The 50,159-nt window shown below is 42.5% G+C and carries 44 protein-coding genes and 1 other RNA gene (1 of these 45 only partly in view); 19 read left to right on the top strand and 26 right to left on the bottom strand.

The window, feature by feature from the left end; all coding sequences use genetic code 11:
• The 3 genes in view from ggt to ppsA are tightly spaced (at most 16 nt apart) and all read right to left on the bottom strand, a layout consistent with a single transcriptional unit that may run on beyond the window.
• Positions 1-317, bottom strand: partial view of a gamma-glutamyltransferase gene (gene ggt / locus VJY63_RS07120; protein ID WP_324049423.1) — the 5' end (the start) only. Its footprint begins 1,498 nt before the window's first position; the window shows 317 of its 1,815 coding nt (coding positions 1-317); its start codon is at positions 315-317; its stop codon lies beyond the left edge, outside the window.
• 6 nt (positions 318-323) lie between these two features.
• Positions 324-812 carry a ribonuclease E activity regulator RraA gene (gene rraA, locus VJY63_RS07125; protein ID WP_324049425.1) on the bottom strand — a complete coding sequence of 163 codons (489 nt, stop codon included), beginning with the start codon at positions 810-812 and terminating at the stop codon, positions 324-326.
• A gap of 16 nt (positions 813-828) precedes the next feature.
• Positions 829-3,216, bottom strand: a complete 2,388-nt coding sequence (gene ppsA / locus VJY63_RS07130) for a phosphoenolpyruvate synthase (protein ID WP_324049427.1) — start codon at positions 3,214-3,216, stop codon at positions 829-831.
• Positions 3,217-3,365: 149 nt separating this feature from the next.
• Here ppsA and ppsR point away from each other — a divergent pair, with 149 nt between their 5' ends.
• The 5 genes from ppsR to VJY63_RS07155 are packed head-to-tail and all read left to right on the top strand — an operon-like array spanning position 3,366 to position 12,093.
• Positions 3,366-4,196: a posphoenolpyruvate synthetase regulatory kinase/phosphorylase PpsR gene (ppsR, locus tag VJY63_RS07135; RefSeq protein WP_324049429.1), complete on the top strand. Its 831-nt coding sequence runs from the start codon at positions 3,366-3,368 to the stop codon at positions 4,194-4,196.
• Positions 4,197-4,221: 25 nt separating this feature from the next.
• Positions 4,222-4,710, top strand: coding sequence for a hypothetical protein (locus VJY63_RS07140; protein WP_324049431.1), 489 nt, complete (start codon positions 4,222-4,224; stop codon positions 4,708-4,710).
• 19 nt (positions 4,711-4,729) lie between these two features.
• The gene (locus VJY63_RS07145) at positions 4,730-8,152 is read left to right on the top strand and encodes a hypothetical protein (protein ID WP_324049433.1); all 3,423 of its coding nucleotides are present in this window, start codon (positions 4,730-4,732) and stop codon (positions 8,150-8,152) included.
• Positions 8,153-8,177: 25 nt separating this feature from the next.
• The gene (locus VJY63_RS07150) at positions 8,178-8,465 is read left to right on the top strand and encodes a hypothetical protein (RefSeq protein WP_324049436.1); all 288 of its coding nucleotides are present in this window, start codon (positions 8,178-8,180) and stop codon (positions 8,463-8,465) included.
• Positions 8,466-8,490: 25 nt separating this feature from the next.
• Positions 8,491-12,093 (top strand): hypothetical protein, encoded by a 3,603-nt coding sequence (locus tag VJY63_RS07155; RefSeq protein WP_324049437.1) that lies wholly within the window; start codon positions 8,491-8,493, stop codon positions 12,091-12,093.
• Here the strand turns inward: VJY63_RS07155 and VJY63_RS07160 are convergent.
• The 11 genes from VJY63_RS07160 to VJY63_RS07210 all read right to left on the bottom strand — a co-directional run bounded on the left by VJY63_RS07160 (position 12,002) and on the right by VJY63_RS07210 (position 23,997).
• Positions 12,002-12,454, bottom strand: a complete 453-nt coding sequence (locus VJY63_RS07160) for a hypothetical protein (RefSeq protein ID WP_324049439.1) — start codon at positions 12,452-12,454, stop codon at positions 12,002-12,004. The genes VJY63_RS07155 and VJY63_RS07160 overlap by 92 nt on opposite strands.
• Positions 12,451-12,978: a chemotaxis protein CheW gene (locus VJY63_RS07165; protein ID WP_324049441.1), complete on the bottom strand. Its 528-nt coding sequence runs from the start codon at positions 12,976-12,978 to the stop codon at positions 12,451-12,453. The genes VJY63_RS07160 and VJY63_RS07165 overlap by 4 nt, the downstream gene beginning before the upstream one ends.
• Positions 12,975-14,663: a diguanylate cyclase gene (locus VJY63_RS07170; RefSeq protein ID WP_324049443.1), complete on the bottom strand. Its 1,689-nt coding sequence runs from the start codon at positions 14,661-14,663 to the stop codon at positions 12,975-12,977. Before VJY63_RS07170 ends, VJY63_RS07165 begins: the two co-directional genes overlap by 4 nt.
• Before the next feature lie 33 nt (positions 14,664-14,696).
• Positions 14,697-15,059, bottom strand: coding sequence for a response regulator (locus tag VJY63_RS07175; protein ID WP_324049445.1), 363 nt, complete (start codon positions 15,057-15,059; stop codon positions 14,697-14,699).
• Positions 15,060-15,101: 42 nt separating this feature from the next.
• Entirely contained in the window at positions 15,102-17,255 is a 2,154-nt protein-coding gene (locus VJY63_RS07180; protein WP_324049446.1) for a hybrid sensor histidine kinase/response regulator, read from the bottom strand.
• Positions 17,256-17,264: 9 nt separating this feature from the next.
• Positions 17,265-18,533 carry a CheR family methyltransferase gene (locus VJY63_RS07185; protein ID WP_324049504.1) on the bottom strand — a complete coding sequence of 423 codons (1,269 nt, stop codon included), beginning with the start codon at positions 18,531-18,533 and terminating at the stop codon, positions 17,265-17,267.
• Positions 18,534-18,716, bottom strand: coding sequence for a hypothetical protein (locus VJY63_RS07190; protein ID WP_324049448.1), 183 nt, complete (start codon positions 18,714-18,716; stop codon positions 18,534-18,536).
• Complete coding sequence (cheB, locus tag VJY63_RS07195) at positions 18,713-19,828, bottom strand: chemotaxis-specific protein-glutamate methyltransferase CheB (protein WP_324049450.1); 1,116 nt, start codon at positions 19,826-19,828, stop codon at positions 18,713-18,715. The genes VJY63_RS07190 and cheB overlap by 4 nt, the downstream gene beginning before the upstream one ends.
• Positions 19,829-19,875: 47 nt before the next feature.
• Positions 19,876-21,216, bottom strand: coding sequence for a methyl-accepting chemotaxis protein (locus VJY63_RS07200; protein WP_324049451.1), 1,341 nt, complete (start codon positions 21,214-21,216; stop codon positions 19,876-19,878).
• Complete coding sequence (locus tag VJY63_RS07205) at positions 21,137-21,811, bottom strand: hypothetical protein (protein ID WP_324049453.1); 675 nt, start codon at positions 21,809-21,811, stop codon at positions 21,137-21,139. Before VJY63_RS07205 ends, VJY63_RS07200 begins: the two co-directional genes overlap by 80 nt.
• A 242-nt stretch (positions 21,812-22,053) precedes the next feature.
• On the bottom strand, positions 22,054-23,997 hold the full coding sequence (locus tag VJY63_RS07210) for a methyl-accepting chemotaxis protein (protein WP_324049454.1): 1,944 nt from the start codon (positions 23,995-23,997) through the stop codon (positions 22,054-22,056).
• Positions 23,998-24,174: 177 nt separating this feature from the next.
• Between VJY63_RS07210 and VJY63_RS07215 the strand changes: the two genes are divergently transcribed.
• The 3 genes from VJY63_RS07215 to metG all read left to right on the top strand — a co-directional run bounded on the left by VJY63_RS07215 (position 24,175) and on the right by metG (position 28,034).
• Positions 24,175-25,023 carry a hypothetical protein gene (locus tag VJY63_RS07215; protein WP_324049456.1) on the top strand — a complete coding sequence of 283 codons (849 nt, stop codon included), beginning with the start codon at positions 24,175-24,177 and terminating at the stop codon, positions 25,021-25,023.
• Positions 25,024-25,261: 238 nt separating this feature from the next.
• Positions 25,262-25,876 carry a GGDEF domain-containing protein gene (locus VJY63_RS07220; RefSeq protein ID WP_324049458.1) on the top strand — a complete coding sequence of 205 codons (615 nt, stop codon included), beginning with the start codon at positions 25,262-25,264 and terminating at the stop codon, positions 25,874-25,876.
• 70 nt (positions 25,877-25,946) lie between these two features.
• Complete coding sequence (metG, locus tag VJY63_RS07225) at positions 25,947-28,034, top strand: methionine--tRNA ligase (RefSeq protein ID WP_324049505.1); 2,088 nt, start codon at positions 25,947-25,949, stop codon at positions 28,032-28,034.
• 8 nt (positions 28,035-28,042) lie between these two features.
• Here the strand turns inward: metG and VJY63_RS07230 are convergent, their stop codons facing one another.
• From VJY63_RS07230 to VJY63_RS07275, 10 genes are all read right to left on the bottom strand, one after another.
• Positions 28,043-28,789 carry an EI24 domain-containing protein gene (locus tag VJY63_RS07230; protein WP_324049460.1) on the bottom strand — a complete coding sequence of 249 codons (747 nt, stop codon included), beginning with the start codon at positions 28,787-28,789 and terminating at the stop codon, positions 28,043-28,045.
• Positions 28,790-28,914: 125 nt separating this feature from the next.
• Complete coding sequence (locus VJY63_RS07235) at positions 28,915-29,118, bottom strand: cold-shock protein (RefSeq protein WP_324049461.1); 204 nt, start codon at positions 29,116-29,118, stop codon at positions 28,915-28,917.
• A gap of 220 nt (positions 29,119-29,338) precedes the next feature.
• Entirely contained in the window at positions 29,339-29,800 is a 462-nt protein-coding gene (locus VJY63_RS07240) for a YaiI/YqxD family protein (protein WP_324049463.1), read from the bottom strand.
• A gap of 127 nt (positions 29,801-29,927) precedes the next feature.
• Positions 29,928-30,024, bottom strand: an RNA gene (ffs, locus tag VJY63_RS07245) — signal recognition particle sRNA small type.
• A 152-nt stretch (positions 30,025-30,176) separates the two neighbouring features.
• Positions 30,177-32,339 (bottom strand): methyl-accepting chemotaxis protein, encoded by a 2,163-nt coding sequence (locus tag VJY63_RS07250; RefSeq protein WP_324049465.1) that lies wholly within the window; start codon positions 32,337-32,339, stop codon positions 30,177-30,179.
• Positions 32,340-32,601: 262 nt separating this feature from the next.
• A complete protein-coding gene (locus VJY63_RS07255; RefSeq protein ID WP_324049467.1) occupies positions 32,602-33,156 on the bottom strand; it encodes a DUF1415 domain-containing protein in 555 nt (184 codons plus the stop codon).
• Between the two features lie 126 nt (positions 33,157-33,282).
• Positions 33,283-33,615, bottom strand: coding sequence for a transposase (locus VJY63_RS07260; RefSeq protein ID WP_324049469.1), 333 nt, complete (start codon positions 33,613-33,615; stop codon positions 33,283-33,285).
• Entirely contained in the window at positions 33,594-34,067 is a 474-nt protein-coding gene (locus VJY63_RS07265; protein WP_324049471.1) for a hypothetical protein, read from the bottom strand. The genes VJY63_RS07260 and VJY63_RS07265 overlap by 22 nt, the downstream gene beginning before the upstream one ends.
• Positions 34,068-34,193: 126 nt before the next feature.
• Positions 34,194-34,814 (bottom strand): flavin reductase family protein, encoded by a 621-nt coding sequence (locus VJY63_RS07270; protein WP_324049473.1) that lies wholly within the window; start codon positions 34,812-34,814, stop codon positions 34,194-34,196.
• Positions 34,815-34,837: 23 nt separating this feature from the next.
• Positions 34,838-35,572, bottom strand: coding sequence for an SH3 domain-containing protein (locus tag VJY63_RS07275; RefSeq protein WP_324049475.1), 735 nt, complete (start codon positions 35,570-35,572; stop codon positions 34,838-34,840).
• A gap of 397 nt (positions 35,573-35,969) precedes the next feature.
• On the opposite strand from VJY63_RS07275, the gene VJY63_RS07280 reads away from it, so the two are divergent.
• From VJY63_RS07280 to rep, 4 genes are read left to right on the top strand one after another with little or no spacing between them, the layout of a single operon-like run.
• The gene (locus VJY63_RS07280) at positions 35,970-36,689 is read left to right on the top strand and encodes a response regulator (protein ID WP_324049477.1); all 720 of its coding nucleotides are present in this window, start codon (positions 35,970-35,972) and stop codon (positions 36,687-36,689) included.
• A gap of 33 nt (positions 36,690-36,722) precedes the next feature.
• On the top strand, positions 36,723-38,381 hold the full coding sequence (locus VJY63_RS07285; protein WP_324049478.1) for an ATP-binding protein: 1,659 nt from the start codon (positions 36,723-36,725) through the stop codon (positions 38,379-38,381).
• A gap of 28 nt (positions 38,382-38,409) precedes the next feature.
• Positions 38,410-38,886, top strand: a complete 477-nt coding sequence (trmL, locus tag VJY63_RS07290; protein ID WP_324049480.1) for a tRNA (uridine(34)/cytosine(34)/5-carboxymethylaminomethyluridine(34)-2'-O)-methyltransferase TrmL — start codon at positions 38,410-38,412, stop codon at positions 38,884-38,886.
• Between the two features lie 37 nt (positions 38,887-38,923).
• Complete coding sequence (rep, locus tag VJY63_RS07295; RefSeq protein ID WP_324049482.1) at positions 38,924-40,960, top strand: DNA helicase Rep; 2,037 nt, start codon at positions 38,924-38,926, stop codon at positions 40,958-40,960.
• Positions 40,961-41,025: 65 nt separating this feature from the next.
• Here rep and VJY63_RS07300 read toward each other — a convergent pair whose 3' ends face one another.
• Entirely contained in the window at positions 41,026-41,460 is a 435-nt protein-coding gene (locus VJY63_RS07300; RefSeq protein ID WP_324049484.1) for a c-type cytochrome, read from the bottom strand.
• 249 nt (positions 41,461-41,709) lie between these two features.
• On the opposite strand from VJY63_RS07300, the gene VJY63_RS07305 reads away from it, so the two are divergent.
• The 7 genes from VJY63_RS07305 to VJY63_RS07335 all read left to right on the top strand — a co-directional run bounded on the left by VJY63_RS07305 (position 41,710) and on the right by VJY63_RS07335 (position 49,153).
• Positions 41,710-43,077, top strand: a complete 1,368-nt coding sequence (locus VJY63_RS07305; RefSeq protein ID WP_324049486.1) for a V-type ATP synthase subunit B — start codon at positions 41,710-41,712, stop codon at positions 43,075-43,077.
• Between the two features lie 14 nt (positions 43,078-43,091).
• Positions 43,092-43,697: a V-type ATP synthase subunit D gene (locus VJY63_RS07310; protein ID WP_324049488.1), complete on the top strand. Its 606-nt coding sequence runs from the start codon at positions 43,092-43,094 to the stop codon at positions 43,695-43,697.
• Entirely contained in the window at positions 43,694-45,475 is a 1,782-nt protein-coding gene (locus tag VJY63_RS07315; RefSeq protein ID WP_324049490.1) for a V-type ATP synthase subunit I, read from the top strand. Before VJY63_RS07310 ends, VJY63_RS07315 begins: the two co-directional genes overlap by 4 nt.
• On the top strand, positions 45,463-45,909 hold the full coding sequence (locus tag VJY63_RS07320) for an ATP synthase subunit C (protein ID WP_324049492.1): 447 nt from the start codon (positions 45,463-45,465) through the stop codon (positions 45,907-45,909). Before VJY63_RS07315 ends, VJY63_RS07320 begins: the two co-directional genes overlap by 13 nt.
• Positions 45,910-45,918: 9 nt before the next feature.
• Positions 45,919-46,602, top strand: coding sequence for an ATPase (locus VJY63_RS07325; protein WP_324049494.1), 684 nt, complete (start codon positions 45,919-45,921; stop codon positions 46,600-46,602).
• Between the two features lie 104 nt (positions 46,603-46,706).
• A complete protein-coding gene (locus tag VJY63_RS07330; RefSeq protein WP_324049496.1) occupies positions 46,707-47,300 on the top strand; it encodes a hypothetical protein in 594 nt (197 codons plus the stop codon).
• Positions 47,300-49,153, top strand: coding sequence for a V-type ATP synthase subunit A (locus tag VJY63_RS07335; RefSeq protein ID WP_324049498.1), 1,854 nt, complete (start codon positions 47,300-47,302; stop codon positions 49,151-49,153). Before VJY63_RS07330 ends, VJY63_RS07335 begins: the two co-directional genes overlap by 1 nt.
• Before the next feature lie 68 nt (positions 49,154-49,221).
• Here the strand turns inward: VJY63_RS07335 and VJY63_RS07340 are convergent, their stop codons facing one another.
• Positions 49,222-49,959, bottom strand: a complete 738-nt coding sequence (locus VJY63_RS07340) for an AraC family transcriptional regulator (protein WP_324049500.1) — start codon at positions 49,957-49,959, stop codon at positions 49,222-49,224.
• Positions 49,960-50,159 lie beyond the last annotated feature (200 nt).

Below are 50,159 nucleotides of genomic sequence, written 5' to 3' on the forward strand. Positions count from 1 at the left end.
AAAAAAGCACCGCCACCAATACCGCTGGATTGCGGCTCAACTAAGTTAAGCACTAATTGTGCAGCAATGGCGGCATCTAGCGCATTACCACCCGCAGCAAGCATACTTTGACCAACTTTAGCGGCTAAGGGATTGGCTGCTGCAACGGCTTGTTTAGAATAAGTCCAACCAGGACGCGCTTGTAAACCACTCGCCATTTCAGGCGGTTGTAATTTATCAGGTGAAGGCGCTGCTGCCGGTTGTTCATCCGAACCACAAGCAGCTAACAACACGGCTGCCGCTAAAGGCAAAAACAAACAACGGGCAGTAGGCAACATAAAAATTTACTCAGGCATGGTTAAAGGTTCGGGTGAAACGATAATGCCGTTATTATCCGCATAAACATAATCACCGGGTACAAAAGTTACCCCACCAAAAGAAACAGGGATTTGGTATTCACCCACCCCACGTTTTTCAGACTTTTTAGGGTGAGTGCCGAGTGCTTGTACGCCTAAATCTAGCTCGTTAATAATATCAATGTCACGAATGCAGCCGTACATGACGATACCTTCCCAACCATTTTCTACGGCTTTTTCAGCCAGCATATCGCCCAACATAGCGCAACGAAAAGAGCCACCCGCATCAACCACCATCACTTTGCCTTTGCCGTCTTTTTCAACTTCTTCTTTAACTAAAGAATTGTCTTCAAAGCATTTAATGGTGACAACTTCGCCACCAAAAGACATTCGACCACCTAGGTTATTAAAAATAGGCTCAACCACTTCAATAAGTTCAGGATAAGCATCACATAAATCAGGCGTTACATAGTCCATTTTCAACTCCAGCTCATTATTCAGGGGTTTGATTTGCCAACATAAACCAAGTATCTAAGACGGCATCTGGGTTAAGTGAAACAGAGTCGATGCCTTGTTCCATTAACCAACGCGCTAAATCGGGGTGATCTGACGGGCCTTGGCCACAAATTCCCACGTATTTGCCTTGTTTTTTACAGGCATTAATTGCCATAGAAAGTAACTTTTTAACGGCTGGGTTACGTTCATCAAACAAGTGCGCCACTATGCCAGAGTCACGATCCAAACCGAGCGTTAACTGGGTTAAGTCGTTAGAACCAATAGAAAAACCATCGAAGTATTCTAAAAACTCATCCGCCAGCAAAGCATTAGCTGGCAGTTCACACATCATAATTAGCTTTAAGCCATTTTGACCGCGAACCAAACCTTTCGCTTCAAGCAGTTCAGAAACACCCTTCGCTTCACCCACGGTACGTACAAAAGGCACCATGATTTCAATATTGTCTAGCCCCATCACATCACGCACTTTTTTCAAAGCACGGCATTCCAGCTCAAAACAGTCACGGAATCTAGGCGACAAATAGCGTGAAGCACCACGAAAACCCAGCATGGGGTTTTCTTCGGCTGGCTCATACAACTTACCACCGATTAAGTTTTCGTATTCGTTCGACTTAAAATCTGACAAACGAACGATTACCCGCTTAGGCCAAAAAGCAGCCGCTAAACTGGCAATACCTTCTACCAACTTTTCAACATAAAACTCAATCGGGCCAGCATAGCCTTTAATACGGCCACTAATCGTTGCTTGCAACTCGCTGGGTAGGCTATCAAACTCTAACAACGCTTTGGGGTGAATGCCGATCATGCGGTTAATAATAAACTCTAAACGCGCCAACCCAACGCCTTCATTAGGCAAAGCAGCAAAACCAAAGGCACGGTCTGGATTACCAATATTCATCATAATTTTAAAGGGGATTTTAGGCATGGCTTCAATGCTGTTGGTCAGCAATTCATAATCCAGTTTGCCTTCATAAACAAAGCCGGTATCGCCTTCAGCACAAGAAACGGTTACTTCTTGGCCATCTTCTAATAAATCCGTTGCATCACCACAACCCACTACCGCAGCAATGCCCATTTCGCGGGCAATAATCGCGGCGTGGCAAGTACGACCACCCCGGTTCGTGACTATGGCTGAAGCGCGTTTCATTACAGGCTCCCAGTCTGGGTCGGTCATATCGGTAACTAAAATATCGCCTTCTTCAACCTTATCCATTTCGTGCGGGCCAGAAACAATACGCACACGACCAGCACCAATACGCTGACCAATTGCACGGCCTTCAACTAAAATTTTACCTTGCTCTTTAAGTAAAAAACGCTCCATAACATTGCTGGCATCACGGCTTTTTACCGTTTCTGGACGCGCTTGAACAATGTAAAGTTGTTGGTCATCACCGTCTTTAGCCCATTCAATGTCCATAGGACGCTGGTAATGCGCTTCAATAATCATCGCTTGGCGTGCTAAGTTCATCACTTCATCATCACTTAAAGAGAAGCGATCCCTGTCTGCTTTATCGACATCCACGGTTTTAACTGATTTAGCCGTGGTTGCTGCATCACCGTAAACCATTTTAATCAGTTTACTGCCTAGGCTGCGGCGTAAAATAGCAGGACGATTTGCTGCCAAAGTAGGTTTGTGAACATAAAATTCATCGGGATTAACCGCACCCTGTACCACTGTTTCGCCCAAACCATAAGCACTGGTAACAAATACCGCATCACGAAAACCAGATTCTGTATCTAGGGTAAACATAACCCCAGCAGTGCCGGTTTCTGAACGCACCATTTTTTGTATACCCGCAGACAGTGCAACACCTGCGTGGTCAAAGCCTTGGTGAACACGGTAAGAAATAGCACGGTCATTAAATAAAGAAGCAAAAACTTCGTGAACCGCCTGCTTAACCTCAGCAAAGCCTTGAATATTCAAAAAAGTTTCTTGCTGACCCGCAAAAGAGGCATCAGGTAAATCTTCAGCTGTTGCCGAAGAGCGTACCGCCACTTTTAAACCAGTATTTTTTTGTTCTAGCTGAGCATAAGCTTCAGCTAAGGCTGCTTCTAAAGCCGGTGGAAACGGTGTTTCAATGACCCATTGACGAATGTTTGCACCACAAACCGCTAGCGCTTTAACGTCATCAACGTTTAATTCATCTAAGGCTTTATTGATTCGATCAGCCAAGCCATCGTGGGCTAAAAATTCACGGTAAGCATCGGCAGTCGTAGCAAATCCACCAGGCACTTGCACCCCAGCATTAGCTAAATTACTAATCATTTCACCCAGCGAAGCGTTTTTACCACCAACCCGCTCAACGTCCTGCATACCCAGCTGGTCAAACCAGACAATATATTCACCCGCAGCTGTTTTATTCAAGACACGTCTCCAGTCAGAATCAGAAAAAGTTCATACGTGGCTTTCAACACTAAAAACAGGCAAAATTGTTTGCACTCTTATTTAGACAGTGCCAAGCCACTTTAAAAATTCACGCTGATGATAACACGAATTAGGATGACAGAACCCCCATGAAACGCACCGCATTTTTCATTTCTGATGGCACAGGAATCACCGCAGAAGCACTAGGGCGTAGCCTTTTAGCGCAATTTGAAGGCATTCAATTTGAACAAATAACCAAGCCTTATATTAACACTGAAGAAAAAGCGCACGCCATTGTAACCTTAGTTAATGCCACCGCTGTTAAAGATGGCGCTCGCCCTTTACTGATTGATACGGTAGTCGACCAAACCATTCGCACCATTATTAGTAAAAGTAAAGCGTTAAACATTGACGTATTTACTTCTTTTTTAGAACCATTAGAGGAAGAGTTAAAAACACGCTCCACTTATTCTGTTGGGCAAAGTCATGGCCTTTCAAAAGCAAAAGAAGACACCTATAAAGCACGCATTGATTCTGTTCATTTTGCGCTAGACAACGATGACGGCGCACGCACGCATCACTATGACAAAGCCGATATTATTTTGATTGGCGTATCGCGCTGCGGAAAAACCCCCACCTGTATTTATATGGCGCTGCAATTTGGCATACGCGCTGCTAACTATCCCATTACTGAAGACGATTTACTGGATAGCGAATTACCCAAAGCACTGCGCCCTTATCGCCATAAGCTATTTGGTTTAACCATCGAGCCAGAGCGCTTATCGTCAATTCGTAATGAACGTCGCGCCAACAGCAACTATGCTTCACTCAAGCAATGCACGCGTGAAGTAGCAGAAGTCGAAGCGCTGTATAGCCGACATAATATAGGTTTTGTCGATTCAACCCATTATTCAATTGAGGAAATTTCAACTAAGATAATGGCTGAAGCAGGCATAGAAAGACGTTTTTCACCACGCTAAAAATTTTACTTAGGGATAAATAAACATGAAAACACTAAAAAAATCACTCTATAACAGCCGTCTTTTACTGATTTTATTGCTGCTAGCCATATTTGCAGGCTGTAGTGATGATGACGAGAACAAAGGCTCGACCGCTAGTGTTAAAGATGGAACGCTAGAAAAACTGTTTACTTATCCAGTCATTCAAGGCTGCAGCACTTGCCATTACGGTAGTGCTAGTGGGCCAGACCTTTCAAAAGCAAACTTTACCAGTAACCTAGTGGGTAAAAAGCGTAATGATTTTAATTGGGATGATTTTTTAACGGTAACAGCTGATTGCGGAACAATAACGACCTATGTGGATGCTGGCGGTAATGCCAATCGATCATCCGTGTTAAACAGCATTTCACAAACTTACAATGATGGCTCTTGCACATCAGCAATTGGATACCATGAAGCAAATAATGCTGTTTTAAGCGCTGCTGCATTGATTGATTTTCAACTTTGGATTGAAAACAGTACGCCTGCTAATTAGTCATTAAAGGAAACAATAAATGCCTCAGGAAACGCCAGTAACCACCGATAAAAAAGCGGTGAAGCCAAAGAAGTTTTTTTTAAAACAGCCCCGTTTTTGGGTAATTAGCTTTTTGGTGCTTTTATCTTTGCCACTTATTGCCGTTGCTGGGGTTTACTTTGCGCTTAAATCATCACTGATTGAAACCTATGTTTGGCCTAGATTACAACCCATGATTGCGGAACAAACCGGCTTTCAAATTGAATTAAAACAAGTGCGAATTGACTTGCTGCGTTCTGTTTATTTAAAAGGCATTCAAGTTAGTCAAATTACTGATGCGTCTAACACTTTTACACCGGCTCATTGTGAAGGATTTAACCTAACACTGGGTGAAGTTGAGCTTAATTTTTCTGCATTGGATCTTTTAGATAAACACCTACAGATCAACAAATTGGCTTTAACCGATTTTAATGCCACGGGCTGTTTACTACTGGACTTAAATGTAAAAACAGCAGCCGTTATTGAAGAAGAAACACCAGCGTTAGACCTAAATGCTCTGATTACACAAGTAACAGCATTATTAGACGCGCCGCCGATTGCTTTAAATTTAAATGAATTGTCGTTAAATAACTTTAGGGTTGATGTGCAAGTAAAAGAGCGTCAGCAGCAACTTTTGGCAAGTTGGCAAGGCAAGCTTGATTTTTTTGCTAAAACTACTTGGAAAGATAACGGTATATTTGTTGAATTAAAGACCCAGCTAACGTCGGCTAAACCGCTGCAATTTGCGATTAATCAAGCGCCCGCTTTACAGCTTGATTTAACCACCCAGCCTAATTTTAGTTTTAACCTGCTAACCGAGCTAACCAAACCGCAAGGTGTATGGCAATTTAAACTTGCACCAGTAAAAACGCAGTTTAGTTTGGTGGATACGCGGCTTCAATTAGTGCAGCCAAAACAAGCGATTAGCCTTAATTTACCTAGCTATAACCTAGATCTAACATCAGCAATTAACTTGCCTAACGTGTTAGAAGGTAAGCTAGACATTGCTGTTAATTTAGAGCAACAACTCACCGGCTTAAACCTAGTGTTGAGTGAAAGCTTGGATGAACAGAACTTAAATAAACAGACCTTCAAGCTAGCCAAGCTAAATCTACGATTAAACAGCCATAACCAGCCAGATAACACATCTGGCAAAAGTCCTACCCATTTAACTCACTTAGGTAAAATTCTGGCAAATTTACAATTAAGCATTCAACAGCTAGACACAGCTTTTTCATTCCAGCCCATTGATGTTGAACAAAGTTTACAGCTAAGTTTAGCGCAAAATCTTTCTAACCTTGAACTTAGCGCCCTAAGCCAAGTGAATCAGCTTAAATTAATGGAACTAAGCCTGCTGCTGAATAATCAGTCACGTAAATTAAGCTTACAACCTAAACTATTGCTAAATCTACCCACCAGCCTAGCCACTATTTTTACTGAACCTAGCTTAAAACAACTACCCGGCGACTTGCAGTTAACGCTGAATGCCAATACTCAACTTAACCATTCGGCCAATAACTTACTAGAAGCTGATTTTGGACAACTCACAGGCTTTGTAGAGCAATCGTTAGACCTAACAATTAGCCAGCAATTGCCCACTACTGAGTTAAAAATTGTGCAGCCGCTGCTGATAAAACTGCAAGCCAGCAGCGCTTTTCCTGAATTACAGCCTGAAGTGCGTTTAAGCCTGAGTTCTGAAGCATTGCAACACCCGCCATTATTACAACCGCTGCCTGTTCAATTAGATATAGCCGCCCAGTTAGACCGTGGTTTCAAAGCGCTAAAGTTACAACTTGAATTACTGCTCGACCATCAGCCCTTAGCAAAACTAGACTTACAAGCCACCGATCAACCGCAGCAACTTAACTTGAGTGCTTTATTTGATTTGTCGTTAAACCCCAACCTAGAAAAGTTTTTAGCCGACTTACAGCCATTGGTTGAATTTGGCAAGTTAACAATTGGGCAACAGTTTCAGTTACAACTTAATCACCCAGAAAATGATGTGTTAGCCCTTGCTGCCAGCGATTTAGATTTAAACTCATTACAAGCGCAGCTTAAACACGGTTTACAGCTAACACACACACCCGCAAAAACAGCAGTAATTCGCTTAACTCAGCCATTAAAACTAACCCAAACTTTAAACTGGCAAGCGGCAAAATTCAGTTTACAAGGCGACTACCACTTTGCCGAATTAGACGTACCTGAAGTATTAACCGCCAAAGACTTAAACATTCTTTTAGACGTTACCGCAGCATCAGGGCTAGCACCTGAACACTTTACTTGGCAATTAACCACTAATGCGAAGCAATTAACCTTGCAAGAAGCGCTAAAGCTGCTTGAAGAACCGCAAGCGTTAGAAGTAAGCCAGTTACTGCCGCTGCATACCCAAGGCGATATTAGCTTTAATGCTGCTAACCAAGCGCTGACCATTCAGCAGTTTTCTTTACAGCTAGGCGACTGGTTTAAACAGCAGTTAAGCGGTGAAGTGGCATTGGCAGACTTAAATAAGCCCAACTTACAACTCACAGGTAATACTTACGTTGCGCCACAAAACCATTTAGCGCCGTTTTTAGATTTAACCACTTCTGGCAGTTTAAACCTGCCTTGGCAAGTGATTATAAATAATGGTGAACAACTATCCTTACAAGCCCAGTTAGCATTTAATAATTTCTCTTTAGCACAAAAAGATTTAAGCCTAGAAGGTTTACAAGGCATTATTGCCATTAACGAAGAACTGCGCTTAAACCCAGATAACCAACTTAGCTTTTTTTACTTGCTAACATCTGAAGCCTTTCAACGTGTCGACTTTAATCAGATAGAACCTTATTTAACTGATAATACGGGCTTTACTTTGGCTAAATTAAAATTGGGTGATCTTGAGATAGGTCCTTTACAAGCCACTTTTAACGTTAGGCAAAATTTAATTGAACTCCCACAGTTTGGCTTAAAATTATTAGCCGGTGATTTAACAGGGCAGTTTTATTTAGATGTAACACCTAAAGCATGGCGTTTAGGCCTGCTTAGCCGCATTACTCAGCTTGATTTAAGGCGATTACTGCCTCAACAAGTTACCAGCGATTACGCACCGATTAGCGCCCGCACCGCGCTTGAATTTGATTTTAACCAGCGGCTATTAGCTGGGCGCATGGACATTACCGACATTACCCGCAGCCAGTTATTGCAGCTATTAGAACTGGTTGACCCTGAATACTTAGATCCACAAATTAATACCGTGCGTTCAGCACTGCGCCTTGCTCATCCGCAGTGGATTAGTGCCGTTATGCAAAACGGTTTAATGGATTTAACCTTTAGTTTATCGCTATTTAATGAACCTTTACACGCTCACGGCCTACCACTTAGCCCCATTATCGAACGCTTTGGCGAAGAAGCCTTGTTATTGCCTGACCAGCTACCTTTAAAGTAAAACTTTATTATTTTGGAGTAAAACCATGTTATTACGTTTGTTTACCATTTGTTTACTAAGCCTTGCTATGACGGGCTGTTCTGGCTTGCTAAACAACCTTGTTCCCGATGTGTACTTGGTTGACCGTCACACGCTGATGGAGGCTGATGCTGCCGGTGAATGGCCAGAGTTAGACGCACGGTTACGCCAACAAGCCATCAAAGAGGGTTCTGAACCCTATGCAGGGATTAACGAGCAACTGGATGAACAAACAGGATTTCGTGCTTTAAATGCTGAATACGCACTGCCTGACGCGAATCAACCGCTCAAATAACAACGAAGGAAGGAAGTTAGCCTGTATGTTTAATAAAAAACACTTTTCCTTAGCGCTGTTACTAAGCGTGATTACTGGACAAACCAGTCCGTTATCAGCAGCCAATACAGCCAACGTTGACTGGCGCAATAACCGCGTTTTACCCCTAGAAAAAGTCACCGTTGGGCCAACCGACAACTACCAAGCAGTGGTTGATACTAACAAGCAAGTGGTTATTTATACACGTCACCAAAACCTCTTATCTAACTTGGTTAAACAAGCCTTCGCAACAGGCATTAGCAGCCACTTATTACCTGATGATTACGACAGCAAAGAACCCGCTTTATCGCCTGATGCCAGCCAGTTAGCCTTTACTTTATTTCGATTTGATGCGCTGGGCGATGTGTGTTTATTACCTTTAGCTGAAGAAAAAAATCAATCGCAGCAAGTGAACTGCATCACTCAAAAAGGCAGTCGGGAATGGCAACCTTTTTGGGTGAATCAACAACAGCTGGGTTATTTAAGGCGTGGTTTTAGCCAAACAAGTACCGAACTGGTGCTACATTCTTTAACCGATAATACGCAACAGCCAGTGGTTAGTGGACAAATTTCAGCGCCAGCCGCCAGCCCCGATGGTCAATGGTTAATTTATCACCGTGAAGGCGATGCCATTAAGCTAAACAAGGCTGCTAAACCCAGCGGGTTGTATTTTTATAACCTAGTTAAACAACAAGAGCTTGGCCCTGTTCAACTAGATTTATCGGGCAATAGTAGTTTTGCGCGTTTTGATTCACAACAGCAGTTTATTTACTTTAGTCACTATTTAAACGACACCAATAACGATCAAAAAATTGATGCTCAAGATCACAGTGTGTTGTTTCGTTTACCTTTAAAGCAAGCACTGGATACCAGCCAAAAACACCTACCTGAACAACTCACCTCAGTGGCACAAAACTGTAGTTTTCCGGCGTTAACGCATGAACAGGTTTACATGACTTGCGCGTTTGAAGGCTCGTTAGATACTTATCGGGTGCCACTAACAGGGCAAGTACCGGCTCAATGGCAAGCCACAGAAATAAACCTAGCCCATGCCCAAGCCAGTAGTTATGAAGAGCGCCTGCTGCTATTAAACACCCTGCGCTACCGTCAAAAAATTAACCAACAATCAGCCAATAGCCCTGAGTTTTTAGAGCGCCTACTGAGTAATCACCTAGCTTTAAATGAGTTTACGGCGGCTGGTTATTACGTTGAACAGCTGATTCAAGCGTATCAACTACAACCTGATTTAACCGAGTTTTTCCAAAATCTAGCAATATTATTGCAACTGCAAGCTAAGCAGCGTTTGCAACCGCAAGGCTTGTTGACTGCTAGCTTTCGTCAGCAATTACAAGAACAACAACAAGCGTTAGCGGCCAACACCCGCAACCCAGAAAACAAAGCGCTTTTTAACGCTTGGATTAGCTATTTATTAGCCGAACCACAAACCGCTAAGCGGGCATTAGCACAAGCTAACGCGAATAACCTGCACCCATTACACGTTTATTTACAGCTAACGTTAGCAAACCAGTTATTAACAAATGACCCAGTAGCGCTAGAAAAACTGTTGGCTAAAGCGCTAGTTATTAATAAGCCAGCGATTAACAAAATGCCCGCTGAAGCACGGCTGTTTTATGCGTTTCAGTGGCTTAAACAATTAAGTCATCCTAATTTGGCACTAAGCACAGCACAGCAACAGCAACGCTTACAAACAATGGCCGACAGCACTCAAGATGAGCGCGTCAAAATTTTGTTATTAAACGAAGTGGATTTATTACAATTAATTGCTGCGACTGAATTAAACGAAGAACGCCGTTATTTTACCAGTATTAGTAAGCGCCTTGCCCCTGCTAAAGATGATGCACAGCTGCGACGTTTAGCGCATTTAAGAGCTATTCAGTTAACTGGCTTAGCCGAAAAATACAACTTTATGGAACTCATATCACGCCATTGGTTAACGCACACTCAAATCAGTGATCCAGGCTTTGCACAAACCGCTGAATACTACGGCAGCATTAACCTTAGCCGCGCTTATGGTAGTTTGCAGCAACAAGAGAACATGACCGCGCTGAATACTTTTTATACACTGATTAGGCAAACCGCTGACCCTGAAGCCATTTATCAGCTAATTTATATCGGCTTACAATTAGACAACAGCCTAAAGCCACGTATGGAACTTTTGCTTAACCAATTAATGGCTGAAGGATTAATTGCTAGTAATGATGCCGTTGCCATCACCACACTTGAATTACTACAAAATCCTAACATTGAAACCCAGCGTTTAGAGGAACTGGCTGCTGAACTGCAAACCTACCAAGCCAAGGGGTTAAACCGTGGTGCTGCGGACTTACTAACGGGTAGCCTCTATCACCGTTTGTTGCTAAAGACACAAGTTGGTTATAGCCACAACAAGCATTATTATCAGCAAGCGCATTACCATTATATGTTGGGCCTAGATTTAGCATGGAACAACCCCAGAAGCCAAGCCGCGCTTTTAAATAATTTAGGGCAATTACATTTAAGTGTGCGTAATTATGGCCTAGCCAGTGAATTTTTTACCTTACGTTTACAACGGCCTTTTGTAACAGTGGAAGAACAGTTATTAACGCATTGGCAACTGGCTCAAAGTTTGTTTTATAGCAATCGGTTAAATACAGCATCACAGCAAACCGAACTGGCGCTGACGCTAAGCCAGCAAACGGGTAAAAGCGATCAGTTAATGGCTTTAGAAAAAGCCGGTTTTTATGCGCTGCAAGCAGAAAACTTCTTACTTGCAAAAAAGCATTATCAAACGCTATTACAAACGAAAGCGTTAAATGGCTTAAATCTAACCAAAGCCAATTTTAGCCTTGCTTATATAAACTTTAAACTGGGTCAGTCAGCGCCAGCCGAAGCCGGTTTTAAACAAGTATTGCAGCAATTACCTAGTCTAAACGCTGGACCTTTTAAACAAGGTGAACCGCCCCGCTTTTCGCCTCAGCGATTAAGCTTACAAAGCTATGGTTTTTTAGCACAAATCGCTAAAACGCCGGAGGAAAAACTTAACTGGCTAGAAAAGCGTATTCAGTTATTGACTGAATTAAAGATTGAAGATTTAAGGTATGGTTTTGATGAAGCGAATCGTTTAAGCCAGTTGATTCAAGCTCAGTTGCAAGCGGCGGTTCTACTTGAACAATTACAACGCCCAGAACAGCTTGCCAAACAAATGCAAACCAATCTTGCTAGCCTTGAAGATTGGCAAAAAAATGGCGGCAGCGTGACTAGCCAACCAGTGCTGCAAAGTGTTTATAACTATTTAGTATTGGCGATGAGTCATCCTACGGCTTTTGCTAAAGCGCCTAAATCGCTGGATAAGCTATTAAAAACCATTCATAACGAATGGGTTGTAGCGCCTGTAACACCCGATTATAACCAAGCACAGCAGCTTAAACTAAGCCTGTTAGAAGCCGGTTATAGGTTTGGGTTACAGCAACAAACATCGCAAGGCTTGGCGACTGAAATACACGTGCTACAAGAAGGTGCTAATTGGCGGGGCTTGGCAGAGACTCGACCTGATTTGCATCAGGCGCTACAAGCGTTAGCAGCGGGCTTGCTAGATTTAACAAAACCCTAGCATCTAACAAACTTACTAGCTGTTGCTGATACCAAGCAACGGCTTGTAAGGCTTTAAACTCGCGGCTGGCTTGTAATAAAGGTGGCAACGCATGAATTTGCTCAACAGGCATTTCAATCAATTCAGCCGCAGCGCTAATGCCTAACAACCAACGCCCTTGTGAACCGGCTAAACGTAACCAATGGTGTGATAAAGAAGATAAAGAAGCCTGCGCTGCTAGGTTTAATAATTGGCTAAAATCTAATACACGCGTTTCAGCGTCTAAAAGCCCCGCCTTGCCTTGCCCCACAACATAAGCTGCTTCTAAAGCAAACCAGTGCTTATCTTGGTGAAACATTACTAAAGGCAGTTGCTTAATCATTCGGCTTTACTCTGCCCTTTTAACCAATTCAAAAATACTGCATCTAGGTCTAATAAAGTAACCGGCAACCCATTAAAAACCAATAAACTGGTTACAAAAGGTTGCAGGTATTCCGGTAACGAAGGCGGTGGTGGTTGTAGTTGGCTAGTCGGCACATCAACAACATCCAGTAATTGATCAACTCTTAAACCACTGTGCATAGCATTAGTTTTACCTAATAAAATAGAAGAAGCAGTAGCCGTCGCACGATTCACCACAGCACTTAGTTGCAGTAATTCATAGAGACTAATCACTGATTCAATATCACCGCGTATATTCATTACGCCTTCAACGGATGCTGGCATAGCCGGTAAAAAATACACTTTCGTATCACCAGGTATCACTTCTTTTATCACAGCACCATAAAAAGCAAAATACTGATCTGCCAGCCTAAAAATCACTAATTTAACCACGGGTTCATCAACATCAATAATGCTTTGCTGATTAGTTTTTTGCGCCGTTAAGAGTTGATCTAATTGACTCATACCTTATCCTTACCAACAACCACTTGGTTACGCCCTTGATTTTTGGCTTGATAAAGCGCTTCATCAGCTGCCATACGTAAGTCTTCAGGTCGGTTATAATCAGGATAAAAACTAACGCCTGCACTAAAAGTCACGTTAAACTGACGATTACCCGCATTAAAGATAATTTTTGAAAAATCTTCACGCAGCTCGTTAACCAATGCTTCTGCTTTTTCAGGCGTTAAATTTTTAAGCAGCAGCGCAAACTCTTCACCACCATAACGGCCAATAATATCAGTGGTTCTTAAACGGTGTTTTAGTAAACGCGCAATAGCAACAATGACCTGATCGCCTGCCATATGGCCGTAAGTATCGTTAACGGTTTTAAACTTATCTAAGTCCAACATAACTACTGCTAACGTTTCTTTTTGGCGTATTGCGTGGGCTAAAGAAGTACTCATCATTTCAGTGGTGGTCGTGTGATTATACAAACCTGTCAAACTGTCTTTGGCCATTAAACCGCGCAAAGTACGCATACGCTCAGCACGCAAAGCCACAGAAGCAACTAAGTCTTCTGGAACAACCGGCTTGGTAATAAAGCCTTCTACACCAACTTGCATGGCTTTAAACTGTTTTTTACGATTGGTTTCACTGGATAAAAACACAATCGGTAAACCTACATACTCGGGTACTTGGCGAATAATAGCCGCGACTTCAACCCCATCGCAATTAGGCATATACATATCGGCTAAAACTAAATCTGGATTAAAACCCCTTAACGCATCAAGCACTAGCTCAGGCTTATGAATTTGTTGCACCAACATCCCTGCCTTTTCTAAAATAAGGCTGTGGTATTCCGCCACTTCAGATTCATCATCAAGCACCAAAATACGAAAAGGTTCTTCTTGTTTATCGCACACTAAATCATCAATCGCAGCAGCGAGTTCCAAAGGTTTAGCAGGCTTAATAAAATAAGCTGAGCAGCCAGCCCTTACCGCACTTAAACGTGCTTCAAAATCTTCACGCCCCGACAACACGATGGAAGGCAGGTGTTGTCCGTTAATCCCTTTTAAGCTTGCCAACTCATCAGTACCTGCTGTCTTACCTTGTGGAAAAAAAACATCCATGACCACTGCATCGGGGCGTTTTTTTAATACCGCCTGATGAAATGCACTGGTTTCAGTAAAGTGCTCTATCTGATAACCAAAACAGCGCAATTGACAGGCTAAATGATCGACCTGTTCTAATTCATCGTCACAAATATAAACCAATGGACTGTGACTAGAAGAGCGCATGGCTACTGTTTCTTCTACATCAAAAAAAGGTGCATCTAAAACACAATCATTTTTCAAATCACTGTAAGCAAGAATCTGTACCTGTGCTGCTACTTGATGCATTAAACTAATCAGCGTATCTGGCCAATCAGAAGGTGTACAATCAGCAGGTAAATCCATGAACTGTTGTGTATACGCTTCCGCTTTGTCTGCCGCATTGGCTAAATCAATAAAACCAAATGATTTACCCGTGCCTTTTAGACTATGAAAAGCACGGTGCAGCTCAACAGCCAGCACACGATTCATTTCTGGATCAGATCTTAATAAGTTAAAATGCTGTTGAGCTTGCGCTAATCGCTTCGGTAGCTGCTCTACAAAACTTGCCCTTAAACGCGCTATTTTTTCTTGTAACGATGGCTTTTTGCTACTCATATTTGAATACTCCCAACCCGAAAATGGGCTTAATCAACTAGCGATTACCATAACGTTACTAATTGCAGCAGGTAAGGTTTCTTCCATACTAAAATCTTTCATAATACAAGCGTTTATCGTTGGTGCTTGCGCCCAAGCCGCTTTAGGATCATCGCCTGTTAATAAAATAAACGGTAACTGGCTACCTTGGCTTTGTAGCTCTTGATAAAGATCGACACCGCTCATAAAAGGCATATTCATATCGCTAACAACTAGCGCTATACCAGCTTCTTGACCTAATAGCGCCAACGCATCAATCGCATTTTCTGTTTGAAATACTTGATGACCTTCATCTTCTAAAACAGCAGCGATCATTTCGCTGGCTAAAGCATCATCATCAACAACTAAAATTTGCATAGTATCCTCATAAATATGTCACTTATTATTGCTTGAGTTAATCTAATCAAGCAAAATTTTCAAGGTGTCGACCAAGCTATTCTGGTCAAAACTGCCTTTAACAATATAGGCATCGGCACCTACTTCTATACCACGCCGTCGATCACTTTCTTTTTCACGAGAAGTAATAATGATAATGGGTATATTTTTATAAGCCGCTTCTTCACGCAAACAAGCCGTTAAAGTGAATCCATCCATAATCGGCATTTCGACATCGGTTAATACCGCATCAAATACTTCGGCGCGGGCTTTATCTAAACCCTCTTGCCCATGTTCAGCTAAAGTTACTTGATAACCCCAAGCTTCTAAAACATCCCGTTCAATTTCACGAGTATTTAACGAATCATCGACTACCAAAATATGCTTGCGTACTTGCTCATCAACACTAGTTGTATGACTAGTAACTAAACCTCTTAGTTGACGCGCTTTATCTAATAAATAAGGAACATGTATCAGGCTTACCAAAGCATTATCACCGGCTGTCACCATACCAGAAATCAATGCATTACCTTGTAAATGTTCAGGTAACTGCTTAATCACCAAGTCACGCTCATCTAACAGCGCATCAATAATAAGCGCTAGTTTTTCAGTATGTACGCAGATAACCAACAAGATTAAATCTTTATTTTTAGACTGTAATGATTTTTTAGCCTGATTAAGCATTACAGGTAAAGTAATTAAATCGGTTAACTTTACCACTGGTACAAACTCATTGCGAATAATAACTGCGCTGCGATCAACAACCTTAATTAAAGAAGTTTCTGGCACACTAACAAGCTCGGCAATGTATTGGGCAGTAAAACCAAGTTCATAACCAGCAGCACGAATTAGCAGCACGCGCATTTTAGCCAAAGAAAGTGGCAAACGCAGCGTAAAGCAAGTGCCTTGATCAGGCTTGGTTTGTAGACTAATCACTCCTTGCAACTCATCAATAATGGCGCGCTTAACCACATCCATACCAACGCCACGCCCTGATACTTCAGTAATCATGCTGCTGGTAGAAAAACCGGGTAGAAAAATTAAGTCCATGATCGTTTGCTGACTCATTTCGGCTAACTCAGCCGTAGTTACCAATCCCTTTTTTAAAGCTTTATCACGAATTGCTTCTAAGGATAATCCTGCCCCATCATCACTAATATCAAGCAATACCCAGCCAGCATCTTGACGCGCGGTAATCTGCACTAAACCTTGTGGTGGCTTGCCTTTTTTCTGGCGCTCAGCCGGTGTTTCAATACCGTGATCTAACGCATTACGCAGTAGGTGAATGACCGGATCTGCAAGCTGGTCGATCATTTGTCGATCCAGCTCAATCTCACTGCCTTGAATACGGCACTCGACTTGCTTGTCGAGTGAACGTGCCATTTCCCGCACCAAACGTGCTGCAGAATCTAAAACAATGCCCAGCGGTAACATACGCATTTGTAGTGTTTTATCGTGTAGCTCTTGCATAAGACGATCTTGTGCCTGCACCGTTTCACGAATGTTGTATGAAAACTGCTGCATCGCCGCTAAATTAGGTTGATTATTTTCAACCTGCTGTTCTAACTGACGCGCTGTGATGGCTAACTCACGCATACCCGCATGATTAGAAACCAATTCACCCATCAACTTTATTAATTCTTCTAGCTTATTTAACTTAATACGAACCGTATCCGAGGCTTTTAAACTGGGTTTATTAAGGCTGGATTGCGTAGCCTTCTTTGTTGACTTATCAACAACAAGGTTATCAACAGTGGTAGCAGCAGGTGCTTTCTTCAATAATTCAGGGTTTTCTGCTACAGCAGTTAAATGCTTACAAAAATCTGATTGCGGCGACGTTAATTCAGCAACTTGTCCCACTTCAGCTAAAGCATCCACTTGATCGGTTAGCGTATCAACCCCTTGGTAAAGCAAGCGACTGACCGCTGGGGTTAGAGTCAAACGCTTATCACGCAGCGCACTTAATACATCTTCTAAGCTATGCGCGATTTGGGTAATTGGGCCCAGCTTTAGCATCCTTGAAGAGCCTTTTAACGTATGTGCAGAACGAAATAAACCATTAATATTTTCTGCATCATACTGCTGCTCTAACTCAGCCAAACCCAATGCTAAGCGTCCTAAATGGTCTTTAGCTTCTTCAATAAAACGTACAATGAATTTTTTAATATCTAAAGCCATGCCTACCTCTTAATGACTAGCTAACACTTGTAAGTGACGTTGACTAAGAAAGATAACGGGTGCAGCGGGTAAAGGTAACGGAATCCATTGTGTACCATCACCCACGTCAGGATTAGCCGTCAGTATGCGTAATACCGTTTGATAAGACCTAATGGCGGCTTGGGGTTGTTGTTCTTGACGGTAAATATCAGCCAAATAATAATGCGCCGACCAGCATTCAGGGTAGGTGTAAACTGCTTTTTTGAACCACTGAATAGCTTCATCCATCTGCTGCTGCCACTTACAACTTAAACCGTTCATTAACATCACATCAATCGACCAAGCATCAACAGCAAAAGCTTGGTTAAGTAAAAATTTCGCCTGTTCAAAATTTTGATTATTTAACACCAGCCAACTTTTTAATAAACGTGCAGCTTGCTGTTCTTGACCTGCTGCCAATAATTGATCTAACTGGTATAAAGCACGCGCTTGCTGACCGTCTATCACCCATTGCTGAATAGTTTTTATATCAACTAATGGTAAGCACGTTGAACTAGCGATTGGCACAGGCAAAGCCGTAAAATTTACTGCTGCAGGAGCAGTTGTTGCAACAGTTTCAATAAACTCACTGGGCGACTTGACGACTTTGGATAACTCGCTTGAACGGTAAACCTGACCTTTAACAAAATAATACTGATTTTGCTGCTCAACTAATTCAAAAACACCCAAGTCATTACCCAAAGTTTCTGAACTGCCTAAAAGCAATATCGCATTAGTATTCATTAAATTATAAAATTTATTTTGAATTAATCGGCGGGTTTCTAAATCAAAATAAATCGACACATTACGAAAAAAAATAATGTCATAATCACTCAAGTGCTGAGGTAATACAGGCGCTAATAAATTTAAATGGTGAAAAGTAACCTGCTGGCGAATGTCAGAAATTAACTGGTAGCGATAATTTTGTAGTTTAAAATAACGTTTACGCAGCGCAGGATCAACGCCACGAAAAGAGAACGCTGAATACAATCCTTGCTGGGCTTTTTTTAAAATATTGTAATCTAAATCGCCCGCATCAATGCGTATTAACTTAGCTGCTGCTTCACCTAACGCTTCGCGCAGGGCAATCGCTAAACTGTAAGGTTCTTCACCTGAAGAGCAGCCAGCACTTAAAATGCGTAGGGGTGTTGTAGGTGATTTTATTGCCTGTATTTGAGGAACTAAATAATCAACGACTAACTGAATTTGTTCAGGTTCACGAAAGAAATACGTTTCGTTTACGGTTAACTGATTAATCAGCTAATTAAAAGCATCACTGTTTTGACTAATCAACTGCCGATAATCAGCCAAGCTAGCACAAGCAGTTTCAATCATGTTGCTTTGCACGGCTTTACTTAACCGTTCACTGGCGATGCCTTCTAATAACAAGCCACAATGCTGATAAACCATTGCTTTAATAGCAGCTAACTCACTCACGCTCATAAACAGCCCTGTTGCAAACTAGCTAAATACGTTACGGGTTTAAGCTGCACAATTTTCAACATCGCATTGGCTAGTTGACTTAAAGGCAATTCAAGGTGGACAACACCGGCCTTGACTGTTTCACCATTCATACCATAAATAACCGAACTGGCTTCATCTTGTGCTAGGGTAAGACCCTGCCGCTTATGAATTTCAGTCATACCTAACACACCATCGCGCCCCATACCTGTCATGATAATACCCACGGCATTTTTACCATAAACTTGTGCAACAGAAGCCAACATTTCATCACAACTCGGATGATAAATGTCACTATCAACACGCGCTTTAAGCTTCACCCGAAAATCAGGTGTTAGCGTCAGGTGCTGTTCAGAAGGCGATAAATAAATAGTTCCCACCACAAGTAACTCACCCTCTTCAGCTACTTTAACAGGCAAACAACATAAGCCAGATAACCAGTGCGCCATCCCTTCAATAAAACCATTGCTAATGTGTTGAGCAATCACGATAGGTGCAGCAAAATTAGCAGGTAATGCCGACAACAGATAAGCCAAGGCTTGCGGGCCGCCGGTAGAGGTAGCAATGGCAAAAATAGGTGAATCAACGCATTTAATAGGGCTAGCAATAATCGGACGAGCAATAATTGAACGCAGCACAACAGTCTTAGTGTTAGGCTCAACCGTTGGGTTCATTTGCTTGCAAGACTGTAAACGTGTAATCACTGGCACACCCGATAAAAGTCGAACTTTATCCACCAGTAATTGCATTTCTTCAAGGTTAAAACTGGGCTTAATAATCACATCTAAAGCACCATGATCTAACGCTTGGTAAGCTAACTCTGCATCCGTCTCACTGCTGATAACTAAAATAGGCACAGCCTTGTGGTGCATAATAAAATCTATCGCCTCAATGCCACTCATCACTGGCATATTAAGATCCATCGTAACTAGATTAGGGCGCAGCGCCTGCACCAAAGTAATCGCTTCTTTACCATTAGTTGCTTCTGCGACAACTTCAATATCCTCTTGCTCTTCTAAAATCTCACGCAGCATGGCACGCGCAACACTGCTGTCATCAACAATTAACACTCTAATTTTATTGGTTAATAGCATTTTTCAACCCTGAATTAATTTCTTAACCATCTTATTTGCTAACTAGTTTAATATTTTTCACCTAATGCTTGTTGATTAAATGCTTTCACCAAATCACTTAAATCATTAGCCATTTCAATCATCGCCTCACTCACCCCTGTTATATTACGCACCGACTGAGCATTGTGGCTACTGGCATTGGCAATATCGTGCAGGGCAACAACCACTTGATTACTGGCTATTTTTTGTTGCTTGGTGGACAGCGAAATTTGCTGTGCAGCGTTGCTTGTACGGCTAGCCGCTTTAACTAAAGCATTTAAGTCTTGAGCTGTTTCTGAACTGACTTGCATACCCAATTGAATCGAGCCAGCACCTTTTTCAGACGTAATGACTAAACGATTGATCGAATCTTGGATTTCTTGAATGCGGTCTTCTATTTCATGGGTCGAATCGGTCACGCTGTCGGCTAAACGACGAATCTCGCTGGCAACCACTGAAAAACGCTTACCCGATTCGCCGGCACTAGACGCTTCTAATGCCGCATTAAAAGCAATTAACTTGGTTTGGTCTGCAAGGGTATTAATTAAATCCATAACCTTGCTAATTTCTTTAGATTTACTACCTAGCTGCATAATCTCTTGTAGGCTGCTAGCGCTGTCTTGGTGAATATCGGCCATGCGTAGTTGTAAATGCTGCATGGCTTCCGCACCTTTTTTACTGCTGTCTAAGGCTAAATTAGCCACATCAACAACCGACTGGGAATGGTCGGCAATTTGTGTAGAAGAAGCCGATAATTCTTCCATGGTTGAAGTGATTTCTGCCACTGACGACGACATTTGCTCAACCGCTGCCGCCATCGACTGACTCACTTCTTGTTGTTTATTCGTATTACGACCCACTAAACCTGCCGTTTTCGCTAAGCGGCCTGCCGTTGCCGTTAAGGTTTTAGAACTGCCTAACACGCCGCTAATCGCCCACTCTAAACGCTCTAACAAACTATTGGTTTTGTCCGCCAAGTCACCTAACTCTGCTTTATCTGACGTGGTTAAGCGCTTTGAAAGGTCTAAGGTGTGAGTAATAACGCTTAACTCTTGTTGAAAATGAACCAAGGGACGACTTAAAGAAGTGGCTAGAGGATAAAAGAATACCAAGCTAACCAATAAAAGCAGGCCACCCACCAATAAAGAAAAGTACAATTGCTTGATGATAGGGTTCATAAACTCACTCAGGGGCACTTCAACAACAAGGTAACGCTGTAAATCTTCAAGCCAAATAACACCAACAAACAATGATTGCCCTTGGTAGGTTACCTGCTTAACCTGTTGTTCTTTATTTTTTAATAAAGACTGTCTCTGGTGTGGCGGTAAGGTTAGTAATAATTGAACTTGCTGAACTAACTTCCACAACACCTTCTTCACTAGCCAAGGATGCTCGTCCTTGATTGCCTAAACGATAATTACTGATTAACTTGGCTAGTTGGGTCATATCTAAACCCACGCCAGCAACAATTAAAGGTTCACCTAATCGATTAAATTTATTACCACTATAATTCACAAACATTTGCAGTTGTTGGCTAGTAAACTCATTATGATCTAAGTTAAGTTCGTAAGGTTTTAAGCTATATAAATAATCAAAATACCAAGTATGTTCAGTATGGTTTTCTATTATTTCGGCAGTATTTAAATTAGCGGCGAAGTGGTGGTAAACCATTTGATTACCATCATTGGCTACAAAAAAAACTGAGGCTAAATTTAACTGTTGAAAAGCTAATGACATTTCATTGCTAATACTGGCTAACTCTGTTTCTGGCATCCCTTTTTCTATCCAGCGCTCAATAAAAGTATTATTGGCTAGGCTACGTGACAAATACAGGCTAGGTGCTAATTCTAAGGCAACTTCAGCACCTAGGTGAGCTAGTTGGGCAGGAAGCTCATGTTCTATAAGGCCTTCAATACGGCTTTGTTTGTAAAGACTTGATTGCACCACCAATGACAAAATTGTCATTAAGGTAAAAATTACGCCAAAAGAAAGAAATAGCCGCAAACGCAAAGACAACTTTGTCCAAAAGAGCTGCATAGTAAAGCCTTTAAAAAGGGGGGGTAAACGTGCAGATAAAACTAGTTTCTATAGCCTAATAAAGCAAGCTAAACTTAAAAACGAAGCAAACAGCCTAAGTTTTCTTGATTATCAGGTACTAACCTACAAGTAGCAGGTCAATACCTGAAGCAAGTTTTCTAAGACACGCTTTATAGCTTGAACTTATTCACCAAAGTTTTTAAAGCCTCAGCACGCTTAACCAAAGCTTGGTTAACGCTTTGTGTTTGTTCAGTGGAGCTGCTGCTTTCTGTCGCTAAGTCATTAATTCGTACCATACTTTGGCTAATTTCTGCAGCAACACTACTTTGTTCGCGAGCGGCCTGAGCTATCTGTAAACCGTGATCTCTAACCAAAGCAACACTTAAACTAATGCTATTCAGTGCTTCACCTGCTGCTGCTGCTTGATTAACGCAAGCTTCTGCCTGCTGTGTACCCTGATTAATAACTGTTGAAACATCAATTGCTGCGGCCTGAACTTCAGCAATAATACGATCAATTTCACCCGTGGCTTGCTGAGTACGACTAGCAAGTTGACGTACTTCATCAGCAACCACAGCAAAGCCTCGACCATGCTCACCCGCACGCGCCGCTTCGATGGCAGCATTTAACGCCAATAAATTCGTTTGTTCAGCAACAGCAGAAATGGTTTCAATAACTTTACCGATATTTTCACTACCCGTGTTTAAACGCTGAATAACCGACAACATACTATTCATTTGCTGCGATAAATCATTAATAGCTTTAATAGTGTTTGAAACAACGCCTTGCCCTGCGGCTGTTTGTGCTTGAGCTTTTTCAGTGGCACTTAAAGTCGCATCAGCGTGCTCGGCCATTTCTACTGAAGAGGCCGCCATTTGATTACTTGCAGAAGCCACTTGGTCTGTTTCAGCTAATTGAGCATTGGCTAGATGGCGGCTTTGCTGGCTATTTTCTAGCATTTGATCTGCTGAAGTAGCTAAGTCATTAGCTGTTTCGGTGACTTCACCAATCACTTCAGCAAGGGTGTGGGTGTGCTGATTAAACGCATTAAATAAACTACCTAATTCATCTTTATATTTATCACTTAGACGTATAGTTAAATCATTTTCCATACTTTTAAGACGTTTAATACTGCGTGCAATAGGCTTAACAACACTACGCTGCACTTGCCAAGTAATAATGCTACCCATACCTAAAATTAATACTGCTAGTAAACCCATAAATAGCCAAACCGCACCCGTTGCCATCGCAACTTGCTTACTAATAACTTTTGATGATTCACCCAATAAGTGCATCCCAATAACTTGCCCTCTATCATTTAATATAGGCAATTGTGTAGCAAACCAATCAGTAGCTAATTGCGATTCAACTTGCTTAAAATTATTTAAATCAATTAAACTAGCAAAATCTCTCGCATATTGATTAAACCAATTATTATTAGCTAATAAATACTCACCAATAGTATTGTTTTTAGAAATACTTGATGATTCGTTAAGGCTTTTATTAAATAATATGATATAAGCTTGGTCATCAGCCTCAAAATCACGGCTAACACTACCCACACCTTGCAATACCTCTAAACTACCTAAATACTGACCGTCATAGAAAATAGGCGCAAGACCACGTACCGCAAAACCAGCCTGATCTATTTCGTCTGATATAGTGAAAGGACGTTTTTCAGCCATTATTTTTTTGATGGATGCTCTAAACAATAAATCATCACCATAAACATTAGGACTCCAGTTACGCAACCAAGAGCGCCCTTCTGCGGTGTGAATTTGAATCCTTAAACCACGATAATTAGTGCTGTCTGCAAAAATTTTAATGATTTTATTAATAACATCCAATGCTTCTTCACGCACATCAGCATAAATATACTCTTTAATTAATTGATTATTTGCTAACATAACCGCCAAACCCAAACCAAACTCTTCCTTTGCTTTAAGGCGCTCATTTAAAACAACTTTAAGACTATTACTACGTTCTTGCATAACTTTTTCAATAAGTGTATTTCTATAATCTAGAATATACAGCAATCCAAAAATCAAAAAAGCACCACCCGACAGAACGATGATAGCGAGTAGTCTTTGCCGAAGCGTTAACGAGTTAAACACTTAATTCTGCTTGAATTAACTTTAGTGAAGCTTGTTTTATTGGCTGAAGTAAAAGGATACACAAATAGACTAAAACTTTCATTCTGTAAAATTAGTGTATTCATGCTAATATCAGCAGTTGTCAACACCTTTAATCTGATCTTTCTAATAAACAGTCAATATTCTAAGGAGGATTTTTTGCAATCCACTCCCTCATCGCAGAACTCAGTAAACAGTGATGGTAAAAAAATGGAGGCAAAGCAGCTTATCTTAAAACGCTTCATGCTTTTTTTATTATTCTTTACAACGGTTTTTCTTGTTATTAGCCTCCCCGTTTTTTTTCAATACCAAAACAGCTTGCAAGAACGGCTTTTAGCACAAGAAGAAGCCTCGGTTGTTTCTGCTACACAAATGATTCAAAAAGAAATGTATGAACAACTACATCTACTTGACTTAATCGTTCAATCTTATGCATTAAATAAATATTTAAACGAAGGCACTTTAAAACAAAAAATACACTTAGAAGAATCACTTAAAAACATATCAACAACCTACCATCGTTTTGATCAAATCCGATTACTTGATAATTCTGGACTAGAAATCATGCGTGTTAATCTAGTTGATAATAAAGGGCAGCTGGTCGCTGAAAGCGATTTACAAAATAAATCATCACGCTATTATTTCAAAGCTGCCCAAAAAATGCCTGTGGGTCAAGTTTATGTTTCTACACTTGATTTAAACATTGAGCACGACCGTATAGAAATACCTTATAAACCCACCTTACGTTTTACAACACCATTAAAAGATGCTGATGGTAATCGCATAGGTGCATTAGTTATTAACTACCTAGCCAAAGGTATGCTAGTACGCTTTCGCCAATTAATGACACAAAGAATAGATCAGCAGGGTATGGGCTATTGGCTTAGCAACCATGAACGCGGCAATGAATGGGGTGCTGATCTAGGCAAACCAGAACACAAATTTGAAACCTTATACCCTAAAGCTTGGCCAGTTATTAGTGCAAAGTTATTAGTGCAAAGTTATTAGTGCAAATAAGTCAGGTATCTTTCAGTCAGATAACGGTATATTTCGTTACCACAGTATTGAGCCTCTTAACTTCTTAGATAATCAACCCGCTCATTTTAATACTGCCCACCAGTCATTAATTTCACAAGAATCCTATGAAAACACTAACTGGAAGCTTGTTATATTTATACCGTATGAATTAATTAATACCCAATCTTTTTTATACCAGCCTTTAGGTAAAATACTAATAATTATTTTTATGACACTTATTGTATGCATTGCTATCCTAAGTGCTATTTTTAGTGTTCAGAGGCAAGTTCGCCAACAAGAACAGCAACAAAATCTAGCGATTCTAGAAAAACAAGCCAATAAAGATATGCTAACTGGCATTAATAATCGTCGGTATTTTTACGAGCAAGGTGAATTAGAAATTAAACGAGCGGTGCGCCATAAAACGCCTTTAGCTTTATTAATGCTAGATGCCGACCACTTTAAAAAAGTTAACGATACTTATGGCCATGCCGCCGGTGATTTAGTGCTTAAAGACCTAACCAAAACAGTCTTACGCAAGATTGACTTATTCGGCAGAATAGGTGGTGAAGAGTTTGCGGTACTTCTACCTAATACTCATACAAACCAAGCCCTTGAAATCGCTGAACGTTTGAGAGTAAAACTCGCAAAACAACAAGTACCTTTACCTAAAAATGGGCATATTCACTACACAGTATCCATTGGTTTAATCATGCTAACACCTGAAAGAAAACAGCTAGATAAACTCTTCCAAAAAGCCGATATTGCCCTTTATAAAGCAAAAGAACAGGGTCGTAATTGCGTTGTTGTTTACAATAAAGCGTTAGAAGAAAAATTGGACTAATCATTCAAGCAGTTCACTGATGCAGTAAACCCAAAAAATCGCTAAGATAGACCCATTATTTTTATACCTCATTTATTCTTATCAAGTATTCAGGACACTCATGCCTCAACAACAGCCCACCCAACGCAAAATACTGGTTACCAGCGCTTTACCCTATGCCAATGGCCCTATTCACCTAGGTCATTTGCTGGAATACATTCAAACCGACATTTGGACACGTTTTCAAAACAACTATGGCAACCTGTGTACCTTTGTTTGTGCCGATGATGCACACGGTACAGCCATTATGTTACGCGCTGAACAAGAAGGCATTACACCTCAGCAGCTTATTGATCGCGTAAGATTAGAACACCATGAAGATTTTAAAGGTTTTCAGATTCACTTTGATAACTACCACTCCACCCACTCAGAAGAAAATCGCTATTTTTCAGAGCTAATCTATACCCGTTTACGTGATGCTGGGCACATTGCAAGGCGTGACATAGAACAGATGTTCGACCCAGAAAAAGGCATTTTCCTAGCCGACCGCTTTATTAAAGGTACTTGTCCTGAATGTAAAACAGAGGACCAGTATGGCGACAACTGTGAAAAGTGCTCGGCCACCTATTCACCCACCGAGCTAATTAACCCACGTTCCGCCATTTCAGGTGCAACACCTGTCTTAAAATCGTCCGAACACTACTTCTTTAAACTGCCTGACTTCCAGCAATTTCTAGCCGAATGGACGCAAGATGGCCGCCTGCAAGATGAAGTCGCCAACAAGCTAAAAGAATGGTTCAGCATTGATCTGCAAGAATGGGATATTTCTCGTGATGCGCCCTATTTTGGTTTTGAAATCCCTGATGCACCGGGTAAATATTTTTACGTTTGGCTAGATGCACCCATTGGCTACCTAGCTAGCTTTAAAAACCTTTGCGACAAGCGAACTGACTTAAACTTTGATGACTACTGGAAGCCCGATTCTACCGCTGAGGTTTATCACTTCATTGGTAAAGACATCGTTTATTTCCACGCCTTATTTTGGCCTGCCATGTTGCAAGGTGCTAATTTCCGCACACCCAATAGCGTTTACTGCCACGGTTTTATAACGGTTAATGGCGCTAAAATGTCTAAATCACGTGGCACTTTTATTAAAGCACGTACCTATTTAGACCACTTAAACCCTGAACACCTGCGCTACTACTTTGCTGCCAAGCTCACTAGCCGTGTCGATGACTTAGACCTTAACTTTGAAGACTTTGCTTTTCGTGTCAATTCAGACCTAGTTGGCAAGCTAGTGAACATTGCCAGCCGCTGCGCTGGTTTTGTTAAAAAAGGTGGCGGCGTATTAAGTAAAATGAGCGAACCGGCACTTTACCAGCGTTTTGTGGATGCCGGTGAAAGCATTGCCGCCGATTACGAGCGCCGTGAATATGGCCGCGCTATGCGCCAAATTATGGAACTAGCCGATGAAGCCAATACTTGGATTAACGACCAAGCACCTTGGGTGGTTGCCAAGCAAGAAGACCAAGATGCCCAAGTGCAAGGCATTTGCTCAACGGGTATTAACCTTTTCCGTGTGCTGATGGTTTATTTAACGCCTGTGCTACCTGCCATGTCTAAAACCACCGCTGATTTCTTGAAAATTAACAGTATGAATTGGCAAAGCCGTGTTCAGCCGCTAGAAGACCATGCCATAGAAACCTTTAAGCCTATGATGCAACGGGTTGATGAGAAGCAAATCGAAGCCTTGTTAGCCGCCAGTAGTGAAGATGTAGTAAAAGAACTGGCTTTACAGGCAGGTACTGAAGAAGTCGTTCAAGAAGACAGCCCACTGAAAAAAGAACCCATTGCTGATGAAATCAACTTTGATGATTTTATGAAGGTTGATTTACGCATTGCCAAAATCATTAAGTGCGAAGCCGTTCCTAAGGCAAATAAGCTACTGAAACTCACCCTAGATTTAGGTGGCGAAACTCGCACAGTTTTCTCTGGTATTAAAAGTGCTTATAAACCAGAAGAACTGGAAGGCAAGCTAACCGTGATGGTGGCTAACCTTGCCCCCCGCCAAATGAAGTTTGGTTTGTCGGAGGGCATGGTATTAGCAGCCGGCGACGGCAGTGATATTTATATACTAGAACCGCACGAAGGCGCACAGCCGGGTATGCGTGTAGTTTAAATGCTGTTTTAAGCAGCTCTAAAACGTAAAGTCCAATGGGCTAAAAAGATGACTCCAATAACGGGTGCAAAAAAGCTAACTAAAGGCAAAATAGTTGCCGAATAGATAAGCATTAAGCCCAATGTTGGAGTGATCTGAGTTAAAGAACTGACCTGCTGAAATTCTTGATCGCTTAACACCACTTGCCCAACATCTAACAAAAGTGCGTAGCGGAAAAATAAAAAGCCCAAAAACCACAGCCAAATAATATTCACTAAAGGAATAAACAGCAGCGGCACACCTAGCAACAAAAGCAATAATAGAAAAGCCCCGTAACCTAACATTTTCATACTCAAACCAAAAAAACTGCCATGCCCTTGGTATTCAACATTAGGGTAGTGAATATCCCGCACTGCCTTAATTAGGCTATCCGTCATAAACGATGTAATTAAAATCGCCAACAACAGCACCAGATAACTACCTAATAAAAAACTTACAGCGCCAACTAACAAGGTGAACATCATCATGATAGTCCAAACCAGCAACCCTCCAACCAAGGGAATACCAGCAACCCACTGTTCAGCCTGCGTTGCTGTTTCATTAAACTCGACAACATAAGCGTTTTGAGTTATCCAATCGCCCGTTAAAAATAACGCTAAAAAGCTATAACCTAGTAGCGAAACTAACGCCATAGCAATTAAAAAAGGTAACAATAAACGCCATAAAATAGCAGGATGTTTAAGGTCTAACAGGGTTTTCCAAAGCAATAACTTCATTGTGTGTTTAGCCTATAAAATTCAATAAATCCTTAAAAAGCTAAATAGCAGGCATAAAAAAACCCACCAATTAAGGTGGGTTCTTTAGAAGCTAACTGATTAAAAATCAGTTGAACTCAATGTTATTAGATAACTTGAATGTTCGCAGCTTGCTTGCCTTTAGGACCAGTGGTCACATCAAAGGAAACTTTCTGGTTTTCAGCCAAAGACTTGAAGCCTTGTGATTGAATTTCAGAGAAGTGAGCAAATAGGTCGTCGCCACCGTCATCAGGAGTAATAAAGCCAAAACCTTTAGTGTCGTTAAACCATTTTACTGTGCCGTTAGCCATTTCGATAATACCTTATAAAAAATTAGATTCAGAACTGATAGGAATAATTTCCAAAGCTCAATAGTGCGGGAATTAAGATAGGCCTAATCAAGAACTGGGGTTACCGAAAACTTATAGCTAAACTTCGATCACAGTACTGTCAAAAACACTTATTACTACCTTGCAACCAACGAATGCTAGATTGCTCTTATTTTAAAGTTAAGTCAACCAATATTTTGAATTATTTTCTTTGGTTCTGATAACGGGTTAAAATTCTATCTAGCTGATTAGAAAATTCGCGCCTATCTGCTTGACTTAAAGCTGCTGGCCCACCCGTTTGAATACCGCTGCTACGCAGAGTGTCCATAAAATCACGTATATTTAACCGTGCTTTAATCGTATCTAGCGTATACAACTCGCCTCTTGCATTCAGTGCCAAACAACCTTTCTCTATAACTTCAGCCGCCAAGGGAATATCGCTAGTAATCACCAGATCACCGCTTTCTACTCTGCGTACTATCTCATCATCAGCCACATCAAAACCCTGCATGACTTGAATGGCACTAATCCATTCTGAATTAGCCGGCACACGAGAGGGTTGGTTAGCTACCATAATAAGTGGAATGTTCACTCGTTCTGCCGCTTTAAATAAAATGTCACGCAAAACACCGGGACAAGCATCGGCATCAACCCAAATTTTCATTTACTTTCCTGTACTTAGCACTTAATTTGAAAATTTAATTTAAAAAATAATAAATTATTTAGGATAACGTGAGGAGAGGTGAGGAGAAACACTTAATTTAATTATAAGGTCACCCAAATGGAGATGGCCCCTATAGCCACATCCCGGCACACAGCTCCATCATTACCGTTGCTCCCTTCCGGGCCTGGCGGGGTTCATGATTTCGTGTTGCGAGAGGACCAATAAGGGCCACCATAAAAACATTACTAATTACTAAACAACCATTGCTATTTGATTGCGAGCTGCATGATAGCAATTGAAAACTAATGAGGCAAGCGTTAATAAAAAATACTTAACAATCAAAAAATTGCATACATCTAATCACTCTAAACTAAACTTAGCGTCGCACATCAGTAACCGTAAAACGCCCCACTAACTGCTGTAAGCTTTGGGTGGAATGTTTAACCTGATGTGCGCTGTCTTGCAACTCTTGCATCACTTGACTCATTTCACCCGATGCCACCTCAACTTGTCGAATGGAAGCACCATAAAAGTGACTACGCTCATCGAGTTGAGTAATAATACTCAACATTTTCTCCACAGCTTGATGTAACTCAGTATTTTCTGAACTAGCGGACTCAGCATCTTTTAAACGTTGATCGACTTCTTTTACACCATCGTCCATAAAACCTACTGCAGCACGCGTTTCATCTTGTAGGCTAATAACGGTCTGTTGAATCTCAAAAGCAGCAACTGCTGTACGACTAGCAAGGGAGCGTACTTCATCAGCTACTACAGCAAAACCTCTGCCTGCTTCACCAGCACGTGCCGCTTCAATAGCCGCGTTTAGCGCCAACAAATTAGTCTGGCTGGTAATATCAGCAATCATTGAAACAATGTCGCCAATTTCTTTCATGCGATTATCAAGGTTTTTTACCCGCTCAGTGGTTGTATTAACGACCTTACGAATACTCAAGGTGCTAGTACACGCAGTTTCAAACTGCTTACGGGCATTATTAACCACCTCGTCCATCGCCTGTTTCATGGTTTGTGCCGCTTGGGATGCTTCATTAATTTCACCCAACTGCTCTTCAACCAAGGTCAACATTTTCCCAATCACTTGATTAACTTCATCAGTGGTATGACTAGCTTCATGGGTACAAGTCAACATGGTTTCGTTGTTGTGTTGCACTGCACCTGTGGTTTGAATCACCTGCCCCATAATGCCATCTAAACTGTCCATAAAGCTGTTAATCCAACGTGCCATACTGCCACTTTCATCACGCGCCATTTTTTCGGTATCTAGCCGCTGCTTCAAATTACCTTCACCTTCAGCAATGGTACGAATAATTTGAGTAGTTTTACGCAAGCGTTCAGCAACACGTTTAGGACCTGCATTAGCAAAAACCCAAGCAGAAATTATCAACAACAAAGTATTCAGTGCTAGCGTTGGTAGCAAACTAAACGGCGAAAAGTGCTGTAGTAACGTAGTTGTACCTAATAGTCCGATCACTGTCGCCAAATAAGTATTCATTAAACTGACACTGATTGAACGGCGGCGATACACCTCTTCTAAATCCCCTTCACACATCATCCCCCAACGATCTAAAGAGCCCGGTAACTGAAAAGTTACGCCCTTACCAATTACTGGCATATGACGGTAATCGGAATAACCAGGGTAAGTAATAAAAAGATTACTACTATTTTTAATGGTTTCACGCACACCGGGGTGTAATTCACCAGTAGCGGGATCAGTAAAACGCAACTCTAGCTCAGTGTGATGCTTAACACTCACTTTGCCCCATTGGGTGTTAATGCCTTGTTTAAGGTTTTCACCACAAGAAAAAGTATTATCTTCAAAGCGTGAACGAGACAAGGCAGTGCCCGGCTGTATACTGGCATCAAAGTTGGCTTTAACCATGAAGATATAATTATCACCAGATTCTGGGTAAACGTGCCCAGCCTCGCGCTGAATAAGATCACCAATCACATCATTGGGTACACGACCAGCAATGCAACCCATCACTTTACCATTAACAATCAATGGCTGATAAAACATCAACGTAACCGCATCATGAAAACTTGAAACAGAAGCACCCAATGCCAAAGTCACCGGATCGGCATAAGGACCATGTAAAAAAGGCGATTGCATACCTTTTTGTAATGCGCTCGTTAATGACTCACCGTCATGCAACAAGCCATCGCGGGCAGCATGAGTAGAAGCTAAAATAATGCCATCGCAGTTAATAATAAAAAGCTCTGAAAAGTCATCTACTTGAACTTTACGACGGTGTAATAAATTAGACCATAACGCAGTATCAGATTCCGCACACAAAGTTGCTAACTCATCAAGGTGCTGCCAATGACTCGTTGCCCAATCTTGTAAAATTTTGACGCGCGTTGCAGCAACACCTTCAAAAATCTGCTCAATCATTGGGTAGGTCTTACGATTTAAAAAACAAGACCAACCAAGTTGCAGCTTGCCATTACTACCAAATACTGGCAGCCAGCGTTTTTCTGATACAGACAGATTCATATTACGACTGAGCAGTTGCGTCATCAGCAGCCTCCAACAAAGGCAGGTAAAAAGAAGTTAAAGAAGTCTTAACGCTGTTATTATTTGATTTCAATCAATGCAATCCAATAAAAAGCAAAAATCGCGCCACAAAAAAATAGCGTATTGAAAACAAGGGGTTGAGTTTATTTATTTTAAAAAAAAAGAATGATGCACTTTTTTAAGGCAATTAAAATGTAAAATTATAAAAAAATGCACTCATTCAGTGCATAAAATTAAAAAAATACCGCATTTCCATCAATCGCTATTATTTGTCAAGATTAAACAATCCGTCCAATAACGCTTTTAGCTTTTCAGTGCCCAATGTATTCATTAGCGCGATATTGCGTTTAGGAATGCCATCAACATCAGGGTGACTAGCAATGGCAAGCGCTAGGCTTGCTTCTCGAATTAAATGTAGCATTGGGTAAGGCGAGCGATTAGTGTAGTTTTCGGCATCATCAACTTGTGTGCCACCAAACTGATAATCAGGGTGAAAGCTGGCGATTTGGTAAATACCGTCTAACGCCATTTCTACCAACAAACCCTCTGCCAAGTTTAAAAAATCATTAAAATCATAAAAATCTTGCAGCACATCAGGGTGAATCAGCAGCGTTGTTTCTATTTCAGAATCTGTATTCAATAGCGCTAATTCAGTTTGCAAAGCCATCAACAAGGCTTCTTCCGTTGTTGCTGGTGTTGTAATAAAGCGCACCCGATTATTGACTAATTCACGCTTAGCAAAAGGACAAAGGTTCATGCCAACTACCATAGTGTCCACCCACTGACGCGTCGCTAAAAGGGTTTTATTATCGTTCATCATTTTTGCTTTCCAGTATTTTAAATAGTCAAGGTCTAGCCAATGCTTTGCTTAGTGGGTTAGAAAAGCAATCAATTTATCTACACTTTCATCAAAAAGTATTTAATTTTCATTGACATCCTCCCCGACCTAAAAGACGGGGATTCCTACTGCTAGACGGCCATGTCCGACCGCAAGAATGTTCTTGGCCGCATTAACATCACGGCAGTCGTGCGTGGCACCGCACCCACTGCAAGTCCAGTCTCTTATTCGCAAACCTGCGATACCTCTCGGCCTCGATTCGGGCAAGTTGCCACAATTCGAACAGGTTTGGGTGGTGTATGCCTCGTTCACTTCCTTAAAAACAATACCTGCGTGAGCGCATTTATAGTCCAGCATTATTTTTAATTGACCCCAGCCAGCGTCCAGCACTGACTTAGCCATTCTGGTTTTAACGAGTTTTAAACTACTGACATTGCCCACGTAGATTTCACCGCAGCGATTAACCAGCTTACGACTAAATTGATGCAGTGCGTCTTTTCTACCACCACATTAAAGTACCAGCGACCACGGGTATCTTCATTAAAGCTACCAGAGCGGAATTTGTATTGGCTCAAACCGTAGCTATCCCACACTTTAAAATAGTGGCCGTTGTGGAAAACCTGACCATTTTTCCACTGTGCGGCAGCTGTATTAACGGGAATCCAGCCAAATGAACGACGTACACCGCCTGATTTGCGCCAGTTTAATCGTGCTTTTTTGGTGTAAGGGTGTATATCGTAAGCAGACAAAAACACACCACGCTCTTTAATGGAGCGATGACTTAATTCATTAACGTAGTTCCAGACGAAATTAACATGCCTAGCCATGCTGTTAAGCAAAGCTTTATGTTTATCGCGTACTCGGACTTTTAATGTCTTGGTATGTTTTATCATGCTGTATACACTATCAGTGTTAATCTATGCTGCAAAGACTTTAGCGACCTATTAAGGGGCTGCTTACGCAACCCTCGCTATCCATCCTCGCACTCAAAGTACGAGGTCTTACGCGATTTTGATAAATTAAGCAGGTCGAATGATACTAAAAACCTCATCAATGCCCACGTATTGGGCGCCACCTAACCTTGCCAGTGGATTGATTTTATTAGCATCAATCGTGTAACGGCCTTTTGCTTCATCTACTTCAACCACATCATCAGCAATATAAGCTTGAATCAGTTCAGCATAAATAACCGCTTGCTGTTGTGTACCTAGGTAGTGAACATCATGCAATTTAGCTTGAAAAGCAACGGGAGCAGACTTTAAACGCGGTAGTGGGCAGCCAGCAAATTCAACCAACTGATTGCCTTGTATCAGCGTTAATTCAGATTCGCCATAAGGCAGACTTGTAGCGCTAGCCGTAACATCAGCAGCATGAGCAGTGGAAGGAATATGAATCACAAAATCACGCCCAGAAAGAATGTTGTGCCGCGTATCTTTGGCTTCTTCGGGTGTTTTTTTACCAATCGAAAGCATAACAATGGGTGGATCTGAGCAAACACCGTTAAAAAAAGAAAAAGGAGCCAAGTTCAACTCGCCATTGTCTGAAGCAGACAACACCCAAGCAATCGGGCGAGGTATTAAAGTTTGAGTCATCAAGTGATAACAAGTATCGGGTTTTAACTGGGCTAAATCTAACTGCATATTACACTCCAAAATTTTACTTTTTAACGCGGCTCTAATTCAGCTTGCATTTCACCTAAGCGACTTGATGCTTCATAAACAATATAGGTGGTCGTATCTGGCCAGCCACGGTGAACAAGAATACGCAGATCACCGCGTCGCCATTCAAATTCAACAGGACCTTCAGCACGACGACCCAAAACACGCTGCCAAGGCCCTAACTCTTTACGCACTTCTTCAGCCACCACACGCACTTGTTCAACATCATTAGTAGAACGAAAAGTGATTTCTGCGACAGCAAACAATTGCTCTTTTAAGGTGTAACCTAGTGTCATTTCGGTAGCACCTTTTTTCCATTCACTAGGGTCATAAAGATCATAAGGGTAAGCATCAGCTTCCCGAATCACCGCTACTTGAGCCGCACTCAATGCCTGACGCATAGCGTTACGATTAACGCTATTCAGTGCTAAACCAAATAATTGAACGGTTTGACTTAAAGTCACTTGGTGCATCCACGCTTTACTACCGTCAGGGGCTTCTACTTGCAACCAAACACCTTGGCGCTGCAATTCAATAACATTCGTACCGCTGGGTAGCTGATTAATCAGCTCGGCATTCGGTTGAGGTTGGGCACGCACATTCCCTATAGCAACAGATACCTGCCAAACATCGCCTTCGGCAGCATAAGCAGCTTGCAGTAAAAACAAAGAGGCCACTAAAAAAGCAAAGCTAGCTAAAAGCTGCTTCAATTGTAAGATTTGTTTTGGCGTTTCATTCATCAGTTTAACTGTCCACTTGCTTTAAAACTTGCCAACTAAGGCAAGCTAACCCTAACACTAAAATAATCGTCAATACTTTATAAAATTTTACTTTTAGCAGTATTTCAAAAGTGTATTTAAACATCTAAAAGCAACAAAACCCCAAGCTTGCTGGGCTATCTTTATACCAGTTTTTTGCACTAATCCCAACTAAGAGCGCCAGCTACTTAATATTCCATTACTTGCCTTCTAAAAAAACCGACTTTTTTACTTGGCTTGTATCAGCTAGATCAATACGAGAGCACTGTACGTCATGGCTTGGTTAATTTTTTTACGGTATGATGCTAATCAAACCACTGCCCAATAAAATGAACGGCAGAATAACGATAATCTAGGAATATCAACAAGAGACCTAAAAGTGGACGCACACCAATCACCCCGCATCTTAATTGTTGAAGATGATGCACGTCTTGCAACCTTGACCCGTGAATACCTAGAGGGCAATGGCTTCCAAATTACTGTTGAAGGTGATGGCGCTCGTGCCGTTGAGCGTATTTTCCGTGAAAAACCTGATCTGATTATTCTTGATGTAATGCTACCCGGCGAAGATGGTTTAAGCATTTGCCGCAAAGTAAAGATGGAAAAAGACATTCCTATCTTAATGCTTACAGCCCGTACTGATGACATGGATCAAGTCGTTGGCTTAGAAATGGGTGCTGATGACTATATTGCTAAACCCGTTCGCCCGCGTGTCTTGCTGGCTCGTGTACGCGCTTTGTTACGTCGCTCTGAGGCACAAGCTTCTGCGGCTGACTCAATGGATGCACAAATCACTCGCTTAGCGTTTGGTGATTTAATTATCGATAGCTCAATGCGTGAAGCTTGGTTAAGTAACGAACCCATTGAACTTACCAGTGCCGAATTTGACTTGCTTTGGTTGCTTGCTTCCAACGCTGGACGTGTCTTAACCCGTGAAGAAATTTTTACTGCTTTGCGTGGCATAGAATACGATGGTCAAGACCGATCCATTGATGTGCGTGTTTCTAGGATTCGTCCTAAAGTTGGTGATGACCCTATGCACCCACGTCGCATTAAAACCGTACGTAGCAAAGGCTATCTTTTTGTTAAAGAAATTTAACCACTTATCTGCCAAGTATTTAACCGTTAGCTGATGTTTACTTTTAATCGGCTGCACAAGCGCTTAGGTAACATTTTTCTACGTGTTTACCTAGGCGTGTTGGGTGCATTCGTTGGTATTTTATTGCTCAGCGCACTGCTGATTAATATTACCAACCAAATACGTTTAGAAGCCCATTATGAAAAGCTGCTGTCAGGCCTTTTTTCAACCCTAACCGAAGACTTTTCACAGGTTCCTAATAATAAAGAATTAGAGTGGCTAGACGAAATCAACCAAACATTGGGTGTCCACGTTAAGCTCAGCCAATTAAATAACCACCCACTTAGTCGACGCCAATTAAAACGCTTAAATGAGCAGCGCTTATTATTAAGCAGCGAAAACGGTCAACTGCAAGTGCTTTTCCCAACCAATCACCCCCAAAAAATTTTAGTAATGCAGCTATCACGCATTACTGAACAACAAGCGAGCGCTTCGATTTATTTATTATTACGTGATTTACAGCGCACTCCAGTTGCACTTAGGCAAGCCCGTTTAATGCAATTAGGTCAAAATTTTTCTTACCCATTAGCACTTTTAACGGAGCTACCGCAATATGCAGATCCGCTGCAAATCCGTCGCCTAAAAAGAGGCGAACAGGTGGTGGTTTTTTCAGACACCGAGCGTAGCATTATTAGTTATGTGCAGCTCAGTGACAGTAGCTGGCTAAAAGTGGGGCCGGTTCAACTTTTCACTAATTACCCTACCGTGCTGATCGTGGGTGTTTTTTTAGCGTTGTTAATTATGCTTGCTGCTTCTATTTGGTGGTTTTTATCTGGTTTAGAAAGTCGTCTTCGCTACTTAGAACGCGCAGCAAGTCAACTGGCGGCTGGCAATTTACAAGCACGCGTCAGCATTACTGGCGATGATTTTATTAGTAAGCTTGCGATTGCTTTTAACCGCATGGCAGAGCAGTTACAACGTTTATTGCGTACGCAACAAGAAATGATTCATGCTGTTTCTCATGAGTTACGCACACCCGTTGCACGTATACGTTTTGGTATACAAATGATTGAAGATTTAAGTGAAGATGGCAGTCCTCATACAATGATTGCTAAACAAGTCTATGGCATCGATCAAGACATTGACGAACTCGACACACTGATTGATGAAATTTTAACCTATGCACGTTTAGGGCAAGAAAAGCTACAATTACAGTTTATTAGCCAAGATGTCACTGGTCTAATAGAAGAAGTACTTTCGCGTTTTCAACGTACCAACCCTCAATTAGCCTTTAATTTAATTGTTAATAATCCGGCTAATTTAAGCCCTAATGCCGATTTAGAAGGGCGTTATTTTCAGCGTTCAGTACAAAATTTAGTTGGTAATGCCGTACGTTATGCACAGCAAACCATACGCATTAGCTGTCACCTTGAGCAGGATGCTTTTCGGGTCGATGTTGAAGATGATGGCGCAGGCATTCCAGAAGAAGATTGCCAACGCGTTTTTATGCCTTTTTCTCGCCTTGATGATAGTCGCACACGTAGCTCAGGGGGATATGGCTTAGGGCTGTCTATCGTACAACGCATTATTTACTGGCATCGAGGCAGCACTTTGGTCGATCGCAGTCCCGATTTACACGGCGCTCGATTTAGTTTGGTCTTCCCTCGTATTCAATCTGATAAACTACCACCTCTGGAAATACCGCCTCAATAGAACCAAATGCCAGTAGGATCAATACCTCATGCCTGATATCGTACTGTTTGAACCTGAAATCCCACCCAATACTGGCAACATTATTCGCCTATGTGCTAACACAGGCTTTCGTCTACACCTCGTTGAACCGTTAGGTTTTGTGCTAGATGATAAACGCCTACGCCGTGCGGGTTTGGATTACCACGAATGGGCAGCCATCACGGTTCACCCTAATTTAGATGCGCTGTTAAACCACTTTCACGATAAACGCCTGTTTGCTTTGACCACTAAGGGCAAGCAGTCTTACCATCAAGTTAACTACCGCGATGACGATGTGTTGGTGTTTGGCCCTGAAACCCGTGGCTTACCGATGGACTTTATTAACAGCCTGCCTGCTGAACAACGTATTCGTATTCCAATGCTACCTGACAGTCGCAGCATGAATTTATCTAATGCTTGCAGTCTTATCGTGTACGAAGCTTGGCAGCAGCTAGGCTTTTCAGGTGCAGAGCTACCAACTCGCTAAACGCTACTCTTTATTACTTGAGCAACGCCTTTAAACCATGCAAAAAATTCTTACTCGCCTTAACGAACGTCAACTTGAAGCCGTTAAACAAGTGGATAGCCCGCTGTTAGTTTTAGCCGGTGCCGGCTCTGGTAAAACCAGTGTAATTACTAGCAAAATAGCCTATTTAATTCGTAGTCGCGGCATGGCTGCTAAAAATATCTGTGCGCTTACTTTTACCAATAAAGCCGCGCGTGAAATGCGTGAGCGAGTCAATAAAATGTTAAGCCGCGAAGAGGCCAAAGGCTTAACCGTTTCTACTTTTCACTCGCTGGGCTTAGACATTATTCGCAAAGAAGTGAAGTATTTAGGCTATAAAAGTGGTTTTTCGCTGTTTGATACCGAAGATACCAAAGCCTTAATGCGTGATTTAATGCACAAGGATAGCGAAGCTGATACCGACACTATCAACCAAGTCCAATACCTGATTTCTAATTGGAAGAATGATTTAATTGAGCCAGAAAAAGCCGTAAACCTTGAAAGTGATAACCCTAAAAGCCAGCTTGCTGCTCAGGTTTATGAGCAGTATAACCGCCACCTACGCGCTTATAATGCGGTGGATTTTGATGATTTAATTCGCCTGCCGGTACTACTATTTCAACAACAGCCCCAAGTGTTAGAAAAGTGGCAACACAAGATGCAATACCTGTTGGTGGATGAATATCAAGACACCAACATCAGCCAATACCGCTTAGTTAAATTACTTACCAGCCTAAGAAAAACCTTTACGGTGGTGGGTGATGATGACCAATCCATTTATTCTTGGCGTGGCGCTAAACCTGAAAACTTAAACCAACTTAGTGAAGATTTTACGAATTTAAAAATCATTAAACTAGAACAAAATTACCGTTCTACAGGACGCATTTTAAAAGCAGCTAACCAGTTGATTGCCAACAACCCACACATTCACGAGAAAAAACTGTGGAGTGAATTAGGTTTTGGCGAACCTATTCGAGTGATTGAATGCCCCAACGAAGAAGCCGAAGCCGAACGTGTTGCAGCAGAAATTATGACACGGCGTATTAAAGAACGCTGTCACTGGAAAGATTTTGCCGTGCTGTATCGGGGTAATTTTCAGTCACGTATATTAGAAATAAAACTGCAAGCCTTTCAGATTCCTTACAAAATTAGCGGTGGTACCAGCTTTTTTGCACGCCATGAAATTAAAGACATGATGGGCTATTTTCGCCTATTAATTAACCCAGCTGACGACAATGCTTTTTTACGTATCGTTAATATCCCACGCCGTGAAATTGGCCCAGTCATTTTAGAAAAACTAGCCATTTATGCCAAAGACCGTGAAATTAGCCTATTCGCAGCTTGCGATGAAATGGGCTTAGCGCAGCACCTAAAAGACAACCAAGTGGAGCGTTTAAGGCGTTTTACGCATGGGTTAAAACGCATTATGCAGCAATGTGAAACCGGCGACCCCATTGCAGCACTGGGTGAAATGATCCGAGATATGGACTACGAAGCTTGGTTGCACCAAAACGCCAGCTCGCCCACCGTTGCTGAACGCCGCTATGCCAACATTTGGATACTGCTTGATTCTTTAGCAGAAACCTTAAAACGAATGCAGCAAGAAGATGAAGAAGCGGGTATTCGTGAAGCCATTGCTCGCCTAGTGTTGCGCGATTTATTAGCGCAGCAAGAAGAAGAGGATGATTCTGACAAGGTGCAGTTATTAACACTTCATGCTTCTAAAGGGCTAGAGTTTCCACAAGTATTTTTAATTGGTATGGAAGAAGAACTGCTACCGCACCGCAATTCTATAGAGTCAGATACAATCGAAGAAGAAAGGCGTTTAGCTTATGTAGGCATTACACGGGCGCAGCAGGTATTAACGCTGTCTATGGCGAAACAACGCAAAACCTATGGTGAAACCTTTGATTGCACACAAAGCCGGTTCTTAGATGAATTGCCGCAAGACGATTTAAAATGGGAAGGTCGCAACACACAAGAAGAATCTAACGAAGACAAAACCCAGCGTAAAAAAGACCGCATTAGCGCATTAAGGGCGATGCTGAATAGCTAGGCATAAAAAAAGCACTGGGTTTAAACAGTGCTTTTTTATTGTTTAGCAGCTAGTTGAGCAAGGGTTTAGCGGCTAGCTTCTACTATATAATCTACCGCAGATTTTACTTCATCATCCGACAGGTTTGGGTTACCACCTTTAGCGGGCATACCACGAATACCCGTTAAAGAATGATCGTATAAAGTTGCCATGCCTTGCGTTATACGCGGTGCCCAAGCCGCTGCATCACCGCGCTTAGGAGCGCCAGCAGCACCCGTATCATGGCAAGCCATACAAACAGAGTTGTAAACTTGATCGGCAGATTTTGGGCCAACAACAACAGGCGCTGCTACACCACCGCAGTCCATGCCTTGTAAGCAAAGTTCACCGGCAGGTTTAAGGCGCTCAGCCCAATCTTCGGCACTGATAGTTTTGGCTGAAGCTTGCATTGCGACTAAAAGGCCTAAACCTAAAACAGCCGCTGCAACCAGAATACGGGCAAACCGAATGTTATGTTTCACTCTCACCACCTCTAGTCTATTTTTTTTGGCAACAAAAACTAAGCCTAAAAAGGCACTAAGCCTAGCGTCGCCTGTTATATTGAATAAAACCTGAAAAATTGTGGGCTGATTATACCCAAGAAACTTATGATTCGTAACCATTAAGCTTAGGATCTTTTGTCGTATAAAATATTATTCCCTTGCCAAATATATGTAAGCTGCTTAAATAGAAGGCTGTTTTTAGCGTTCCCGCTTTGCATGGAGGTGGAAGTGTCTCAGTTGTTAATCCGTTATTCGCGTATCCTTGAAATTATTGGTGATATCGTCAAGGTACATGTTCCCGCCTCTGAAGTTGGTACTTCAAAAATCAGTTTTGGTGACCTTGCTTTAATAGAAGGCAGTAACGACACACAAGATGTCTTACCCAGAACCGCCCAAGTTATTTTATTAAAAGGCGAAGAAGTTTCCCTTCAGGTTTTCTCTGGCACTAAAGGCTTGTCTACCCATTCGGTCGTACGTTTTTTAGGCCGTTCAATGGAAGTTACTTTTTCGCCTAACGTTTTAGGGCGTGCTTTTTCTGGCACTGGCAGCCCCATAGATGGCGGCCCTTCTTTAGCCGACGAACCTAAAATTGAAATCGACGGCCCTACCGTTAACCCCGCCAGACGCATTCTTGCTTCACGCATGATTCGTACCGATGTGCCGATGATTGACGTGTTTAACTGCCTAGTTGAAAGCCAAAAAATCCCCATTTTCTCTGTTGCTGGCGAACCCTATAACCAGCTATTAGCCCGCATTGGTTCACAAGCCGATGCCGATATCATTGTCTTTGGTGGCATCGGTCTTATTTTTGATGACTACCACTTCTTTCGTAAAACCTTTGAGGAGTCTGGGGTTTCGGCACGTACCGTGATGTTTGTTCACCAAGGTTCCGACCCAACGGTTGAAGCCTTGCTAGTTCCTGATATGGCTTTGGCGGTTGCCGAGCGCTATGCCGTGACTGAAGGCAAGCGTGTATTGGTGCTGTTAACCGATATGACTGCCTATGCCGATGCGCTAAAAGAAGTCGGTATTTCGATGGAGCACGTCCCTTCTAACCGTGGTTATATTGGTGACTTATATTCTCAGCTAGCAAGGCGTTATGAAAAAGCCTGTGACTACAAAGGCGCGGGTTCAGTAACGATTCTTTCAGTCACCACCATGCCCGGCGATGACGTAACTCACCCAGTTCCCGATAACACTGGCTATATAACTGAAGGTCAGTTTTATCTGCACAATGGCGCAATAGATCCCTTTGGTTCCCTGTCACGCTTAAAACAACACGTTATTGGCAAGGTAACCCGTGAAGACCACAGCCAAATTATGAACACCCTAATTCGCTTTTATGCCGCAGCGCAAGATGCCCAGCAGAAGCAATCCATGTCCTTTGATTTAAGCGAGTTTGATGAACGGGTACTGAAATTTGGTGAACTTTTCCACGAACGCTTTATGGAAATCAGTATTAGTATGCCACTTGAAGAAGCCTTAGACCTAGGTTGGCAAACCCTTGCAGAATGCTTCAAAGAAGAAGAGCTGCTGATGCGCCAAAACTTAATTGATAAGTACTTTCCTAAGCAAACCGCTACTGAAAACGTCTGACAGGAGTTGCAGCCGTGAGAAAAGTAGCACTGAATAAAAGCACGCTAAACAAAGAAACGGGCAAGGTTAAGGCCTATAAAAAGTTTGTTCCTGCGCTAGATTTAAAGCGCAAACAACTCTTAGCCGCGCGTGCCAAAGCACGTCAATCCATCTTAGAAGGCACTGAGCTGCTGGATGCTTTGCACCGTGAAGTCAGCGAACAATTGCCTATGCTGGCTAACTTTCCAGGGGCAGCAGACAAGCTCATTGATGTGCAAGAAATTAAGGTTAGCCAAGTTAACTTGGTGGGCTTAATGTTGCCAGAAATTACTAGCTTAAAGCTTGCTATTAAACCCTACTCCTTTTTAACCACCGATCACTGGATGGATCATCTAGGTCGCTTGTTAATTAAAGCGACAGAAATCGAACTACAACAAAAAATATTCAACAAGCGCTTAGAGCTACTGAACAAAGCCCTGCAAAAAACCACCCAGCGCTTAAACCTGTTCGACAAGGTGCTTATTCCGCAGGCAGAAAAAAACATTCGCAAAATTCGCATTGTGCTTTCCGACAATGAACGTGCCGCCGTGGTTACTTCTAAGATAGCGAAAAACAAACGACTTAAGGCAGAACAAGCATGAGTATTCTGCAACTTAAAAAAGCCTCTTTAATTGGCTTAACAGAAAACAAAATGCACACCCTAGACCGCTTACAGCACCTAGGGTTAATGCACATTATTCCTTTACAAACGCCTAGTTCACGCCTTATTGCTGAAGATGAACCCATTAATCCAGAGCTTTTAAAGCGCTCACTGCAATATTTACTTAGCTGCCCCCAGAAGCGCCGCCAAGTTACCCGTGAAAAAAAGCTTGATCTAAAAGAAGTAGTTCATGCCGTTGATAAAAACTACTCAGAACGTATTTCTCTTACAGAAAAGCGTGATTCTTTAGACAAGCGTATAAAAGACCTAGAGCCTTGGGGCGAATTCACACTGCCCGACTTAAATGATTTAAACCATCAGCGTTTTTGGTTTTATCTAGTTCCCAACTTTAAGATGAAAGAAGTAGCAACCACTAGCCTGCCTTGGACGGTGGTTCATCAGGGTAACCGTAATAGCTATGTGGTGGTGGTTTCACCCAAAGAGCCAACTGCAAATTTAATGCCAGTGCCACGCACGCACACGGGTTATGTTCCCATTAGCCAGTTACGGGAACAGCTAGAAGAAACCGAAATTGCTTTAGAAGCAACCGAAGCGCAGCGTGAAGCCTTAACCCGCTGGATTTATCTATTACAGCGCAACATTGCCAGCACCCAAGACGCTTCATTATTAACTGAAGTCGCCAATCAATCTTTAGATTTTGATGAAGTCTTTGCCTTGCAAGGCTGGATAGCCGAACGTGATTTAGACCAACTACAAATGTTTGCTGAGCAGCAGGGTTTGGTTTTATTAAGCGAAGACCCTGACGATGACGAGCTTCCGCCTACTTTTATGGATAACCCCGAAAGTGTAGGTGGTGGTCAAGAAGTGGTTAGCTTCTTCCAAACGCCTGGCTACCGTAGCTGGGACCCTTCTCGCGTGGTGTTTTTCTCTTTTGTTAGCTTCTTTGCCATCATCATGTCTGATGCAGGTTACTCGCTGGTTTTAGGTGCGATTTTAGCTTATTACTGGCAAGCCATGAGCTACACAGAAACCCATCGCCGTCTGCGTGCTATGGGTGCAGCGCTTGCCGGTGCTGGCTTTGTTTGGGGTGTCATGGTCGGTGGGTATTTTGGTGCTTCAGCGCCGCTGCCCTTCCTTGGCTCGCTAAAAATACTCGATGTGAACGACTTCGATTCAATGATGATGCTGTCGATCTGCATCGGTGCTGGTCATTTAGTGCTTGGCAACCTGATGATGGCTTGGGTCAGACGTAAATCAACCCAAGCCTTATCAGCAATCGGCTGGGCAACGGCTGTTGTGGCGGCACTGGTTGGCTGGATTTTTGGCTTCACGCCGTTGCATTGGATAGTCTTTGGTGCTGGGTTGGTGCTGGTGCTACTTTTCTCTGGCGAAAAAACCGACTTCAGCCTAGCAACCCTAATCTCTGGTTTACTGGCGCTAACCAACCTAACCAAGCTGTTTGGTGATGTGCTTAGCTACCTGCGTTTGTTTGCCCTAGGTTTAGCCAGCGCTTCGCTTGCCTTAACCTTTAACCAGTTAGCCGCCGATGTTGCTGCTGCACTGCCGGGTATCGGTTTACTACTACAAGTACTAATTTTATTGATAGGTCATTTACTAAATTTTGTTTTAACCGTGGTCAGCGGAGTCATACATGGCCTGCGCTTGAACCTTATTGAGTTTTATAACTGGAGTTTGGCTGATGAAGGTTACCCCTTCCAGCCTTTTGCAAAACGGGAGGTAACACCTTGGATAACCTAATACTCGCCCTTGGTTGGGCTGGGCTTTATGGTCCTATGGCACTGGGCGCTATTGGTAGCATGATCGGCTGTTCTTTAGCTGGCCAAGCCGCTGCAGGCGCACTATTAGAAACTGAAACTGGCCATGGCCGTTACATTGGTATCTCAGCGATGCCTTCTTCGCAGTCCATTTACGGCATAGTGGTTATGTTTGCGCTTAACCGTGAAATCACTTTAGAAAACGCCCCCGGCCTTGCGGCTATAGGCTTACTTTGTGGTTTGGCGCTTATGTTCAGTGCAATTTATCAAGGTCGCAGCTGTGCTTCTTCCATTAACGTTTCAAAAATTCGTCCAGAAATTTTTGGTATGTCTTTAGCGCCAGCCGCTATTGTTGAAGGCTTTGCTGTGTTTGCCTTTATTTTTGCTCTGGTAATCAGTGCTGGTGTACCCGCCTAGGAGCTGACAATGACCGAACTGCAGAAAAACCGCGCCTCATCAGGTATTGAAGCTTTAATTGATCAGCTTAAAGATCAGGGTGTGCAAAAAGGCCGTGATGAAGCAGCACAAATCTTAAAAGATGCTCAGGCAGAAGCTAAGCTACTGCTTAAACAGGCACAAGATGAAGCCGAACAGCTAAAAGCCAAGGCTAAGCGTGAAGCAGCCCAGCGCCACCAAGCCGGTGAAGATGCTCTAAAAATGGCTGCTCGTGACCTGCTGCTTGATGTAAAAGAAAGCCTAGCACGCAGCTTTACCGATCAGGTTGAACGGCTGATTAAACAGCAGATGGACAGCCAAGAATTTATGCAGCGCATGATTCTTGAATTGGTTGGTCGAGTTAGAGACCAATCTGAGATTAGCCAGGCAAGTAAAATTGAAGTGCTACTGCCAGCGCAATTTATTGGTTTAGATGAGCTGCGCCGCAATGCTAGTGAATACAAAGAAGGCCGCTTAAGCCAATTTGTACAATCCCTGTCTGCTGACCTGCTCCGTGAGGGTGTTAGTTTTAATAGCCATCAGGGTGAAGGTATTCGTGTTCGTTTGCTAGATAAAGAAGTGGAAGTTGATCTTACCGACAAGGCCATAGCACAGCTTTTATTACTTCACTTGCAGCCGCGTTTTAGAGCACTGCTTGAAGGAGTTATTCGCTAGTGACTCGTTATTACACTCTGGTAACTGCACTGCCCAATTTGCCTCCATTGGAACAGTGTAAACAGCTGCCTATTTCTAGAATTGCACTAGATAGGCGTTTAACAATGCTCAGCGATGAAGACTTGTTGCAACTCCAGCTGGCTGAAAAACTCTACCACCAGAGTGAATTGTCACTACAGAACCTACCCGATAAACCGCTTATTCTTGAGTGGCAGCGCCAGCTAGAAAAAATAGAATCTGAAGCTCTGCGTGAATCAATTAGTTTACGTTTAGAATGGCAGACTTTATTAGCCGCTTTGCGCTACCGCCAAGAAGGGCGTACTGGTCCTGAAAACTTCCACGGCTTTGGTCGCTGGACAGGGTTAATTCGCCGCAATTGGCATGACCCCTTGTTTGGCTTAGAAACTGCTCTGCCTTTTTTAAGTAAGTTACAACCCTTACTGAATAAAGGGCAATCCGGTGAGCTAGAACGCCAGCTTAATGGCTTTTTATGGAAAGACCTTATGTTTATTGAGCGCAGCTTCCAGTTCACCCTAGAAACCGTGATTTGTTTTGTACTGCGTTGGGGCCTAGCAGAACAGCATATTAAAAGTGATGCCTCTCTTGCACTTGAATCTTTTAAGCGCATGAGTGAACAACTGCTGGGCACGCCAGCCATCACGCAACACCTAGAATCAGCCTTTGAGGAACTTTCCTGATGAAGGATGCACAAATTACTGCCCGAGTTGCTGGCGTACGTGACGATATCGTCACCATTCGACTTGAAGCAGATGAAAAAGGGACGCTCTTCCCACTCGTTAAGAATGAAGTGGTTTACATTTGCCCAGTCCGCACACCTGAAGATGGTCGTCAAGAATTTCTACAAGCCGAAGTGCTGCGTGTTCGTCATGGCGAAGCCGATGTACAGGTTTTTGAAAACACCCGTGGTGTGGCGATAGGTGACCCTGTGCGCCAATCAGGACAAATGCTCTCTGTTACGCTAGGCCCAGGTTTACTGGGTCAGGTTTATGATGGCCTGCAAAGCCCCTTAGAACAAATTGCGACCCAGCACGGCTTTTTCTTGCCACGGGGTTTACAAGTCGAAGGCATAGACACCCAAAAACAGTGGGCTTTTCAACCCAGTGTTAAAGTGGGTGCACGTTTAAAAGCCGGTGACCCCATAGGCCATGTCCAAGAAGGCCGTTTTAAGCACAAAATTATGGTACCTTTTGCTCAGGTCGGTGAAGTTGAAATCACTTGGATTCAAGAAGGTACTTTTACCGTTGATACCGCTGTAGCTCGTTTTCGTGACCACCGTGGTAACGAAAAAGAAATGACTATGCAGCAAAAGTGGCCAGTGCGTATTCCGGTTTCTCAGCCTCTTTTAGCTCAGCGTTTTAGTGAGCGGCGTTACCCAGACGAACCCATGCTGACTTCAATTCGTCTGATCGATACCTTCTTTCCTGTTGCTAAAGGTGGAACGGCCTGTATTCCTGGTCCCTTTGGTGCGGGTAAAACCGTTCTACAAAACTTAATTTCACGTTTTTCTGACGTAGATATTGTTGTCATCGTTGCCTGTGGCGAGCGAGCTGGTGAAGTCGTAGAAACTATTACCGAGTTTCCTATCTTGCCCGACCCTAAAGGCGGCACTTTGATGGATAGAACCATCATTATTTGTAACACCTCCTCCATGCCGGTTGCTGCTCGTGAAGCCTCTATTTATACAGGTATCACTTTAAGCGAATACTACCGCCAGATGGGTTACAACGTATTGGTAATTGCCGACTCCACCTCGCGTTGGGCACAGGCCATGCGTGAAACTTCAGGTCGCTTAGAAGAAATTCCTGGCGAAGAAGCCTTCCCAGCTTATTTAGATTCTTCGGTTCGTGCGCTTTATGAACGAGCGGGTTTAATTGCCAACAATGAAGGCAAGTTAGGCAGCCTAACCTTGATAGGTACGGTTTCTCCAGCGGGTGGTAACTTTGAAGAGCCTGTTACCCAATCCACGCTGCGTACTGTAAAAACCTTCTTAGGCTTAAGTGCTGATCGAGCTTATAAACGTGCTTACCCAGCCGTTGATCCGCTTATTTCTTGGTCACGTTACCTAGATCAGCTTTCAGAATGGTATGGCGAAAACCTTGGTGAGCATTGGGTAAGTAACGTTAAAAAAATGCATAACTTGCTACTGCAAGGCGAAGAAATGCAGCAGATGATGCAGGTCACTGGTGAAGAAGGTGTCACGTTGGGTGACTTTTTAATCTTTAACCGTGCTCAGTGTTTAGATCAAGTGTATTTGCAGCAAGATGCTTTTGATGATGTCGATGGCTCTACTTCCATGCAGCGCCAGCAAATCATGTTTGGACTCTTGCAACGCTGCTTGTTTGAACACCCGCCACTGACTGAAAAAGATACTATTCGTGAACACTTCACTCGCTTAACTAGTCTGTTCAAAAACCTTAACTACAGTGCTGATGCTAGCCCAGATTACAAACGCTATTGGAAAGAAATCCACCAGCTAAGTGGCTTAGCCTTACCTACAGTTGCTGTAGAAGCCGATGAAGAGCAAGACTAGCAATTAACTAAATACTTGCACTAGCAACCCCCACCCAAATAATTGCGTGGGGGTTTTTGTTTTTAAGGTCAGTGCAAACGCCTTACTTGCCCTGGTGTTTGTTGGTAGGCTCGTTTAAAGGCATGAGTTAGTGCGCTTTGGCTAGAAAAACCAACCTGATGGGCCACTAACTCTAAAGGTAATTGAGTTTGTATTAATAACTCTCTGGCTCTTTCTAAACGTGCTTGCAATAAATACTGCCCGGGTGTTTTTCCTGTCGCCTCTTTAAAAAGCTGATGAAAATGCCCAGGGCTTACGCAGGCGACTTGGGCTAAACGCTCCACTGGTAATTTTTCACTTAAATACTGTTGAATATAAATTTCTAATTTAACTAAATCTAAACGCTTACGAGAGCCCACTAACTGAGGGTTAACAGTAAACAGGCGCTGGTAAAGCGAACCTAAAAACACCTGACTCATACCTTCTGCAGCGTCATCTGAAACCTGCCATAGACTTGCTTCTCTTGCCATAAAACTAAGCAGTAAGCGCAAACTGGTATCAGCATTAAAGTAACGGGGTTTATCAAACAGGCGCTGAAAATCATGCCCGGCTTCTAGCTGTGGCAAATCCATAACAATATGTTGGTTTTCGCCTAGGCCTTCATAAAAATGCACTTCGCCCGAAGGCACTAAACAACCATGCAAAGCATCTACCCGCCCACCATAACCAGCTATCTCAAACTCAGCACTGCCCGACAAAGCTATCACTAGCTGGTGATAATTATGATCGTGGTGCAAACAGCGCTTAGGTAAACCCGCCTTATTCATGAGGCATAGCTGAAAAGCGGGTGTGGCTTTGGTATGCTGTTGAAATATAACAAGTTCCGGCAAGAACGGTTTGTCTCAACAACCAAAGCCACGGGTGAAACTATACCACCATGAAAACCTCATTCAATGCCTCCGTGAATCTTTCGCTCAGCAACCAGGCCAACAGCAGTGATGCCGGTGCACTTTTGGTGCGTGAAGTT

Origin of the sequence: Marinospirillum sp. (genome assembly GCF_035271045.1) — a bacterium.
Taxonomy (GTDB): domain Bacteria; phylum Pseudomonadota; class Gammaproteobacteria; order Pseudomonadales; family Halomonadaceae; genus Marinospirillum.

Coding starts and splice junctions, on each gene's coding strand:
- VJY63_RS07160 (WP_324049439.1), bottom strand. CDS start 12,454: ATGATTAAGCAACTGCCTTTAGTAATGTTTCACCAAGATAAGCACTGG.
- rep (WP_324049482.1), top strand. CDS start 38,924: ATGCAAAAAATTCTTACTCGCCTTAACGAACGTCAACTTGAAGCCGTT.
- VJY63_RS07235 (WP_324049461.1), bottom strand. CDS start 29,118: ATGGCTAACGGCACAGTAAAATGGTTTAACGACACTAAAGGTTTTGGC.
- VJY63_RS07265 (WP_324049471.1), bottom strand. CDS start 34,067: ATGATAAAACATACCAAGACATTAAAAGTCCGAGTACGCGATAAACAT.
- VJY63_RS07340 (WP_324049500.1), bottom strand. CDS start 49,959: ATGAATAAGGCGGGTTTACCTAAGCGCTGTTTGCACCACGATCATAAT.
- VJY63_RS07155 (WP_324049437.1), top strand. CDS start 8,491: ATGTTTAATAAAAAACACTTTTCCTTAGCGCTGTTACTAAGCGTGATT.
- VJY63_RS07325 (WP_324049494.1), top strand. CDS start 45,919: ATGACCGAACTGCAGAAAAACCGCGCCTCATCAGGTATTGAAGCTTTA.
- VJY63_RS07330 (WP_324049496.1), top strand. CDS start 46,707: ATGCTCAGCGATGAAGACTTGTTGCAACTCCAGCTGGCTGAAAAACTC.
- VJY63_RS07170 (WP_324049443.1), bottom strand. CDS start 14,663: ATGAGTAGCAAAAAGCCATCGTTACAAGAAAAAATAGCGCGTTTAAGG.
- VJY63_RS07335 (WP_324049498.1), top strand. CDS start 47,300: ATGAAGGATGCACAAATTACTGCCCGAGTTGCTGGCGTACGTGACGAT.
- VJY63_RS07175 (WP_324049445.1), bottom strand. CDS start 15,059: ATGCAAATTTTAGTTGTTGATGATGATGCTTTAGCCAGCGAAATGATC.
- VJY63_RS07240 (WP_324049463.1), bottom strand. CDS start 29,800: ATGAAAATTTGGGTTGATGCCGATGCTTGTCCCGGTGTTTTGCGTGAC.
- VJY63_RS07140 (WP_324049431.1), top strand. CDS start 4,222: ATGAAAACACTAAAAAAATCACTCTATAACAGCCGTCTTTTACTGATT.
- VJY63_RS07285 (WP_324049478.1), top strand. CDS start 36,723: ATGTTTACTTTTAATCGGCTGCACAAGCGCTTAGGTAACATTTTTCTA.
- cheB (WP_324049450.1), bottom strand. CDS start 19,828: ATGCTATTAACCAATAAAATTAGAGTGTTAATTGTTGATGACAGCAGT.
- VJY63_RS07145 (WP_324049433.1), top strand. CDS start 4,730: ATGCCTCAGGAAACGCCAGTAACCACCGATAAAAAAGCGGTGAAGCCA.
- VJY63_RS07275 (WP_324049475.1), bottom strand. CDS start 35,572: ATGAATGAAACGCCAAAACAAATCTTACAATTGAAGCAGCTTTTAGCT.
- VJY63_RS07180 (WP_324049446.1), bottom strand. CDS start 17,255: ATGGCTTTAGATATTAAAAAATTCATTGTACGTTTTATTGAAGAAGCT.
- VJY63_RS07315 (WP_324049490.1), top strand. CDS start 43,694: ATGAGTATTCTGCAACTTAAAAAAGCCTCTTTAATTGGCTTAACAGAA.
- VJY63_RS07220 (WP_324049458.1), top strand. CDS start 25,262: ATGACACTTATTGTATGCATTGCTATCCTAAGTGCTATTTTTAGTGTT.
- VJY63_RS07190 (WP_324049448.1), bottom strand. CDS start 18,716: ATGAGCGTGAGTGAGTTAGCTGCTATTAAAGCAATGGTTTATCAGCAT.
- trmL (WP_324049480.1), top strand. CDS start 38,410: ATGCCTGATATCGTACTGTTTGAACCTGAAATCCCACCCAATACTGGC.
- VJY63_RS07270 (WP_324049473.1), bottom strand. CDS start 34,814: ATGCAGTTAGATTTAGCCCAGTTAAAACCCGATACTTGTTATCACTTG.
- ppsR (WP_324049429.1), top strand. CDS start 3,366: ATGAAACGCACCGCATTTTTCATTTCTGATGGCACAGGAATCACCGCA.
- VJY63_RS07150 (WP_324049436.1), top strand. CDS start 8,178: ATGTTATTACGTTTGTTTACCATTTGTTTACTAAGCCTTGCTATGACG.
- VJY63_RS07255 (WP_324049467.1), bottom strand. CDS start 33,156: ATGATGAACGATAATAAAACCCTTTTAGCGACGCGTCAGTGGGTGGAC.
- VJY63_RS07165 (WP_324049441.1), bottom strand. CDS start 12,978: ATGAGTCAATTAGATCAACTCTTAACGGCGCAAAAAACTAATCAGCAA.
- VJY63_RS07230 (WP_324049460.1), bottom strand. CDS start 28,789: ATGAAGTTATTGCTTTGGAAAACCCTGTTAGACCTTAAACATCCTGCT.
- VJY63_RS07250 (WP_324049465.1), bottom strand. CDS start 32,339: ATGACGCAACTGCTCAGTCGTAATATGAATCTGTCTGTATCAGAAAAA.
- rraA (WP_324049425.1), bottom strand. CDS start 812: ATGGACTATGTAACGCCTGATTTATGTGATGCTTATCCTGAACTTATT.
- VJY63_RS07205 (WP_324049453.1), bottom strand. CDS start 21,811: ATGACAATTTTGTCATTGGTGGTGCAATCAAGTCTTTACAAACAAAGC.